A 47827-nucleotide genomic window follows, 5' to 3' on the forward strand; every position below is an offset into this window, starting at 1 on the left:
TTTCTTTCAACACTGAGTGATTGATATACAGTTAACAGCGTAGGGTACAGAGGTAAGATGTTCTATCTTTCAGACCTTTTGTTTCACGTTATTGGATTTGGCTGATTCAGCAGCCCCAGTCAGGATACTGACTGGGGCTTTTTTTATTGGCTAATCGTCAGCGCGAGGCGTCACCCTGCCACTGCCTTTTTATCGTTTGCTGACTCGCATTATTCCATTATTTTCAAAAAAATTAGAGCAATTACTTTAATTTTGCCTAAGGGCTTGGTTATAATGCGCACAGCTTCTTGTTCTTTATGTGTCTATAGGGTCTGATTGAGATCGCTTAAGCACAAAGATTCGCCGGCCCTCATATTGAGGGTCGGCTTTTTTTTATCTACGTCAGTGACAGGCAGGCTTTCCCCTTTAAAGCGGGTTAATCGGTTGGTTGTGCGTCGTCGGTAAGAGGAGAGGGATCTTGTTGATACCAGCCGTCTAGCTTGCGGCGTAATTTATCGACGCCCATGCCTTTGAGCGATGAGTACAACTCGACCTCAACATCGCCGCAAAAGGCCAGTGACGCTTCACGGATTTTCATCAGTTGCTGCTTACGTGCCCCTGATTTCAACTTATCGGCTTTGGTCAGTAGTACCAATACTGGCAAGTGAGACTCTACCGCCCAGTAAATCAGTTGCTGATCCAAGTCTTTCATCGGATGACGAATATCCATCAACACCACTAATCCGCCAAGTTGATCACGTTTTTGTAAATATTCTCCCAGTGAACGCTGCCACTTCTCTTTCATTTCCAAAGGGACTTGGGCATAACCATAACCGGGTAGGTCGACAATATGACAACCTTCGTCCACCTTAAAGAGGTTAATTAATTGTGTGCGCCCGGGTGTCTTACTGGTCTTTGCTAGGCTCTTTTGGTCACAAAGACGGTTAAGGGAGCTAGACTTACCGGCGTTGGAACGGCCAGCAAACGCAATCTCGATCCCCGTATTATCAGGAAGATGGCGAATGTCGGGTGCGCTGGTAACAAACTGGGTGTTACGGTAATTAAGTGATTGCTCCACTGTTAACTCCGTCTCGTCTTGGTGTAGTAGACTGATTACTTTTGTGTGAATTTGTGTAAAATAACCGTGCTCGGTTTTTGATCGGTAATTGTACCATGACGGTAACTAAGTAGTGGTACTGGAAGCTTGATAATTATAAACGGAATGTCATGAAGAAATTAGCGCTAATATTGACTCTCCTCGCCAGCACTTCAGTCTGGGCCCAAGGAGATGCTGAAGCGGGCAAAGCAAAATCCAATACCTGTGTCGCCTGTCACGGTGCTGACGGTAACAGTGTTTTGCCTGATTACCCAAACTTGGCGGGTCAGCACGCCAACTATCTAGAGAAACAACTGAAAGAATTTAAGCTCGGCGCGCAAAGCGGCGGTGAGCAAGGACGATATAACGCTGTAATGGCTGGCATGGTCGCGCCGCTTTCTGAGCAGGACATGGCAGACTTAGCGGCGTATTATGCAACCTTAACACCCAAGCCTGGTACCACGCCTGAAGGCGCAATCGAGGTAGGTCGCCAGCTCTACATGGCCGGTGATCCTGAGCGCGGTATTGCAGCCTGTACAGCCTGTCACGGTCCTCGCGGGAACGGCACCCCTTCTTCTGGTTTCCCGAAAATTTCTGGCCAGCCTGCGAAGTACCTAGCCAGTCAGTTGAAAATGTTCCGCGCCGGAGAGCGTCATAATGATATGAACAAAATGATGCGGTCGGTCGCGGCGAAACTGACGGACAAAGAAATTGACGCGCTGTCTAACTACTTAGGCGGGCTACACTAATAACCGAGCCGCTCTGCGAAAACGGTGGTGTGATAAACGCCGCCGTTTTTATCCCTCCCGTTTATTCGCCCTACCATCTCGCTAGGCTCGTGCTTTGACATCACACCACGCCGATAGCGATAACAGCCACCTCGTGTGTGAGAGATTGGCTATTTGCTAGCAAGAAAAACACGTTACTTTTTGAAAGATATATTTTTTATCTTCTTAAAATCAGTGCTTTACCTTCATTATCCATTTTCGCTTCTTATTTTATTTGGCGGTCATTCTAGGCAAGCGCGGTCACTGCGATATGCTATCACTATCAACAGGACGTTGGTCTTAAGGATAAGAGACTGAGCCAAGCAAGGCAGATGAGCACCAGGACGGTCTAACCACAGGATGTGGATGTTGCCAAGGTTGGCGCACAAGGATGACGTGACACAGGATGTGTAGTGGGTGTCGAGCGACAAGGGCGCAGGAAGCGACGGATAGGCAGGCATGCTACCCACAATGACAGGATGTTGATACTAAGACGCTAAGCGCCATTTATCAGGGATGAACCCAGTACCAGGACGGACACGATCCGCTTATTATCGCAAGCGCGATACGCGACAGGCTTTATGCCTGTCGCTTTTTTATTGACCCACTTTCTGCTACATTCGCGCCAGCCTTTGGCATAGATGAATGATATGCAGCACTGCCCTTTATGTGAGCACACAACAACCCATCTTTATCATACCGACAAACGCCGTGCGTACTTTCAATGCACGGATTGCGCGTTGGTATTTGTTGATCGCCAAACGCTGCTTGCGCCCGAGGACGAAAAGGCCATTTATGATTTGCACCAAAATCACCTGGAGGACCAAGGCTACCAGCGCTTTTTATCGCGTTTAGCCACACCCTTGCTGGCGCGATTGGCGGTGCCTGCGAGCGGGCTAGACTTTGGCTGTGGTCCAGGGCCCGTGTTGGCGAGTATGTTGCGAGACGCAGGGCATGATGTGGCCTGCTATGATCCCTTCTATGCGCCACAAACCGACGTACTGGATGAATGCTATGACTTTATTACCTGTACGGAGGCGATCGAGCATTTTTATTGGCCGAAGGCGCAGTGGCATCAATGGCTCTCAATGCTTAAACCGGGCGGCTATTTGGGGATTATGACCAAACTGGTTAAGGATCCAGATGCTTTTTCACGCTGGCACTATAAGAACGATCTGACTCACGTTAGCTTTTTTAGTCGCCATACGTTCCAGTTTTTAGCTCACCAAGCTGGCTTGGCGCTCACGTTTATTGGCAACGACGTAATTTTAATGAGGAAACCACAGACATGACGCGTAAAAAGAAAACGCGCCGCGTAGGATCGGAAGGCCCGGCGCAATACGTAGATAAAAACCAGAACGAGCAAGACCGCATTGCGCGAATGCTGAAAAAGCAGAAAAAGCGTAAGGGCAAGAAAGCCGGCTCGCGTCATTCAGAAGAAGACAACAAGCAAGTGCGTCGCAGCGGTGGTAAAAAAGACCCGCGCATTGGCAGTAAAAAGCCGATCCCATTGGGTACGGATGCAGAAAAACCGAAGCAACCCAAACTCACGCCAGAGCAAGAGCTTGCAAAGCTTGAGCAAGACCCACAACTGAACGTGTTGCTGGATCGCATCGAAAATGGTGAGAAGTTGGGCGCGGGCTTGCAAGCTTACGTGGATGAAAAGCTGGATCGGATTGAAGTGCTGATGGATAAACTGGGCCTGCTGACCGACGACAATGAGTTGAATGATGACGATGACCTGCTGGCTAAATTTGAGCAACAGGATGATTAACAAGGAGTAACTGGTGCAGGAGTGGATCTGGATATTGGCAGGACTTGGGGCGCTGATTATTTTGGCGTTGTCGGTGTATGCAGGCGTATTGCTGGCGAAGCTAAAGCGACAAACCAAATGGCAAGCCGAGATGAAAGAGGCAGCGATCAACCAACGCAATGATAAAATCATTGAGAGCGTTGATGTGATTGCGTTTGCCGCACTGCAGAATCAATGCGACTTGTCGGAGGCCGCGATCCGTCTTTACATGATCATGGATCACCTACAAGGCGATAAGCGGGTTGAGTTTGATAGCCGCTATCCGGCCTTGTTTGAATTGTATGAGGCGGTAAAAGATACCCCTCGTGGTGAGGCAAGAAAGGGGCTGAAAAAGAATGAGCGCATGCGACTCGACTTAGACCGAGCCAAACATGAAGCGCGTCTGGAAGAGGCAATAAAAGTGGAGCTCTCAGACATTCTTGCCTTTACTGGGGGTCGCCACATCCCTGATCATATCCTGACACACTGAGTGTGACTGCCTGGAAAGCAGCCGATAACAGCTGCTTTCCACTGTCATTTTGTCCCAATACCCTTATAATTATTAGGCGAAAATCGATCTCGCCGACACTTTCGCAACATCAGTGCGGGTAGTGCTAAACACCTGACTTAAGGCTGTGGCACACTAGACGCTGTTACTCCTTTCCTAAGCGCTTTTGCGGAATGTAAGCCATGTCATCACCACAAATCATTTGGGATCAAGCCCTTATCAATAAGTACAACTATTCAGGGCCCCGTTATACGTCGTACCCGACGGCACTCGAATTTCATGAGGCGTTTGCGCCCGCGGAATTTGATATGGCGTGTAGCCAGTATCCTGAGCGCCCGTTGTCGTTGTATGTGCATATCCCGTTTTGCCACAAACTTTGCTATTACTGTGGCTGCAATAAAGTGGTGACACGGCACCAGCATAAGGCGGATGAGTATCTGGATGCGCTTGAGCACGAGATCCGTCAGCGTGCATTTTTACTTGGCTCACGTCGTGTGACGCAACTGCATTGGGGCGGAGGCACCCCGACGTTTCTCACTAAAGCGCAAATTTCTCGCTTAATGCACTTGCTACGCCAAGAGTTCGACTTTGAAGACGAGGCTGAGATCAGCATCGAGGTCGATCCGCGCGAAATTCCACTCGATATGCTCGATCATCTCCGCGATGAAGGCTTCAATCGTATCAGTATTGGGGTGCAGGACTTTGATAAAAAAGTGCAACAGCTGGTGAACCGAGAGCAAGATGAAGACTTTATTCACGCCTTGGTTGAACGTGCCCGCGAACTGGGCTTCCGCTCCACCAATCTCGATTTGATTTATGGCTTGCCCAGCCAATCGCCAGAGGGGTTTGCCAATACGCTTGAGCAAGTCCTTACCATGCGTCCGGGTCGACTCTCAGTGTTTAATTACGCGCATTTGCCCAACTTGTTCGCGGCGCAGCGCAAAATCAAAGAAGAGGATTTACCCTCACCGGACGCCAAGCTCACCATGTTGCAAGACACCATCAATACGTTGACGGGGGCTGGCTATCAGTTTATCGGCATGGATCATTTTGCTCTGCCTGATGATGAGCTGGCGGTGGCGCAGCGTGAAGGGCGTTTACATCGCAACTTCCAAGGCTATACCACCCAAGGTGACTGTGATCTGCTCGGGCTCGGGGTGTCGGCGATTTCGATGATTGGTGATTGTTACGCGCAGAATCAAAAAGAGATGAAAGCGTATTATCAGCAAGTGGATGCCGAGCGCCATGCCCTATTCAAAGGCGTGATGCTTGAGCCGGATGATCGCATTCGTCGTGATGTGATTAAAGCGCTGATGTGTAATTTCACCCTAGAGAAAGCGGACATTGCGACACGTTACCAGATAGATTTTGATCAGTATTTTGCTGAGGATCTGGCGTTACTACAGTGCTTTATCGATGATGACTTGGTCCGGGTGACTGATAAAACGATTTCAGTGACCAAAACGGGCCGTATGCTGATCCGCAATATCTGTATGAGCTTTGATGTTTATTTGCGAGATAGAGCGCGTCAGCAACAGTTTTCGCGGGTGATTTAACCTAAAAAAACCGCCAAATGGCGGCTTTTTACGGCGTGAGGCTCGCGTGGAGTGGCGCGACGACGACCTAGCGTGTTGCCGCGTGGGCTTTCAGTGCGGCTTTCTCACTATCAGACAAGAAAGCAATCGAAAGGCCATTTTCTTGCAATGTGGTGATTTGCGCCGACGTTAAGCCCGCGGCAGGGGCAGCGACTTCATATTCATAGGGTAATTCAATCCCTTCCACGGCTGGATCGTCAGTATTTAACGAGGCCAGAATGTCATGGTCGAGGAATTGACGCACCGGGTGCTGCGCGAGATCAGCAATGGTGCTGGTTTGGATGTTTGACGTCAGGCAAGTTTCGATACCTATCTGGTGTTTCGCCAAGTAATCCATCAGCGCTGGATCCTCAATTGCTTTAACTCCATGTCCGATTCGGGTGGCGCCGAGTTCGTTGATTRCTTGCCACATACTGGCGGCGCCAGCGGCTTCGCCAGCGTGCACGGTCACTTGCAGGTCGCTGGCCCGCACTTTGGCAAAGTGCTCGGTGAATTGGTCACCCGGTTGGCCCAGCTCATCACCGGCCAGATCGATGGCCACTAAGTGTGATTTCTGTGTCAGTAGTGCATCCAGCTCGGCCATACAGGCTTTTGTGCCGAAGGTACGGCTCATGATGCCAATCAAGTTGGTTTTCACGCCAAAGTCGCGGCTACCCGCCTGTACACCATCGACCACGGCTTCGACCACGCCTTCTAGTGGTAATTGGTGCTTCAGCGCCATGTAGTAGGGCGAAAAGCGCAGCTCGGCATAATCAATTTGCGCGTTTAAGGCATCTTCTACGTTTTCGTAGGCGACGCGGCGAACGGCATCTAAATCCCCTAATACGGCTACGCCCCAATCGAGCTTAGACAGGAACGCCACTAAATCGGGTTCGTTCTTGACCACCTGCACATGTGGGCGCAGTGACTCGATATCGGTAGCGGGTAGTGGCATCGCAAATTTTTGCCCTAGCGCCAAAATGGTCTCGATACGAATATTGCCGTCCAAGTGACGGTGCAAATCTGTCACGGGTAAGTCTTTTGTTATCATCATCGGTTCCCAGCAGGTGAGTTGGGGCTCAGTATAGCGAGTGACTCTCTTATCGTCAGTAGTCAGTGTGTCGATGGCGTGACAGCTATCGCGTGGGGAGCTTATCCGTTACCCGTTCTGTTGGTTGTTCCGCCAAGGGGAGGGGTTTAGCAAACAAGAAGCCTTGTGCAAAGTGGCAACCAATGTCACGTAGCCGTTCGGCTTCTTCCTGGGTTTCTATGCCCTCGGCCACCAGGTGCACATCCATACCGCGTGTCATGGCAACCACGGCTTCAATGATGCGCTGGTTAGTGCTGTTTTCGGTCATCGAGTGAACGAAGCTGCGATCAATCTTAAGGCTGTCAAACGCCATTTGGTGAAGGTATGCCAACGATGAATAGCCGGTACCAAAGTCATCGATAGCAATTTTAATTCCCAGCGCGCGGATTTTGGTTAACCCTGAGGTCGCCAAGTGCTCATGACTCATCAGCTGTGACTCAGTGATCTCCAAGGTTAAATTCTCCGCTGGCAGTTGGGTACGATCCAGCACGCTTTGCAGTTTGTCGATAAAGTCGGCCGACAGTAGCTGACGTGCGGATAAATTCACGTGCAGCTGATAATTGGCTGGCCACAAGCCTTTTTGAATCTGCGCCACGGTGTCATAAGCGGCTTGCTCGAGTACCTGCATGCCGATTTGATTGATCAAGCCACTTTGCTCGGCGACGGGAATAAAATCGGCCGGGGAGACCATGCCACGCGTAGGGTGGCGCCAGCGCACCAAGGCTTCCGCGCCGCAGAAGCGGCCATCAAGCAAGCGGACAAAGGGTTGGTAAAACACCTCAAATTGATGATGCTGTACGGCGTGATGAAGCTCGAGGAGGAGCCTTGATTGCTCTTGAATCCGTGCCTGCATATTGGCTTCAAAGTACACATACATCGCTGTTTCACTGCGTTTGGCTTCGCTCAATGCGAGACCGGCGTGATCAAGGCCTTCGTAAATGGCATCGCCAAAGGTGTAGCCAAAGACGACCCCCGCACACGCGTCGACCAAAACATCATCGTTGCCAATGGTGACAGGGCGCTTAAACAAACTCAGCAACTGATCGACCAATGCCTCTGATTGCGTGCGGTTGGTGGTATTGGGCGCGAGAACGGCGAACTCATCGCCACGCACGCGTGCCAGTAGCATCCCAGAGCCATCGGAGAGGGCGCTGAGTCGATCGGCGATCGCGCATAAAAGCGTGTCCCCGCCTTCTTGTCCAAGGCTATCATTAATGTTGCGAAAGCCGTTGATCCCCAAAATCACCAAGGTATTGGGGGCGTGATAGCGCAAGCCAGCAGCCTGTTCAATCAAGCCTTCACGCGTATAGAGTTGCGTGAGGTTATCTTGACGGACTTGTTGGCGCAGTGCATTGAACGACTGCTGTAACTTGACCGACATGTTGTTAAATGCTTCTTTGAGTATCGAGATTTCCCGCAGGCTTGCGGGCGTATTGATGCGGTAAGTCAAGTTGCCCGATGCCAGTTTGGCTGCCGCTTCAGCGGTGTCTCTCAATGGGCGAGTCAGTTGGCGTATAATGAAATACACCACCGCAAGCCCGATCAGTGCCATGGTTACCACCAGATAAATGCTGATCTCTTGCTGGCTTAGCAGGTTTTTTAACAGTAGCTGGTCGGGCAGTGCGACCACTACATACCATTGATGCTGAAAGGGAGCGGGCATCGCCACTTGTTTAATGGTGCCATAAAAATGGCCCTTGTCGGCAATATTGAAACTAAAGGGCTTGCCTAAACGGCCGGGTTCGGGCGGCCACGCGTTTGCGACCTGACTAATGGTATTATCGAGGACTGGGTTATGGCTAATATCGGGAAAATGCAAGATATTGCTGGGGCTCTCTTGGCCACTGTGGGCGATCATCCGACCCTCATCGTCGACAATAAATAATGCCCCCCCAAGTTTTTGTTGCCGCTCACTTAAGAAGCGATTAAACGCATTGAGCTTGATGTCGCTGGCGACCACGCCCCACACATTATCGTCGACCATTACCGGGGCAATCGCCGATAAGGAGACTTCGCCGACTTCATCGGCATCACGGTAAATGTCGGTCCAGCGCGGCTGCTCGCGATTGAAAGCAGGAATGTACCATGGTCGGATGCGTGGATCGTAGTGGTTGTCTTGATAAATGACGTTAGCGTTTGGCGTGCGGCCATCAAAAATACGCAGCGTACCCTGGGTCGCGTCACTTTGCTCCATCAAGATATACTGACCAGCTTGGCTTTTACGATAGCCAAAATACTCGCCCTCGGCATCGACGCCAATGCTTAATACCTGCATGTAAGGCATGGCTTGGTAGAGGGAGGTGTAGCTATTGAGAAGATAATCACGCAGCCCTGCGTCAGTCATTGGCGCATCGCCAAGCCGGGCGGCTAGGCTGTCGGCGACAAAGATGTTGGCATTAAAGGGGTGAGCAAGATACTGGCGCAAGTCTCGCTCAATACCGACGGAGTAGTCTTCGAGTAATAACTTGCCGACAAATTGCGAGCTGGCGCGATAGTGGTTGTTGATGGTAATAATGATCACGACCAGCGTGAGTGTTAGGACGAGAAACACGGGAAGCATCACGGCAGCGCGTATTGACAATGGGCGTACGTTTCTCATCAGGACAACAACTTTACTCTTATAAAAAAAACAACACGATTGTTGGATTTTACCTCAATCTCTTTACTTAAATTTAGCAGAGGTTCAAAGAGTGTCAGTTTCAATAATGAGTTACGACTCAATATTTAGCTCTTTGAGTTTACGTGTCAGGGTATTACGCCCCCACCCTAAAATTTTAGCTGCCTCTTGTTTGTGACCATGCGTGTGCTTGAGCGCCGATTGTAACAAGATGCGTTCAACACTGGGGAGCGCTTGTTGCAAAATACCATGTTGTCCTTGTGTTATCGCATCTTGCGCCCAATGCGTGAGAGCCTGCTGCCAATCATGGGCTTCATTGTCGGTCATAGCGCTGGGCTGGTTGAGCAGCTCCCTTGGGAGATCGGAGGGCAGCACCTCCTTACTGCTGGCCATCACGGTCAGCCAGCGGCAGGTGTTTTCTAGCTGGCGGACGTTACCCGGCCAAGGTAACTGGCTCATCATGGTTTCTGTGTCTGGGTGGAGTTGCTTGGCTTCGACATCTAGCTCTTTGGCCGCGCGGGCAAGAAAATGCTGACACAGCTGGGGAATATCTTGGCGCCTGTCTTTGAGTGAGGGTAGATGAACGCGGATCACGTTCAAGCGGTGAAACAAGTCGTCTCGGAAACTGCCTTCTGTCACCAAGCGTTCAAGATCTTGGTGGGTCGCAGCGATAATGCGCACATCCACATCGACCGCCGCGTGACCGCCGACCCGATAGAATTGACCATCCGCCAGCACACGCAGTAAACGCGTTTGCACATCCAATGGCATATCGCCAATTTCATCCAAAAAGAGGGTGCCGCCATTGGCTTGCTCAAAGCGTCCTTGCCTGACCGCATTGGCCCCCGTAAACGCCCCTTTTTCATGACCAAACAGCTCAGATTCAATCAAATCTTTGGGAATGGCGGCCATATTCAGAGCGATAAAGGCTTGATTGGTCCGCGGACTATGACGATGTAGCGCTTGGGCGACCAGCTCCTTACCTGTACCCGACTCACCATTGATTAATACCGAAATCGAGGAGCGTGACAGCCGGCCAATGGCGCGAAACACTTCTTGCATCGCGGGAGCCTCGCCGATGATCTCGGGTGTCTGTGTTTGCGGCTGTCGTGACGTTTGTTGCTTTTGCTGCTCTTTATAGTGGGCCAGCGCGCGCTCAACCAGGGCCAGCGCTTCATCAATATCGAACGGCTTGGGCAGGTATTCAAACGCGCCTTTTTGGTAGGCGTTGACCGCGGCATCTAAATCCGAGTGCGCGGTCATGATGATCACGGGTAAGTCAGGATGTTGCTCATGTACCGCTTTTAGCAGCGCCAGCCCATCGCTACCTGGCATGCGAATATCGGAGACCAACACATCAGGGCGACGTTCATGCAGGGCACTGAGTACATTTTCAGCATTGCTAAACGTATCGCAGGTGAGGCCGGCAGCACTGAGGGTGCGCTCCATCACCCAACGAATAGAGCTGTCATCATCAACAATCCAAATGGTCCCTTTACTCATGTGGCGTGTCCTTTTCTATGATTGGCAATTGGATGGTGAAGCAGGTATGGCCTGGCCAGCTATTCACGTCAATTTTCCCTTGATGCTGATCGATTAAATGATGAGTGATGGCGAGTCCAAGCCCATTGCCGTCAGCCTTGCTGGTGACCATGGGGTAGAACAAGGTGTCTTGCAGATGCGGCGCGATCCCGGGCCCATTATCGATGATTTCAATTTGCGCGACCACCCGGTGACGCTCGCCATGGATCACGGTTTGAAAGCCCGTGCGCGTGCGCAAGGTGAGCCGCGCGTTTGGCTGACCACTTATCGCATCCGCCGCATTAGTGGCGACGTTGAGAATCGCTTGCTCCAGCTGCTCAGGATCCATCTCAAAATCAGGTAAGCTGGGATCATAATCGCGAATGATCTGGATGCCTTCGTGGTTATCGAGGCTGATCAATTGGCGGACTTTTTCCAATACCACGTGAATATTTTGTCGTTGGCGCAACCCAGGACGCTGTGGTCCCAGTAAACGGTCGACTAAGTTTCGCAATCGGTCGGCTTGCTCGATAATAATTTGCGTATATTCCGCTAAGCTCGCATCAGGCAGCATCTTTTCTAGCAGCTGTGCCGCGCCGCGTAAGCCGCCAAGAGGGTTTTTTATTTCATGCGCCAAGCCGCGTACCAACTCTTTTGCCGCTTGTTGTTGTGCTTTTTGGGTCAGCTCCTTACTGATCCTTTGCTGTTGGCTGACCACATTCACTTCCAGTAGCAGCCGCCCTTCGTCCTCTTGATCAAATAGCGGACTGGCACTGAGTTGTACCTTTTGTGGCTGACCGTCCACCACCCAGGTCACATCACTGTCCGTCAAGCTCTGCCCCGCCCGTGTGGTGTTGGCAATTTGTGCCCAGTCGACGCTGGCGTGCTGAATTTGCTCGGTGAGCGGCCGCGTCAGCAAGCGCCTGGCACTTTGATGCATCAGCTGCTCGGCGGCCGCGTTGACGTACTGAATACGCCATTGGCTATCCACCACAATAATGGCGGTGAGGAGGTGGTCGAACAGTTGAGCGGGTGCCATCCGTGTTGCGTCCTTGTTTGCACTGATTTGGTGCATTGAGTGTAATCGAGATCCTTGCTTGATGCAGCTTGCACTGCTGGGTTTGTGAATGCATCGGCGTTGTCGTGGGTTAATCATGCGCGCGATGTGGCTGATTCACGTGGGCGCGATGCAAATACACCTGATGTTCAGAGGACGATGCAATTATCTTGYCGTTTTTTAAAACGCGCACTTTAAAGCGATGGGTGCCTCTGTCTACCGGGCCGAGGTGCCATTGCAGTGTGAGCTGTGAGGCGCTGCGCGTTTGCTCAGGGTGAGCCTGAACGGGTTGACCGTCCATCACCAGCTGCACGTGGTCGCTTGGGGAAGCCGCCGGGGCCAGAATGGCTTTTACGGAAACCTTGCCGGGGTTGCTGCGCAACGTCGCGCCATCACTGGGGTGAACCAGTGTGATCGTCACGTTTGATTGATGTGTGGGCGTGGGGGGTGTCTGCGGCGGTTGCGTTAACGGTGGCGATACCGGCGAGGGCGCGTAATGGCGCACTTGGTGGGGCGCGTTGGGAGGCTGATCACTAATATGCCATTGTCCGTTTTGATCCTGCCATTGGTAAACCGTGCCAGCCTGGCAGGTGACAGTGAGGCCGAGCACGATAATGGTTAGCCAGCGCATCGCTTCCCCTTTTTTATCTGCAGATAGTGGCAATGATAAGCGAGATGGCGCGGGTAAAAAGCACAAAAAAGCCCACCTGCGAGGTGGGCTACAATTTGGGTTGTTTGCGCGCTTATACCGAGTAGTACAGCTCGAATTCCACGGGATGGGTGGTCATTTGGATACGCTCAACATCTTCGCCCTTCAGCGCGATGTAAGAGTCAATGAAGTCATCCGAGAACACACCACCAGCGGTTAGGAACTCGCGGTCATCGTCAAGGGCCTGTAGTGCCTCTTTAAGGGACTCCGCGACGGTTGGGATTTCCGCTGCTTCTTCTGCAGGCAAGTCGTACAAGTCTTTATCCATGGCATCGCCAGGGTGGATCTTGTTTTTAATCCCGTCGAGGCCAGCCATTAGCATGGCGGCGAAGCAGAGATACGGGTTGGCCGTTGGATCGGCAAAGCGCAGCTCAATACGGCGAGCTTTCGGGCTCGGCACCACTGGGATACGGATTGATGCTGAGCGGTTACGTGCCGAGTAAGCCAACATAACCGGCGCTTCAAAGCCTGGGACCAGACGCTTATACGAGTTGGTTGAGGCGTTGGCGAAGGCGTTGATCGCACGTGCGTGTTTGATGACACCGCCAATATAATACAGCGCGGTTTCAGACAAGCCGCCATATTTATCACCGGCAAACAGGTTTTGCCCATCTTTGGCAAGCGACTGGTGGACGTGCATCCCTGAGCCGTTGTCACCAACCAGTGGCTTAGGCATAAAGGTTGCCGTTTTACCAAAGGCGTGCGCAACGTTATGCACCACGTATTTGTAGATTTGGATTTCGTCGGCTTTGGTGGTCAAGGTGTTGAAACGGGTAGCAATTTCATTCTGACCTGCTGTCGCCACCTCGTGGTGGTGCGCTTCAACTACTAGGCCCATTTCTTCCATCACTAATGACATGGCAGAGCGGATGTCTTGTGATGAGTCAACGGGGGCAACCGGGAAGTAGCCGCCTTTTACGCCTGGACGGTGACCTTTGTTTCCCCCTTCGAGGGCGGTACCTGAGTTCCAGCTTGCCTCGACGTCGTCAATTTTATAGAACGAGCCGGCCATATCGGTGGCAAATTTAACGTCATCGAATAAGAAGAACTCTGGTTCAGGACCGATCAATACGGTGTCGGCGATGCCAGATGCGCGCATGTAATCTTCTGCACGTTTAGCAATCGAGCGAGGATCGCGGTCGTAGCCTTGCATGGTTGAGGGCTCGAGAATGTCACAACGGATATTCAGGGTGCTTTCCTCGGTAAAGGGGTCAAGCACGGCCGAACTGGCGTCTGGCATCATCACCATGTCTGATTCATTAATGCCTTTCCAGCCCGCAACCGATGAGCCATCAAACATTTTGCCTTCTTCAAAGAAGTCATCATCAATTTGATGCGAGGGAATAGAAACATGTTGCTCTTTACCTTTGGTATCGGTAAAGCGCAGGTCGATGAATTTCACCTCGTTTTCTTGGATCAGTGCGAGCACGTTTTCTACTGACATGTGAAATAACCTCCGGTGTCAAATTGAGTAAATAGCGCGTTGGCTCCTTGCTGCATGACAAAGCGAAAACCGTGCCAACAATTTTAAACCGCGCCAAACGGCGTTTAACGCGATAAAATCGTGTGCAGCCTTGTTCAAAAGCGTGCAGTTTGCACCATTATGGTGCGCCTTTGATCGCATCTGGTGCAAGGGGCAAAGACGGTGCGTCGCTTTGCACGAGATGCGTGCATGCGTCGCCCCTCTTTGTAGCAGACATTGCATGACAAGAGTGTGGGCGGTCTTTAAAAATTCATTTTTTCCCCAATCACGATGAATCCTTGTATTTGCACAATAAATAACCAGTTGTGCCCGGGTGAAACCCGGGGGACGGTGAGCCAATTCACATAATAAGGTGGGTTTTGCGACAAAATCTGGTACATTACGGCCGTTTTTTTAATCAGGTGGCGGTGCCGTCGTGTTAGCATAGCTTGCCAACTTCGGCGCGCGCCCCGTCTATCGAGTGAAAAAGAGAGTCCATGACCAACATACAGACAGATAAATTAAGAAATATCGCCATTATTGCCCACGTTGACCACGGTAAAACCACGCTAGTGGATAAGCTGCTGCAGCAATCCGGTACGCTGGCTWCCCGCGGTGAGGTGGAAGAGCGTGTCATGGACTCAAACGACATTGAGAAAGAGCGTGGCATTACCATCTTGGCCAAGAACACGGCCATTAACTGGAATGACTACCGCATTAACATCGTTGATACGCCGGGACACGCCGACTTTGGTGGTGAAGTTGAGCGCATCATGTCGATGGTTGATTCGGTATTGCTGGTGGTGGACGCAGTAGACGGTCCAATGCCGCAAACCCGTTTTGTGACCCAAAAAGCCTTCTCTCATGGCCTAAAGCCGATTGTGGTTATCAACAAGATTGACCGCCCAGGTGCGCGCCCGGATTGGGTGATGGATCAAGTGTTTGATTTGTTTGACACATTAGGTGCATCCGATGAGCAATTGGATTTCCAAGTGGTTTATGCGTCAGCCCTTAACGGCTGGGCGAGTCTAGAAGAAACCACAGAAGGCGAGGATATGGAGCCGTTGTTCAACGCGATCGTTGATAACGTTGACGCGCCTGACGTTGATATCACCACGCCGCTGCAAATGCAGGTGTCTCAGCTGGACTACAACTCCTATGTGGGGGTTATTGGCGTGGGTCGTATCACCCGAGGTTCGGTTAAGCCGAATCAGCAAGTGACGATTGTAAGCGCCGATGGCAGCAAGCGTAATGGTAAAGTGGGCAGTGTTTTAGGCTACATGGGCCTTGAGCGTCATGACGTTGATGAAGCCTCTGCCGGCGACATTATTGCGATTACCGGTTTGGGTGAGCTGAAAATCTCAGACACGATTTGCGATCCAAGCAATGTGGAAGCGCTGCCTGCACTGACTGTGGATGAGCCCACTGTGACCATGACTTTCCAGGTCAATACCTCACCGTTTGCAGGGCTGGAAGGTAAATACGTCACTTCACGTAACATTCTCGAGCGTCTGCAAAAAGAGTTGGTTCACAACGTGGCACTGCGCGTCGAAGAGACAGATAACCCGGATAAATTCCGTGTCTCTGGTCGTGGTGAATTGCACCTGTCGATTTTGATCGAGAACATGCGCCGTGAAGGCTTTGAGCTGGCGGTATCGCGCCCAGAAGTGATCATCAAAGAAGAAAACGGCGAGAAACTCGAACCGTTTGAGACGGTGACCATTGACGTACTGGAAGAGCATCAAGGTGGCGTGATGGAAAGCATCGGCCTGCGTAAAGGTGAGCTGACGAACATGCTGCCAGACGGCAAAGGCCGTGTGCGTATGGACTTTGTGATGCCATCTCGTGGCCTGATTGGTTTCCAAACAGAGTTCTTAACGCTGACCTCGGGCTCAGGCCTGATTTATCATACCTTTGACCATTACGGTAAGTACAAAGGCGGAGATATTGGCCAGCGCATTAATGGTGTGTTGATCTCAAACGCAGCGGGTAAAGCACTGACTTACGCTCTATTTAACTTGCAAGACCGCGGACGCTTGTTTGCCGAGCACGGTGACGAAGTATACGAAGGTCAGGTGATTGGTATTCATAATCGTGCCAACGATCTGACAGTTAACTGTTTGAAAGGTAAGCAGCTGACCAACGTTCGTGCCTCAGGGACCGATGACGCGCAGGTATTGAGCCCAGCGATCAAGTACACCTTGGAGCAGGCGCTTGAGTTTATCGATGATGATGAACTGGTTGAAGCGACGCCGGAGAGCATTCGTATCCGTAAGAAGCTATTGACCGAAACCGAGCGTAAGCGCGCAGGTCGTAAAGGTTAATCACCCGGGCATCACCGCGCGATATGGACAAAGGGCACCCTCGGGTGCCTTTTTTATTGGCTAGCGTTTAATTGAGGGTTTGGATAAAGCGATTTGACGCTTGGATGGCGCGTTGCATGTCAGCGACTGCGCGGTCTATCTCGCCCGAAAGGGCATCCAGCTCACCTTGTAACGCACCAATTGCGCGGGCATTGAGGTTGTGTTTGAGATAAAGCCGGTTATCTTGCAGCGTGTTCAGTACCGGTGTCATGGTTTGTTCGGCACGACGCATGGCATCACGCAGTCGCTCGTATTCCTCACGAGTCTGGCGTAAGCGCTGCTCACTATCACGCTGCAGGCGTTGATTGGTGTACAAGTCTAATTCGTCTTCCCACTCATCAAACAACGCTTCAGAGACAGACTCAAGGGCATCGATGCGTTCACGCACGCGGGTAACGGCTTCATGGCTTGTTTGATACTGGCTATCCACTGCGTCGTAGGCGGCTTGTAGCTCCCCACCGTCAAACTGGGTGAGCTGGCTCAAAGCTTGCCGTGCATTTTTAAACTGAGATTGCGCCGCTTGCTGCGCATCAGCCGCGTCTTCGACTCTGTCGACCATGATATCGCGTTTATGGATGCCCACTTGCTCCATGGCTGAGTAATAGGCAGACTGACAGCCGGTGAGTAGGGTTAAGCCGATAGCAAACAGAAAGATAACCCGCACAGGCAACTCCTTAATCATAAATCATGTACACTCATTACGCTTAAGGCTAACACAAGGTTAAGGTGGAAGGATGCGCAAAATTGGGATCCTGGATGAGAAGACGTGGTGTCATCACCGTGATTGGTTGATGGCGATGCTGGCCCATTTATGGCGGCGTATGGGCGAAGATCGGCTCACGGTGAGTGCGGGCCATATGGCGTATGTCACGCTGCTATCCCTTGTGCCGTTAGTGACGGTGGTGTTATCCGCCTTTTCGAGTTTCCCTGGCTTTTCCGAGGTGGGAGACACCTTACAGCAGTTTGTGATCAACAACTTTGTGCCGGCGGCTGGCGAGGTGGTTGCACGCTACCTTAATGAGTTTGTGGTCAATGCCGGTAAAATGACGGCAGTGGGGGTGAGCTTTTTGTTTGTGGTGGCCATTATGCTTATTTCGGCGATCGATAAGAGCTTGAACCACACCTTTAAGATTCAGACCAAGCGACCCACAATGATCGCCTTTTCCATCTATTGGATGGTGCTGACCTTAGGGCCGATTCTTATTGGCACCAGTATTGCGTTGAGTTCCTATCTTACCTCGCTGTCGTTGTTACAAAGCGGGATTGCCAACGATTTATTTACCACCTTACTACGCATTTTGCCCTTTATCCTGACCACATTGACCTTCACGGGGCTTTATACCTTGGTGCCCAATACGCGCGTGCGTCTGCGTCATGCCTTTGTGGGAGCGGCGGTGGCGAGTATCCTGTTTGAATTAAGCAAGAAAGTCTTCGCCTTGTATGTCACCCATTTTCCGTCGTATCAACTGATTTATGGCGCGTTGGCAGTGATCCCGATTCTCTTTGTCTGGGTGTATTTTAGTTGGTGTATCGTATTGTTTGGTGCCCAAGTGACGGCGACGCTGAGAGAATCTGAACGCTGGTGGTCGCGCGCTCAAGATGCGTCATCTGTTCCTTTAACCATGGAAAAAGAGGAAACCCATGATCGCCCTCATTCAACGCGTGAGTGAAGCCAGTGTGACCGTAGAAGGTACGACGCTGGGCTGTATAGGAAAAGGCTTGATGGTGCTGCTAGGGGTCGAAAAAGGCGACACCGAGACTCAGGCAGCCAAACTGGCGCATAAAGTGCGCGGTTATCGTGTCTTTGAAGACGACGAAGGAAAAATGAACCTCAATGTGTCACAGGCGGGAGGCGAGTTACTGGTGGTCTCTCAGTTCACCCTCGCGGCTGACACGAAAAAAGGAATGCGTCCAAGTTTTTCAGGCGCATCACCCGCCGACGCTGAACGCCTGTATGAGATGTTTTGTCACGATTGTCAGCAGGCCGGCGTGAAGACGCAAACCGGTCAGTTTGCCGCGGATATGAAAGTCAGCTTGGTCAATGATGGGCCGGTGACTTTCTGGCTTCAGGTATAATGTGCGCCTAACAGGGAGAGATAGGCATGTTTAAAATCGTCACGCCACGCACAGAGCAAGAGCTTGAGCGTTATTATGACTTTCGCTATCGCATGTTGCGAGAGCCTTGGCATGCGCCGCGCGGCTCAGAGCGCGATGCCTATGATGGCAATGCCTGTCATCGAATGATTGTCGACAGTGACGATGATCCCGTCGCCATCGGGCGTCTTTACTTAACCCCAGACAATGATGGACAGATCCGCTATATGGCGGTCTCTCCCGATTTTCGTAATCGTGGTCTCGGGGCGCTCATATTAATGGCGCTGGAGTCGTTGGCGCGGCAAGAGGGAGCCAAGCGTCTTGTGTGTCGTGCCCGAGAAGAGGCGGTGAGCTTTTATGCACAACACGACTTTGTGCGTCAGGGAGATCTCAGTGATGAACGCGGACCGATCCGTCATCAACAGATGGTGAAACCTTTAGACCCTTTGTCTGATGTAGTGCGTCATCCTGAGTGGTGTACCGAACTACAGCAGCGCTGGCAAGAGCAAATCCCCATCAGTGATAAAATGGGGGTACAGATCAGCCAATTCACCGGCTATCACTTTGAAGTGTGTGCCAATTTAAATGCCAACCTAAATCCGCGTCATACCATGTTTGCGGGCAGTATTTTTAGTCTTGCCACGCTCGCGGGGTGGGGGATGGTATGGCTGTTGATGAAAGAGCGCCAACTCAGCGCGGATATCGTCCTCGCAGACAGCCATATTCGCTATCGCCGCCCGGTGGCAGAACGGCCAAGGGCGAGTGTCTCGCTGGATAACTTGAGCGGTGAGCTGGATAGGCTGGAAAATGGTCGCCGCGCGCGTGTCACGCTCGACGTTGAGTTTTTTAGTGGCGACGATAAGGCCGGCGTGTTTACCGGCACCTACGTATTGCTGCCATCAGACGATGGCGCCACCGCACAGCCTGCGCCTCAGTTGGCACTACTGCGTTAACGCACCCTTGGGGTGGCGGTTTGATAAATCGGCCAATCAATCGATACGGATGTCTCCCCCTGAAGAATGCCCGTGATATCGCCACGATCGGCTTTTAGAGAAAGTTGAGCAAATGGGAACGACTGCGACTGACGCTGTTTGGCCGGCGTTTTTTGAAACCACTCAGAAATTCGCGCTGGCCAGCCTTTATCTGGCATGACATCCGCGTGGCCATCTAATAGGGTGGCAGCGAGTGTGCCACTTAAGCCTACGTTGAAACTTTCAGTATCAGACGCTAGCCCAGACCATTGCCCTTGAAGATCGTGAAATCCGCTTAAAGGCAGCGGCCAGTTGAACCATGATTGATAAAGGGATAAGGGGACGTTGAGGCCGTCAACCTGGAATGACCACGGTAGGCTCGGTGTGTTGTAGTTCCACTGGCCAGAGGCCGCCAATTGCCCGTCAGGAAAGCCCAATAGTAATTGACGTAAATTGACGTGACCGTCGTTCGCTTCTAACCGCAAATAAGGCTCTGCTAGCCATTGTTGGTTGATGCTGGCATAGCTGGCGCTTGCGGTGAGCGTGCCATCACGCAGTTGCCACTGTTGGTCGCGACTGACACGCAGATCGCGACCGTCAATATCAATGCCATCCACTTTGACGGGAAACTGCGGCGATAACGCCAACCACTCATTGTGTTTGAGCGACAGATCGGTCACGACGATATGGTGCGGCCAATCTGGCAATGCGCTTATCAGCGGGCTAAGCCGTTCGCGGCTGAGAGTGAGGCCATTCGCGCGTAGCCTATCTATCTGCCAAGCCTGGGGAGAAAATTGGCCGGAAATCGCGATAAACCCTTCGTGCCACTGGCTGGTGAGTTGGTTGACTATCCAATTGTCACCGCGACGTTCCAGCTCCCCTAGAGGCTGCTCCCACGTGTGTCCTTGCCAACGGATATAGTCGGCATTAAACGAAGCGCGTAGCTGAGGCTGATGCCACCAAGGCGATTGAGGCGAAAACACTAATTGTTCCGCTGATAAGGTCAGTGCATTAACCGATAGCCGATCTGTTTCGGCACTGAGTTGACGAACGTCGGCACGATCGATGGTGAGTTGGGTGTCGGACGGCCAATGTGACAAGGCCTCGCGAAGCTGCTGTTGTGTTTGCTCACTGTCTACGATGGCATTGCTAATGGTCAATTGGCTCAAGGCGAGTGCACCAGGTTGCCATTGCCCTTGGGCGCTAAAGGCCGCACGTTGCCATTGAAATGAGAGCCCATTCAGTTGCCACCCTCTAGGGGAGGGAGTGGCATCCAGAAGTGCATGAGAGAGCGTGAGGCCGTGCCAATCGATATGTTTGGCTTCCCATTGTGCGCGACCACGGACCGATCCCCATGGTGAGTCGCCCTTTTGCCATTCATCAAGCTGGGCACTCACGTGGCGCGCTTGCCAACCTTGCCCAATGAGATCTAAGTCGTTGAACAAGACACGGCCGATTTGCACAGACGCAGGCAACATCTCTAGGCTAGGCGGCGTGCTCTCAGTCAGATCGATAGCCAGACCATCAACCCGCAGCCAATGAATGCGTGGCAATCGCGTGGCATCGAGCTGCACGCGCAGGCGGTCGGCTTGCCAATGTTGGGGACCGACGCGATAGCTAGGCTTGGTGAGGGTCAAACTCAGTGGTTGACGCCAATGATAGACCACCTGTTTGGCGGAGAGATCGCCTGGCAGCCAAGGCGAGACAACATGATGAAACAGCGCGGTGCTATAACGCGTGTGAAAGAGAACTGCTAACACCAATAATGCGGTGACACAGAGAATGAAAAAGCTGGCGAACAGTTTGGCCAGGATGCGCATGAACCAACCCTATCAAGGCAATCAGTAGCAATAAGACTGGCGCAAAAGTGCCGTAACTTCAACTATTAGCCAGTATAACCGTGGGGGAGGTGGCCCCGTATCGCACGCACGATACGGGGCAGGGGGTTAGTCTAGCTTAGGACCCGCTGAGACCAGTGCGGCCCCTTCGGGGGTATCGGTATATTTTTCAAAGTTATCGATAAAGCGCTGTGCCAGATCGTTGGCTTTGCTCTCCCACTGAAGGGGATCGACATAGGTATCACGCGGGTCGAGAATGCCGTCGCTCACTTCGTCGAGTGAGGTGGGCACTTCCAAATTAAAGATTGGAATTGACTTGGTCTCCGCTTTTTCGATGGAGCCATCTAAAATCGCGTCAATGATCGCCCGCGTATCTTTGATGGAGATCCGCTTGCCTGAGCCGTTCCAGCCCGTGTTGACCAAATAGGCTTCCGCGCCGGCGGCTTCCATGCGTTTGACCAACACCTCGGCATACTTGGTGGGATGCAAGGTCAAGAAGGCGGCACCAAAGGCGGCAGAAAACGCAGGTGTCGGCTCGGTGATGCCACGCTCCGTGCCTGCAAGCTTCGCCGTAAACCCTGACAAGAAGTGGTACTTGGTTTGCTCTGGGGTCAGCTTAGACACGGGGGGCAGCACACCAAACGCATCCGCCGACAAGAAAATCACCTTGTTTGCATGGCCGCCTTTCGACACCGGCTTAACGATATTGTCGATGTGATAAATCGGATACGAGACACGGGTATTTTCTGTTTTGGTGTTATCGTCAAAGTCGATGGCACCATTGCCGCGAACGGTGACGTTTTCCAGCAACGCATCCCGGCGAATGGCGTTGTAAATATCAGGCTCTGCCTCTTTCGATAGCTTGATGGTTTTCGCGTAGCACCCGCCTTCGAAGTTAAACACACCATGGTCGTCCCAGCCGTGTTCATCATCACCAATCAGCTGGCGTTTGGGATCCGTAGAGAGGGTGGTTTTCCCGGTGCCGGATAAACCAAAGAAGATGGCGACGTCGCCGTCTTTACCCATGTTGGCCGAGCAGTGCATCGACGCGATATCTTGCAGTGGCAAGAAGTAATTCATCATCGCGAACATGCCTTTTTTCATCTCGCCGCCGTACCAGGTGCCGCCGATGAGCTGCATGCGTTCGGTGAGGTTGAAAACGGTAAAGTTTTCCGAGTTCAGACCCTGCTCGCGCCATTTGGTATTGACGCATTTGGCACCGTTCATCACCACGAAGTCGGGCTCAAAGTCTTTCAGCTCTTCCTCGGTTGGGCGGATAAACATGTTTTTGACGAAGTGCGCTTGCCAAGCTACCTCGGTGATCACGCGAATACGCAGACGAGTGTTCGGGTTGGCACCGCAATAGCCATCAATCACAAACAGGCGTTTGCCTGATAACTGATCAGTGACGAGAGCTTTAAGATCCTTCCATACTGCTTGGTCAATCGGCTTGTTGTCGTTTTTGCCTTGATCAGACCACCAGACGGTATCGCGCGTGGTATCGTCGCGGACGATATATTTATCTTTTGGTGAGCGGCCGGTAAAAATACCCGTATCTACCGCCACCGCGCCGAGCTCGGTCACCACGCCTTTTTCATAGCCTTCCAGCCCAGGTTTGGTTTCTTCCTCGAACAGTTGCTCATAAGAGGGGTTACGGATGACTTCTTTGACATTTTCCAGACCATGACAGGAAAGATCGATGTCAGCGACCTCGGGTTCGACGTTCAGGACAGTCATAGGTGCTCCTTGGGGTAAGATGTTGTTAACTGTCTTTGTGCTAGCAACCTGAAAATGTGACTTCAGGGACTGACTCCATACAAGACGGCACACTGGGGTTATTTTGATTGTAGGGTACGGACCACCAGGTGCCATGTCATAGACATGGTAACGCTTAGTTAATCGTTTGCGCTACCCAAAGACCTATTATTGTTTGTACAAAAATAATGCGAGAAAAAATGTGAGTTAAGTCGGGTAGGTATAAGAAAAAAGCCAGCATAATGCTGGCTTTTGAACTCCGTCAGCTGGATTTGCTTCGGAGCGCTAAATATGTAGCACGCTGTTATTGCATTTGTGAGGAAGAGTCCGCGTTTTGCTCGAAAATGGCTGCCACATCAACACTATCGAAAGCGTAGTCTGTGCCACAATAATCGCAATGCAAATGAATGGTTCCCATTTCTGCCACCATTTTATCCACTTCGCTGCGCTCAATGGCGGCGATGGCGCTGGCACTGCGCTCACGTGAGCAGCTGCATTTGAATACCACCTCTTGTGCGGGATACAGCGTGACTTTTTCCTGGTGGTACAAACGATGCAGCACATCTTTAGCAGGCAAGCTAAATAGCTCTTCGTTTTTGATGGTGTCGGTAAGCTGAGCAAGGTGTTCAAAATCGCCCTCGTCGCCTTTGCCGTCGGGGAGCACCTGTAGCATCATCCCCGCCGCATGCGGTTTACCTTCATGCTCACCCGTACGCAGCCAAAGGCGGGTCATCAGTTGCTCTGAACGGGCGAAGTAATCTTCAAGACAGGCTTGTAAGCTGTCAGATTCCAGACCGACAATACCTTGATAGCGTTCACCATCGACAGGCTCGATGGTGATGATGAGTTGGCCTTTCCCCATCATCTCCGGCAAGGTCGCATCGTCTTTGATGTCGCCTTTGACGCGCGCGGTACCACGCAGCTGTTGGTGATGATCCCCATTAATCACCGCGAGAGAGACAGGGCCATCGCCTTGCAGTTGCACTGTGATTGAGCCGTTAAACTTGAGTGTCGCGGTCAATAAGCTAGTCGCGGCAAGCATCTCTCCCAGCAAGGCATTGACCGGTGCCGGGAAATCTTGGTTTTCCAGTATGCGCTGATAGGTGTCATCGAGCTTAACCAGCTCACCACGCACAGACACATCTTCAAATAGGTAACGGTGTAGTTGATCGTTTGACATGCAATTTCTCTCCGGCAATGGCGCGATCGCGGCCTTAGTCTATGCCTTGTTTAAACTTACGAATATCTCGGCGTTGCTTTTTATCCGGTCGCCCATCGGGACGCGGATTGTGTGCGTTTAAGCGACGCATTTCTGACTCGTGCTCGCGCTTGGCGAGGCTGCTCTCGGTTTCTTGGTACAGGGTTTGCGCGATCGGCGCTCCCTGTCGCTGCTCTGAAAGTGCCATAACCGTGACGGTTTTTTCATCATGGCCTTGGCGAAGGCGGATTTCTGCCCCAACCTCTACCATTTTACTCGGCTTAGCACGCTGGCCATTGTACTGCACTTTGCCGCCATCTATCATGTTGCGCGCAACGGAGCGCGTTTTGTAAAAGCGGGCGGCCCACAGCCACTTGTCCAACCTGACCGCCGTCAAAGGCGTTGATGTGTGGTTTTTCATCATCCAACTCCTGCGCAATCTGGATCGGCGACATTAGCACAAAATTTACTTTAGAGCAGTATCACAGCATCGCGGTTTCGCTGCCCGTCCAGTCGATGACTTCGATAAAATACCGGTCTATGACTGAAAAAGTCTCACTATCACAATGCGCTTTTGCTAGCATGCCCAGCTTTTCGTAATCTAATGATGGAACTTGCTGGCAAAAAAAGCCATCAATGGATAAACGGTGACCCAAATTGGTTTAAAAGGCATGATCTCTCAGGCAGGACGCCAACATAATCGCTTCTCTTTGTCGCCACAAACACTGCGTCGCGCTGCCCCTTGGCTCAATATTGGCCTAGTCTGCGTGCTCGCATGGTTGGCAGGTCGTCTGGTGTGGGCTTTTTATCAGCCTGCGCCTCCTACGCAGTCGCCTGTGGTGCACGAAGCGTCCACCTCTCAATCACCCGGGAACAGGCTGTCTCTTGCACCTGTGATCAATGCCCAGCTTTTCGGGCGTTATCAAGCCTCAAAGGCGCAGCGTCGACAAGCAGTGAGCGAGGTGCCGGAAACACGCTTGCAATTAACCTTGGTAGGGGTGGTGGCCAGTGACCAACCATCCCGCGCGTTGGCGGTGATCGCCAATCGCGGCCAGCAGGCCACCTATGGGGTGGGTGAGCAGGTGAACGGCACCCAAGTCAGTATTGACCAGGTGTTGTCAGATCGGGTGATCTTACGCCAGGGAACACGGCGAGAGGCATTGTTGATGCCAGGCGTAGAGGCGGATAGCACGCCGCAAACCGTCTTTTCACCGTCAAAAGGGGAGGTAGCGCCCCCAAAGCCCACGCCCCATGAGGGAGCCAGCACTGACTGGCCGGTCAATCTTGCGCAGCAGCTCAATCAAAATCCTCAGCGTCTATTTGATTATGTGCAGCTCGCGCAAGTGGGTGATGCCAAGGCGCTGAAAGGCTTTCGTCTCACCCCTGGTAAAAACCCGGTGTTGTTTGAACAATCTGGGTTGCAACCAGGAGACATCGCGATTGCGATCAATGGCCTCAAGCTCAGTCGTTCGGTGGCACTGCCCGACATTCTCAGTCGCATTCAACAACAGGGCACGCTTGATCTGGTGGTTGAGCGGCAAGGACAGCAACATGACATCTCGATTCAATTATAAATTACAACCACCGCTGCGCGCGGCAGTAGGAGCGTGACGTGAATTTAAGGCAACGACTGATCCCCTATTTCATCGCTGTGACTTTTCTTTTCTCTGGGCTGTCGGCGAGCGCGGCGGAATTCAGTGCATCATTTAAAGGCACTGACATTCAGGAATTTATTGAAATTGTGGGCCGTAACCTAGAAAAGACCATCATTGTCGATCCCTCCGTAAGAGGCACGGTCAACGTCCGCAGCTATAACACCCTGACTGAGGAGCAGTACTATCAGTTTTTCCTCAATGTCCTAGAAGTGTATGGCTTTGCGGTGGTGGAAATGGATAACGGCGTCGTCAAGGTGGTACGTGACAAAGATGCCAAAACCTCGCCCGTGCCTGTGGTCGGTGAAGCTGAAAACGTGGTGGGCGATGAGGTAGTCACGCGAGTGGTGGCGGTGAAAAACGTCTCGGTACGTGAGTTGTCGCCGCTGTTACGTCAGCTTATCAATAATGCGGGGGCGGGAAATGTGGTGCACTACGATCCGGCCAATGTGATCATGATTACCGGACGTGCCGCGGTGGTGAATCGCTTAACCGATATTATTCAGCGCGTCGATCAGGCTGGTGATAAAAAAGTCGAAGTCGTGCGCCTTGATCACGCGTCAGCCGCGGAAATGGTGCGGATTGTCGACACCCTCAATAAGCGTGATAACGCTAACACCCGCCCTGAGCTATTAGAACCACGCATTGTCGCCGATGAACGGCTGAATGCGGTGTTGGTTTCTGGTGAGCCTAAAGTCCGTGAACGGGTGATTGAACTTATCAAACAACTCGACCAAGAAATGGCGACCACGGGCAATAGTCGCGTGATTTATCTTCGCTACGCCAAAGCGGAAGACGTGGTAGATGTATTACAGGGCGTTTCGGATAATCTTTTGAAAGAAAAAGAGAAAAACGCCAAGCCGAGCGTGAATGATCAAGCAGTACAAATCTCCTCGCATCAAGGGACCAACTCACTGGTAATTACCGCCCCGCCCGATATTTTAAAAACCCTTGAAAGCGTGATTTCCCAGCTCGATATTCGCCGCGCACAAGTGTTGATTGAAGCGCTGATTGTGGAAATGTCGGAAACCGATGGGGCGAACCTCGGCGTACAGTGGGGCTCGCTGGAAAACGGCGGCATTCAGTTTAATAACACAGGTGTCGGCATTTCGAGTTACCTCGGCGGGCAAGAAGCCACTAAAGATAGAACGCGCACGGAAACGCGTGTCATCGACGGTGTTGAAACGCCAGTCGAAGTAACCGAATCAGGCGACTACTCGGCGCTTAATGAAGTCTTAGGTGGCTTAAATGGCTTGGCGGCTGGCGTGGTCATGGGCGATTGGACCGCTTTGGTGACGGCAGTGGCCTCGAACAATGAATCCAATATTCTGTCTTCGCCCAATCTGATGGTACTGGATAACCAAGAAGCCTCGTTTGTGGTGGGGGAAGAAGTGCCCGTCATCACCGGCTCGCAAACGGGCTCGAACAATGACAACCCGTTCCAAACCGTTGAGCGTAAAGATGTGGGCATCAAACTGAAAGTGACCCCGCAAATCAATGAAGGCTCGGCGGTGCTATTGGATATTGAGCAGGAAGTGTCCAATGTATTGGGTGCCAGTGGCGCAGTGGATGTGCGTTTTGGTAAGCGCCAGTTGACCACCTCTGTGATGGTGGGTGACCAACAGATGATTGTGCTAAGTGGTTTGATTGACGAACGTACGGTCGAAAGTGAATCCAAGGTGCCACTGTTAGGGGATATTCCCGTGTTAGGGCATTTGTTTAAGTCGACCTCGACCGAAACCGAAAAGAAAAACCTGATGCTGTTTATTAAGCCGACCATTATCCGTACTGGTTTGACCGCGGATGGTGTGACGCAGCGTAAATACAATTATATCCGCGCCGAGCAATTACAGCGCGCCCAAGAGGGTGTGAAGCTGATGCCCGACGCTGAGAAACCGGTGCTGCCGGACTACAACAGCGAGGCGGTGATGCCTGCCGAGGTACGCGCGCTAAAAGCGGAGCTAGCAGGATGAGCGAGCGCGCGACAGAGCTCAGCCGAGATCCAAACGCTGCCTGGCAATTACCGTTTGGCTTTGCCCGTCGTCATGGGGTGATATTACTCAATGACACTGAGGGTAGCGAGCGCACGCGCTTGCTGTGCTTGTCCTCCGTAACGCCAGAGACCTTAGCAGAAGTACAACGGGTGTTAGGGGGTAACTTAGCCCCTGAAATCGTCTCGGACAGTGACTTTGACCAACACCTCACCCGTTTGTATCAACGTGATAGCGCCGATGCCCAACAGTTAATGGCGGATATTGGCGCTGATGCAGACAGTGATGATTTTTTCTCTCTTGCGGAGGAATTGCCACAAAGCGAAGACCTGCTGGAATCGGAAGATGATGCGCCGATCATCAAGCTCATCAACGCGATGATGGGGGAAGCGATCAAAGAAAGCGCGTCTGATATCCATATTGAAACCTTTGAGCATGCGTTATCGATTCGCTTCCGCGTCGATGGGGTGTTACGAGAAGTGCTCTCGCCGAGTCGCAAACTGGCACCCTTGTTAGTCTCTCGAGTGAAAGTGATGGCCAAGCTGGATATTGCCGAAAAACGCGTACCGCAAGATGGCCGTATTTCAGTCCGTATTGGTGGTCGTGCGGTGGATGTCAGGGTGTCGACCATGCCCTCCTCCCATGGCGAGCGCGTGGTCATGCGTTTACTCGATAAGCATGCGGTCCAGCTCGACTTAGCTCAGCTGGGTATGGCGCCTGACCTTCACCAAGGGTTCCGAGCGCTTATTCACAAGCCTCATGGTATTTTGTTGGTCACCGGGCCGACCGGGTCGGGGAAATCCACCACCCTATATGCTGGGTTACAAACCATTAACAGTGAGGATCGTAATATTCTCACCGTTGAAGATCCGATCGAGTTCGATCTAGCCGGGATCGGGCAAACTCAGGTAAACCCCAAAGTCGATATGACCTTCGCGAGAGGGCTGCGTGCGATGTTGCGCCAAGATCCTGACGTGGTGATGGTGGGGGAAATTCGCGACTTAGAAACCGCTCAAATTGCAGTTCAAGCCTCCCTGACCGGCCATTTGGTGATGTCCACATTACATACCAACACCGCGATAGGGGCGGTGACCCGCTTGCGCGATATGGGGATTGAGCCTTTCTTGCTTTCATCATCGTTACTCGGGGTATTAGCACAGCGCTTGGTTCGTACGCTGTGTGAACACTGCCGTGTGCCCTATCAAGCCGACGACACACAGCAACAATTGTTTGTGGATGTGGGGCTTGCCGATCAAGGCGATCCCATCACCTTGTATAAACCCAGTGGTTGTGAGCATTGCCACCAAAAAGGCTATCGCGGCCGCACCGGGATCCATGAACTGTTGACCGTGGATGAGAAGGTACAAGCGCTGATTCATCATGATGCCGGTGAGCATGCCATCGAGGAAGCCGTGCGAGCGCAAAGCCCCAGCATTCGCTATGACGGCTTGGCCAAGGTGCTGAACGGGGAAACCACCCTGGAAGAAGTGATGCGAGTGACCAAGGAGAGTTAATGGCTGCCTTTGACTACCAAGCACTGGACGCGCGAGGACGTAAACGCAAGGGCGTGATTGAAGCCGATACGGCACGTCAAGCGCGACAGCAATTGCGCGACAAGGGCTTTACTCCTCTCGAGGTCCAGGCCACGACCCGTCAGCGTGCAACACAAAAAAGCACGGCCTCTCAACCACTTTTTCGTCAGCGCGGACGCGGTATTAGCACCCAGGAGCTATCGCTAATCACCCGTCAGTTGGCGACCTTGATTGAGGCGGCGATGCCACTGGAGGAGTGCTTAAAAGCGGTGGCAGAGCAGGCTGAGAAACCGCGAATTGGCAGCATGATGACCAGTGTGCGCGCGCGAGTGATGGAAGGGTATACACTCGCCGATGCCTTGGCGGACTACCCGCAGGTGTTCGATGAACTCTACCGGGCGATGATTTCGGCGGGTGAAAAAGCGGGCCATTTGGGCACTGTGCTTGAGCGGCTGGCTGACTATGTGGAAAACCGTCAACGCATTCAAGCGACCTTGCTGCAAGCCATGCTGTACCCGGCGATTTTGACCTTTTTTTCGGTGTTGATTGTCGCCTTCCTGTTGGCCACCGTGGTGCCTGATATCGTCGGTCAATTTGTCCAAACCGGGCAATCACTGCCCGCATCAACCCAGTTTCTCTTAAGCGCCAGTGACTTTATTACCCAGTGGGGCGCGTGGGTAGTCAGTGGGCTAGCTCTTGTCAGTATGGGGATTCGTTGGTTACTGAAAGACACGCAAAGGCGCTTGGCTTGGGATAAGCAAAAGCTTTCTCTGCCCATTCTTGGCCGTGTTGCTCGCGGCCTCAATACATCGCGTTTTGCTCGTACCTTAGCGATTTGCACTGCCAGTGCGATCCCCTTGTTGGACGGAATGAAGGTTGCCGCGCAAGTGATCACTAACCAGTATGTGCGCAAACGGGTATTAGAGGCCGCCGATAAAGTGCGTGAGGGGGCCAGCTTACGTGTTTCGCTTGACCAATCCGGGCTGTTTCCGCCGATGATGCTGCATATGATTGCTAGCGGCGAGCGCAGTGGAGAATTGGAGCCGATGCTCTCACGCGCAGCCGACAACCAAGACAAAGATTTTGAGGCGCAAGTGAATGTTGCCTTAGGGATTTTTGGCCCGTTAATGATTGTACTGATGGCCGGATTAGTGCTTTTTATTGTGGTGGCCACCTTGATGCCAATCATTGCCATGAATGACATGGTGGGTTTGTGATTTGAATAATTTAAACAAGGAGAAAGCGATGCGTCGTCAACAAGGTTTCACCCTGCTCGAGGTCATGGTGGTGGTGGTGATTATTGGGTTACTCGCCAGTTTTGTTGCCCCTAACTTACTGGGCAACAAAGACAAAGCCGCGGTGAAAAAAGCGGTGGCGGATGTCAGCGCGCTCGAAAATGCGCTGGATATGTACAAGCTGGATAACAACCAGTATCCCACTACCGACCAAGGCTTAGACGCGCTAGTGACCCAGCCGCAAAGTGAGCCGGTGCCCCGCAATTATCCGGCACAAGGCTACATCAAGCGTTTACCGCAAGACCCATGGAATAACGATTATCGCTATGTCAGCCCAGGTGAGCACGGGGTGGTCGATATCTTTTCTCTAGGCGCTGATGGTCAAGAAGGCGGGGAAGGGGTTAACCAAGACATTGGTAACTGGAACCTCAACGAGCTGCAATAAACATGCGCCAAGCAGCCGGCTTTACGTTACTCGAGATCTTGCTGGTGGTGGTCATCGTTGCGGTGAGCGCCTCGGGCGTGATCATGGTGTGGCCTGAACCGGCCGACACCCGCACCCAAGAAGCCGGTCAAGCACTGTATCAGCGGATGAAGCTGTGGGCAGAGCAAAGCTGGTTGGAAGGACGTACCTATGGCGTGCGTATCGAGCAACAGCGCTATCAACTTTTAGTGTTGGGACAAGAACAATGGCAACCGGTCAGCAGTGACCGCTGGGCGACCCAAGGGCGCTTGCCCGAGCAAAGCCGCTTTGTCTTAACCATGGATGGCTTTGGTTGGCAGCAACAAGACAGGTTGTTCGAGGATAAGCCGCTGTTTGAGGATTTGTTTGACGAGGACGATGAGCAGGCAGTGGCGCCACCGCAAATCTGGCTACTGCCCAATGGTGAGCTGACACCGTTTACCCTGATGATTGAAACAGATGGCCGTGCGGTCTGGCAGCTCAAAGCCAATGAATTGGCGCAGTTTACCTGGCAGCGTGCAGGAGAGGGTGATGATGTTAGTGCGCGCTAACTCACAACAGGGAATGACTTTGCTTGAGGTCTTAGTCGCGGTAGCGATCTTTGCCGTGGCGGCGCTGAGTGTGATGAAAGCCACGGGGCAACACACCCGCTCACTGAGTCGCTTAGAACAAAAAACCTTAGCCGCTATGGTGGCGGATAACCAGCTGGCCGAGGTGGTGCTCAGCGCTAAAGTGCCAGATAAAGCCACGCAAGGCACGACTGAGATGGCGGGGCAACAATGGCAATGGCAGTTGGCGCCAGTCGCCACAGAAACCGGCCAGTTGCGTGCGGTTGATATGTCAGTGGCTGCCGCCGCAGAGACCGATCACCCGTTAGTGACCGTGAGGACCTATGTCGCCACGCGTTGAACGAGGATTTACCTTATTGGAAGTGCTGTTGGCGTTGGTGGTATTCGCCAGCATTAGTTTGACCGCCTACCAGGTGCTGCAAACTGTGCAGCGCAGTGATGAGCAGTCTCAGCAGGTGGGGCAGACCTTACAGCAACTGCAGCGCGCGTTGGTGATCATGGACAGTGACTTTCGGCAAATGGCGGCAAGACGTCAGCGGGTCGAAGGACAAGCGCCAACAGAGCAGCTGCTAATGGCTGGCTCTGACGTGCTGCAAAGTGACGCAATGGGCGTGCGCTTTACCCGCACCGGCTGGATTAACCCACAAATGCGCTTTCCGCGTGGTGAAGTGGTGGCGGTCGGGTACCGTCAGCGCGAGGGCAAGCTTGAGCGCTTGCGCTGGCGTTACCCTGACCAAGCGGCGAGCGATGAGCCCGCGGTGGCGACGCTGCTCAGTGATATTGATGATTTGAGCTTTCGCTTCTACGTCAAACAAAGTTGGCAAGACGGTTTCGATACTAAACACGCATTACCGAAAGCGGTTCAAGTGCGCTTTACCCACCCACGCTATGGCCAGTTAGTACGCACTTATCTCGTGGCTGGGCAAACCTTGCCGGCTCCCTTGCAGCGGGAGGCGCAATGAGTCGGCAGCGAGGCGCGGCCCTTTTAGTGTTGATGATGATCATGGCGCTGATGACCGCGATTGCCGGGAGCATGGCGTCGCGGTTATACACCAACTATCATCGCGCTGAAAACCAGCTGCATTTTCAGCAAGCCTACTGGTTTGGCAATGCGGTTGAGGGGTTGGCGGCATCGGTATTGCGTGAGAGCTTAGCAGGCAGTGAGACGGTGAATTTAAGTCAGGCCTGGGCAGAGCCAGCTCGAACCTTTCCGCTGGATGGCGGGAAAGTAAGTGGGCACTTACAAGATGCAAGCGCCTGTTTTAACCTTAATAGTTTACAGTTGCGCGGCGTCAAAGTGAGTGGGGCGACACCCTATGAGGTCACTGTGTTGCGGGCGCTGGTGGGACAGTATGTGGAAGATAGCTATCAAGCGGATGTTATCGCGCAAGCAAGCCGTGATTTTATTGATGAAAACAATCAGCTGGATCAGTCGCTCGGGGCAGAAGACGCGCACTATGAAAGCGTCCAGCCTGCGTATGTGACGGCGGATGCGTTGCTGGCCGATGTGAGTGAGTGGCGTGCGGTGCGCGGGGTGAATGGTGACGTGTTTCGGCGCGCCTCGCCTCAGCTTTGCGCGTTGCCTAGCGCTGAGCTTAAGGTCAATGTGAATACCTTAACCGAGAAGCAAGCGCCTTTGCTTTCTGCATTGTTTACCTCCGTGTTACCGGTGGAACAAGCGCAGCAGGTGATTGCGCAGCGGCCTGAGGCAGGGTGGAAAAGTGTCGCCGCGTTTATCGACACCTTGAGTCTCCCCGAGTTTGATGACGCCGAGCGAGAGCGAGTCGTGTCCCATCTCAGCGTGACCAGCGAGTTCTTTTTATTACAAGCCGATGTGCAGGTGGCCTCTGCCCAACGTCACATCCAGGCACTATTGCACTATCAAGACGAGGGCGAGGTTTCCATTGTGCGCCGTCGGTTCGGAGGAATGCGTGAGCGAACGACTGATAATAAGGATCAGTGATGCCAGCCAGCCCGTTTATTGGGCGCAGGTTCGTGCCAGTGATAACCAGGTGGTGGATAGCGGCTGTTGTCAGCAACTGTCAGCGTTAACCGAGCAAGCACAAACACGACCCGTGGTGGTGTTGGTGGACAGCACTTGGTTAACATTAACCTCGGTGACATTGCCCCCTGGATCTCGGCGCCAGCGCGACAAGGTGGTGCCTTACTTACTCGAGGAAGCCTTGGCGGAAGAGGTGGAAGCGGTACACGTGAGTATTGTTGACACCCAGGCAGACACGGCACAGGTGGCCGTGGTGGCGCATCAGCAAATGCAAGCTTGGCAACAAGCGTTGGACGAAGCCGGGATAAGTGCACGGCAGTGGATCCCCGATGTGCTGTGTATACCTTGGCAACCCGAGTCATTATCACTGTTGGCATTGGGTGAACAGTGGTTGTGCCGTTTGGGGGCCAATCAAGGCGTGGTAGGCTCGGCGGACTGGCTCACCTTTTGGGGACAGACTTGGTGGCGACAGCAGCAATCGCAGGCGGACAGTAACACGCCTGAGCAGACTCGTGCTCTTAGCATTGACGCTTACGGTGAAAGTGATCGGCAAGCGTCCAATCCCTTTCATGCCTTACCGTTTCAATCTGAGTGGCATACAGAGGCGGCGCTGCACGTGTTGGCCACGCACAGCCACTCGGTGACGGCCAATATACTGACCGGAGATTATCGACCGCAAAGTCAAACCAAGCAGACACTGAAACCCTTTTTACCTGCCGCGTGTCTATTGGTCGCTATCGCTGGTTTGCTTGGTGTCGAGCAATGGCTGGCGATTCGTGATACCCAGCAGCAAGCGCAGGCCCTACGGACGCAAAGCGAAGCCCTGTTTCGTCAAACCTTGCCGCAGTATGAGCGGATCCCGACGCGCTCATACATGGTGCGGCAAATGGATGCAGAGATCGCGCGGTTGGAAAACCAACAACATGATGCGGCGCTTTTACCTTGGTTGGCGCAGTTAGCCCCCCTACTCACAGAGGTGCCCGGTATCGAGCTTCAGGCACTGCGTTATCAAGCCAGTCGCGACGCCTTGATACTGCGGGCAACCGGCAATGATTTCGCCCAATTTGAACGCTTACGTGCTGCCTTGAGTGAGCATTATGCGACAGACTTGGGGCAGCTTAATCGCAGTGGTGAGACGGTCAGCGGTGAATTTACCCTAAGGAGCCAATCATGATCGCACGTATTCAGGCACAGTGGCAGTCGATCAGCGTGCGCGAGCAGCGGCTTTTGTTGGTTGCCGGCGGTGTGTTGCTGTTAAGTGTGCTTTATTGGGGCATTGTGGTGCCGATACAGACACAAGCTGATCAGGCACGGACTGCCGTGATCAGTGAGCGAAAGATTTACCGTGAGCTGCAACAAAAACGCAATCATATTATGCAACTGCGATCACAGTCTGGACACAGTCGCCAAGTGGTGGCCAGTCGAAACCAACCGCTTAACCAAGTGATCGCGGCCAGTGCGGGTGAGTTCAATCTGACCATTACACGGTTACAGCCTGGGGAAGACAGTGTGCAATTGGGTCTCGAACCTCTACCGTTTAATCAATTACTACGGTGGCTAGAGCAACTGGCGCAGCGACACGGGATTCAAGTCGTTCGCTTAAGCACTGAAGCGAACGATACGGCCGGTGTGGTGAAAGTCAACCGACTGCAGCTGGAGCGTTAAACCATGGCGAAAAAAGTACTGATAGGAGTAGGATGTCTGTTGGTTTTTGTTGTGAGTGCGATAGTGCACGCCCCAGCAACCCTGCTACGCTTAGCGCCTTTGCCGGCCGAGCTACAGCTTAGCGGTATCCATGGCACTGTCTGGCAGGGCCAAGTCAGGCAAGTTCGTTGGCAAGACCAGGCTGTCGGCCCAGTACAATGGGATCTCCATTGGCATCGGTTATTGACCCGCGCCACACTGGAAACGGCCATCAAGGTTAAAGGCCCGCAAGGTCTCAGCGGAAAAGGCGTGGTGGGCTTTAATGGCACCGAGCTAACGCTTTCTCAAACCTTGCTCTCTGCCCCGGCGCACCTGCTGACTCGTTCGGTGGCCTTGCCGCCGAGTGTGTCTATTGATGGCCGACTGGATGTGATTGTGCGCGAGGCGGTGTTGGCAGAGTCAGGGTGTCAGCAGTTAGCGGGACGGATTCAGTGGCAGCAGGCCGGGCTAACCCTGCCCTCGGGGCGGCTCAATGATATCCCATTGCGTGCTTCTCTCGCCTGTGACGGCCAAGGTGTCGCGGCGCGGGGGCAAGGTGATTCCCCGTCGTTGAGTAATAAGTTTTCATTGTCAATTACACCGTCTGGGCGATACTCTGTGTCAGGATGGCTGAAGCCGGGGCCAGCCTATCCTGAGCCAATGAAAGCACCTCTCTCTTGGTTAGGCGCACCGGATAATCAAGGACGCTATCGCTTTTCTTTTCGCGGCTAACAAGGCCTGATAAGCTTATCAAAAAGGGTGGCAAATCACGATATGACGCAGCGTAAATTTCCTCACATTCAGTCTAAGCAGGTGGTCGCCGCTTCTCGCTTGTTTAAAGTGGAGTCGCTAGAGCTGATTTTTAGCAATGGCGTCGAGCGTACCTATGAGCGGATGAAACCGTCGGGGCGTAATGCCGTGATGATGGTGCCGGTGACCGAATCGGGCGATCTCTTACTGGTACGCGAATATGCCGCAGGGACAGAGCAGTATGAGCTGGGCTTTCCCAAAGGACTGATTGACCCGGGTGAAGCGCCCGAGCAAGCCGCGGTGCGGGAGCTGAAAGAGGAAATCGGCCAAGGTGCCCGTGAGCTAGTGCCACTGAAAGAGGTTGTTCTGGCACCGTCGTACTTTTCCAGCCGCATGACACTGATGTTGGCACGTGATTTGTATCCAGAAAGCCTGGAAGGGGATGAGCCTGAACCGCTTGAAATCATTCGTTGGCCACTTGCCCAAGCGGAAGAGTTACTCACCCACGGTGATTTCTGTGAAGCGCGCAGTATCACCGCATTAATGATGGCGCTGAAGTACTTACAATCTGAGAGGTGAGGCATGGCACTGCCTGAGTTGTTGCCCGAGGTAATTGAGATTGCTCGCTCTGCGGGTCAGGTTATTTTAGATATTTACCAAGACGGTGATTTTGAAGCGATCACCAAAAGTGACCAAACCCCAGTGACCAGTGCTGATTTAGCGGCACATAAGCTGATCACGGAAAAGCTCACCGCGTTGACGCCAGACATCCCCGTGTTATCGGAAGAAGACTGTGGTGTGCCATTAAGCGACCGTCAGCAATGGCAGCGCTATTGGTTGATTGACCCGCTAGACGGTACCCAAGAGTTCATTGCGGGCAGCGGTGACTTTGCCACTATTATCGCGCTGGTGGAGGACAACCATCCCGTGATGGGCGTGGTGTATGCGCCCGTCTCCGGGGTGACCTATTATGCTTGCCAAGACAAAGGGGCCTGGAAAATAACCCCAGATGGCGAAATGCATCGCATCTCGACAATGAAGCGAGAAGAGACGCTCACATCAATCTCAATCGCTATTAGCCGTCGCCAAGATATTCATGCGGTCACCGAAAAGCTGGCACCTGAAATTAATTATGATTTGGTGCCATTAGGATCCGCGGCGCTGAAAGCCTGCTTGGTCGCAGAAGGCGCAGTCGATTGTTATCTGCGCTTAGGCCCCACGGGGGAGTGGGACACGGCGGCGACGCAGTGCATTGTCGAGCAAGCGGGTGGACGTATTCTGAGCACCGAGCTAGGGGCCTTGTCATACAACGAACGGGACTCATTACAGAACCCTAACTTTATTGTGTTAGGGGATGAGTCGCTCGCGTGGTCGTCGATACTGCGGGCATCGTAATGATTGACGGCACCGTCAGGTGCCGTTTTCTTGATTACCGTTCAGAACAAGCGATTTAAGCCATTAAGCGCCGCCACCCGGTAAGCTTCGGCCATGGTCGGGTAGTTGAAGGTGGTATTCACAAAATAGTCGATGGTATTCCCTTCGCCTTTTTGCTCAAAAATCGCTTGGCCGATATGAATGATTTCCGAGGCGCGTTCACCAAAGCAGTGAATGCCTAATATCTCGCGGGTATCGCGGTGGAAAAGGATTTTTAAACTACCGACATCCATCCCCGCAATTTGCGCGCGTGCGAGATGTTGGAACAAAGACCGTCCGACCTCATAGGGTACTTTTTCCGCGGTGAGTTCTTGCTCGGTTTTACCCACCGAACTGATCTCTGGAATGGTATAGATCCCCGTGGGGATGTGTTCAATCAAGCGCACATTGGCGTTGCCTTGGCAAATGGCTTCGGCCACCACGCGCCCTTGATCATAAGCGGCACTGGCAAGGCTAGGGTAACCAATCACATCACCGACGGCATAGATAWGCCCCACGTCTGTTGCATAGCTTTCGCTATCAACGTCGAGCTGCCCACGCGAGTTAGGCGTCAGGCCGACTGAGGACAAATTGAGTTTATCGGTATTGCCTGCACGGCCATTGGCATACAGCAGACAATCTGCTTTCATTTTTTTGCCTGACTCCAGATGCACAATCACGCCATCGTCGGTGCCCTCAATGCGCTCATAGGTCTCATCATTGCGGATCATGACACCGCTACTGCCAAAGTGATAAGACAAAGCATCAGAGATTTCATTGTCCAAAAATGACAGCAAGCGGTCACGGGTATTGATTAAATCCACTTTGACCCCGAGCCCGCGGAAGATAGACGCATATTCACTGCCAATCACGCCTGCCCCATAAATCATCACATGGCGCGGATCATGGGCTAACGACAAAATGGAGTCACTGTCGTAGATGCGTGGGTGAGAAAAATCCACATCGGCAGGCTGATAAGGGCGAGAGCCGGTGGCAATCACAAAGTGATCGGCGGTGTAAGTATCAGCGCTGCCATCACTATGATGCACGGTTAAGGTATGCGCATTGACAAACTCAGCGTTGCCATGGAGCAGGGTACACTGGTTGCGGTCATAGAACCCTTGGCGCATGCGGGTTTGTTTACCTATCACAGACTCGGCATGGCTGAGTATTTGAGAAAAGGTACTGTGGATACTCTTACTGTTTTGGGTGTAGATAGGGCTTTGATTGAATTCAATGATCCGGCTGACAGTGTGGCGTAGTGCTTTAGACGGGATGGTGCCCCAATGGGTACAACCACCGCCAACGGTGCTTTCTCGCTCAATCACTGCGACTCGCTTACCGGCTTTGGATAAGCCCATAGCGGCCCCTTCTCCGCCGGGGCCGCTGCCTATTACGATAGCGTCAAAATGATCTTGCGGGCGAGGGCTTGACTTGCTCATAGGGATCAGACCTTATTTTCATTATTGCAACATCTGTTTATGACCAGTTTAACGCTTATTACCCGTAAGGTTAACTTTCGCAGCCAAATCTGTGTTCCAATCCGCGTGATAGCGATGGGGAGCACTGCCTGGATTGGCTGATTTAAACGCTAAAATTGCGTATAGTGACACCATGGTGACCATGAGTAGAGTGCGATGGGTATTCGAGCACAACAAAAAGAAAAAACGCGCCGTTCTGTCATTGATGCGGCGTTCAGCCAGCTCAGTGCTGAACGCAGTTTTTCTAGCCTCAGTCTACGCGAAGTGGCGCGCGAGGCGGGAATCGCCCCTACTTCTTTCTATCGTCACTTCAAAGATATGGATGAGCTGGGGTTGACCATGGTCGACGAGGGCGGACTATTGCTCCGACAACTGATGCGTCAGGCGCGTCAGCGGATCGCCGCGGAAGGCAGTGTGGTACGTACCTCGGTAGAAACCTTTATGGAATTTATCGAAAGCAGCCCCAATGTGTTTCGGCTACTTTTGCGCGAGCGATCAGGCACCTCTTCGGCATTCCGTGCTGCCGTGGCTCGAGAAATCCAACATTTTGTTGCTGAGTTGACCGAGTATTTACAATCTCGTACGCAGCTCACCTATGAAGAAGCGTACAATCAGTCAGAAGCGTGTGTGATTTTGGTCTTCAATATGGGTGCGGAAGCGCTTGATCTTGACCCTCACGCCCGCGCAGAATTGGCAGAGCGAATGGTGTTACAATTGCGCATGATAGCCAAGGGAGCTTACTGGTATCGAAAAGACCGTGAGCGGCGAGCCTTACAGGAAAAACTGTCATAAAACAGGTGAAGACATGGAACACGAGCAAGTGAAATCAGAACGTAAATTTTTGCTGCTGGCACTGGTTACCGGCATTTGTGGAAGTGCAACACTCGCGACACTGTTCGTCAGTGGTGTGGCGTTTTCTATTTTTCCCATTCTTGCGTTTGTACTGGCCGTGCACGCTTGCTACCAACTTCACGAACGCCAGCCGCTGACTGAAGGCACGCCGCTGATTGCGTTTGCCTGCTTCTTGGTGGGGGCATTTGGCTATTCAGCGTTTATTCGTATGCAAATGCCAGAGCTGGGCGGTAACTTCTTCTCGATTTTGGTTGCCATGGCATTATCGTTCTGGGTCGGCCACAAACTGGGCTTTTTCAGCCGCAAAGCGAAAAACGATACTGCGTCTGACGTCTAATTGCCTCTAAAACAGCTGTGATTGAAACCCAAAAAAGGCGTCGAGAAGACGCCTTTTTACGTTTAGCTGAAAAGGATGATAAATGCCCGTGCCAGTACAGCCTAAAATTTTTCATATTGTCCATGTGGATCGATTGGAATCTATCCTGGTTTCTAACGGACTGCTGTGCGATGCCCAGATCATTGCTCAAAATACAGCGGGAACCACTATTGGTATGAATACGATTAAACAGCGTCGTTTGACGGAGCTGACGTTGGATAGTCATCCGAATTTGTACGTCGGACAATGTGTACCGTTTTATTTTTGTCCTCGTTCAATCATGTTGTATGTAATTCATCGAGCAGATAGTGATGAACTGGTTTATAAAGGTGGGCAGGGGCCGATTATTCACCTTCAAGCCGATCTAAACACAACCGTTCAATGGGCTCAGCAGCAAGGTCATCGCTGGGCATTCACACTTTCAAATGCAGGTTCGTACTACTTCGAAGATAGAAACGATTTGGCTCAGTTACATAACTTGGATTGGCCTGCAATTTATGCGAGACAGTGGCAAGGTTGTAAAGAAGGGAAGCAAGCCGAGTTTTTGATTGAGCGAAGTTTTCCTTGGCATTTGGTTGAGGCGATTGTTGTACAATCACCAAGCATTCATCAGCAGGTAGTCAACATGTTGCAAATGGCAGCTCACAGACCACCTGTTACAATTAACCCTAACTGGTATTACTGAGGAGGCCGTAGAGATGCTCGAAATTACTCGAGGTGACATACTGCGCGCTGATGCAGAAGCTATTGTCAATACAGTCAACTGCGTCGGTGTTATGGGGCGTGGTATTGCTTTGCAGTTTAAGAAAGCGTGGCCTGATAACTTCAAAGCTTATTCTGCGGCATGTAAAAACAAATACGTTCAGCCTGGGAAAATGTTTATCTTTGAAACTGGGCAATTGGCAAACCCTCGCTTTATCGTGAACTTCCCAACTARGCGCCATTGGCGCGGCGCAAGCCGAATTGAAGATATCGAATCTGGCTTAGCAGCATTAGTTGAAGATATTCAGCGTTTAGGCATTAAATCTATTGCCATCCCTCCATTAGGGGCTGGCTTAGGTGGACTGGATTGGTTGGTAGTGCGTAAAAAAATCGAAACAGCGATGAAGCCGCTAACTGACGTTCAAGTTTATCTTTATGAACCATCAGGTGCCCCTCAAAATGACAGAATGGTAAAGCATAAAGAAGTGCCAAAGATGACTGCAGGTAGAGCGGTATTGATAGAACTCATGCAGCGTTACCTGAAAGGCTTGCTTGATCCATCGGTTTCATTGCTTGAGGTGCACAAGCTTTTGTATTTCATGCAAGAAGCCGGTGAGCCTCTGCGCTTACAATATCAAAAGGCGCACTATGGACCTTATGCGCAGAATTTGCGTCATGTGTTGAATGCAATTGAAGGTCATTTTGTCTCTGGTTATTCAGACGGTGGCGATGCGCCAGAGAAAGTCCTTCAGCTAGTACCCGGAGCGGTAGAAGAAGCACAAAAGTTCTTGGACCAACACCCTGATACGCGGGAGAGGTTTGAAAAGGTATCTCGACTAGTAGCAGGCTTTGAATCATCACAGGGCTTAGAGCTTCTTGCTACAGTGCACTGGCTTAACCGGTATGAACAAGCAACAGATACCGAAAAGATTATTCAAGGTGTCCATTCTTGGAACGCAAGAAAGCAGCAATTTACACCAAGGCAAATCACAATTGCGGAAAAAGTACTTGATAGTCAGTGCTGGTTTAGTGGGTAATGTCCCCTTAATTAATGCAAATAAAAACGGGCATGTCCAGTATGCCCATTTTTTATCGCTTTCGGATCCCTCGCCGTACCCAGAGCGATTTTTAGTTTATAAAAATGAGCGTAAAACCCTTATTCGATGCGCTCTAACCACACCCCGGCTTCGGTATGGTGGGTGAACGGGAATTGATCAAACAGCGCACAGCGACTAATGCGGTGTGTTTGGCTGAGGCGTTCTAGGTTTTCGGCCAAAGTCTCAGGGTTACAGGAGATATATAAAATCCTATCGTAACCTTGCACCATTTTGCAGGTTTCATCATCCATGCCCGCACGAGGGGGATCGACAAAAATAGTATTGCACTGATAGTCGCTCAGCGTCACCCCTTGATCTTTTAAGCGGCGGAACTCGCGCTCGCCATTGATTGCTTGGGTGAATTCTTCGGCAGACATGCGAATAATCTGCACATTGTCGATGTTGTTGGCGGCAATATTGTACTGCGCCGATTGCACTGAGGGTTTTGCCAGCTCGGTGGCGAGGACGCGGCGAAAGTTTTTCGCCAAGGCGAGGGAAAAGTTGCCGTTCCCGCAATACAGCTCCAGCAAATCACCTTGGCTATCGCGAGTGCAATCAATGGCCCATTCCAGCATTTTCTCCGCTACGGGTCCGTTGGGTTGGGTAAAGCTGTTTTCAATTTGCTGGTAGATCAATGTCTGACCATCGGCATTGAGCTTTTCCAAAACGTAGTCGCGGTCTAGCACTTTCTTTTGCTTGCGCGCACGGCCAATCAGGTTGAGATTAAAGCCCTCATCGTTCAAACGTTGTTTAAGCGCTTGCGCGGCCTTTTCCCACTCTTCATCTAACTGGCGATGATAAAGCAAAGACACCAAGATCTCACCGCTTAAGGTGGAGAGGAAATCAACCTGAAACAGTTTACGTCGCAAGGCGTCGTTGGGCTTGATCGCCTCCATTAATAGCGGCATGAGGTCATTGATCAAGCGGCTCGCGGCAGGAAAGGTATCGACGCGATATTTTTGCTTGGTCGCAGGATCAAACATGATGTAATACAAGTCGTCGCCTTCATGCCATACCCGAAACTCTGCGCGCATCCGATAGTGGGTTTCCGGTGAGCGAAAAACTTCTAGCTCAGGTGCGTGAAACGGCGCGAGTTGTACATTGAGTCGTTGGACTTTCTCAGCAAGCTGTGTGTCGTAGTCAACGGCGGTGTGAGCCTTGGTCATGATGGCTGCCTCAGCGATTGGAAAATGAGCGCAGATTTTAGACAAATCCCCAGCTATGTCCACCCTTGCTCACGATTCTCCCTTATTCAATAAGGTTATCAATGGACAATATCCATCTAGACGGCTACTATCCCTGCGTGGGTCAGTGCTCTGTCTATACCCAATAGGACGGATCACAGGAATGCGGTGAGAGTCCGCAACTGACGCGCAGCGGTGTAAGAGAACGACCCTAACCCGACCCAAGGTCAGACACTGTCGCTAATGCTGATAAATAGTATGCGATGGGAAGTCGTTAGCAGTAGGCGGCGAAAGCCACGCTCTTAAGTCCGAACACAGCCCACAGACGCAGCATGTCGCTGCACATTCTCGCGATAGGAAGGAACAACCAATGAACAAACAGATAGTGGCGAGCCTGGTGGCGGCGTCATTACTCCCCGCGAGCGCGTGGGCCGAGCAAAACACCGAAACGGTGGTGGTGATAGGGCGTAGTCATCATGCTGATACGCTGACGCAAATACCCGCAAACGTCGCTGTAATTACTCAAGAAGATATCCGCAAGAGCGGTGCGCAAGATATAACGGCTCTACTTAGAGGAAAGTCAGGTATTCAGGTTTCGGATACTAACTCTGGCGCTTCTTTTGCAATGCGCGGATTTTCTGGTGGCCAAAGCGCGCATAACACACTTATCTTAGTTGATGGTCGGCGATTAAATAAGGCTGATCTATCTGGGCCACAACTAGGTGCTATTGCCATGAGCCAAGTAGAGCGTATTGAAATCCTCTCTGGTAGTGCCGGTGTTTTATATGGTGACCAAGCGGTAGGTGGTGTCATCAATATCATTCTAAAAAGTACAGCCAGAGAGGGAGGCCATGTTGGTGTTCGTGTTGGAGACTTCGATACCCGTGGCACTTATGCTAGCAAATCAGGAAAGCTGAGTGATTATTGGCATTATCAAGTCTCGGCAGATTATGAGAAAACAGATAACTATCGCGACCATAACGCGCAAGATTCTGGGATGTTGAGTAGCCGAGTCGAATATCAGCGAGGTAGCGAGCGCTTCCACGCTGTACTCAGTTACTTTGACGATGATCGCCAGCGGCCAGGCGATCTAACTGAAAATGAGTATCGCGCCGACCCTCGCCAGTTTAAAAGTACTCACGCTGAAGACTATGGTCATGAAATATCTCGCTCGCTTGATGTGGGCTATCAGAAAGGTGTAGGAGAAGCATGGCAGTTATCTACCTCTTTACAGTATTCGGATACCAGCACAAACGCAAGAGCCCCGAGTACACCGAGTCAAGGCGAGTTAGATCAGCTAACAGTCTCTATATCAGGAGAGAAATCATTTGCGGCCAAAGGGGGAGAAGAGGGGACTTGGATTGTTGGCGTTGATTATGCCAACAATACTTTTGACTATTTTTCCCTGTTTACAGACAGGGATAATCGTCAGCAACGAGTGAGTGTGTTTAGCCAACTTCATTACCCATTGTCTTCACAGACTACCCTTGTTCTGGGAGGGAGAAAATCACGTGTTACCGATGACTTAACGGATGCTGCGACATATCCAAATGGTGAGCAATTAAAAGCACATGCTAATGCGTTAGAGTTAGGGGTAAACCATTTTATTGATGATATAAACCGTATTTATATTCGTGGTGAGCAGAACTTTCGTTTTGCAAAAGTGGATGAGCAAGCATACACCTCTCCAGGTGTGTTTGGTTTAGATCCGCAGCGAGGCAACTCTCTAGAACTAGGTTGGCGACAAGAGGCTGAGAACTATCAAATTGGTGCGGATCTTTATCGTTTAGAAATTGATGATGAAATCTTATTTGACTCTAATGCTATCTCGCCATCAGGCGGTTCAGGCGGTGCGAATGTTAACGCAGATCGCTCGGTACGATATGGCGGCAGCCTTTCAGGTCAAGTGCAAGTTACCCCTAAGTGGCTCGTTGCTACTGAGTACCATTATATTGATGCTGAATTCACCGAAGGGGATAACCAAGGTAGTGCGTTGCCGTGGGTAGCGATGCACACCGCTACATTACAAAGTACAGTGCATTTTACTCAAGATATCCTTATGTCCTTGGAAGGTATCTACACTGGATCGCGCTATAAAGATGGTGACACTGCTAACAGTAAAGGAAAGCTCTCCCCCTATTGGCTATCTAACTTTGCGTTGCAGTACGAACTAGACCAGTGGTTAACGACATTTAGGGTCGATAATCTTTTTGATAAGCAATATCCTTCCAGTGCGAATTCATGGGGCGCTTACTATCCAGGTGATGGGCGCCAATTGACACTGGAAGCGAGATACTCTTTCTAAACTAGCTTTCCCCACGCCCTTGTCGTTATGATAAGGGCGTTTTTTATTGAATGGGTGTCCCATGGCGCAGCCCAATATATTGATCTTCGACTCCGGTGTGGGTGGCTTATCGATTTATCAGTCAGTGCGAGAGCAGCTACCTGACGCTAACTACACCTATTTGTTCGATAACGAAGCTTTTCCATACGGCGAGTTAGAGGACACGCGCTTGATCACACGGGTGGCGGCTCAAGTGCAAGCGGTGTGTGCGCACCATGATATTGATATCGTGGTCATTGCATGCAATACAGCATCGACGTTGGTATTACCGACGCTCCGTCAGCAGCTAGCGCTTCCGGTCGTGGGGGTTGTGCCTGCGATCAAGCCTGCAGCAGCGATCAGTCAGAAAAAAATCATTGGCTTACTCGCTACGCCAGCCACCGTCGCCCGCCCTTATACCGAACAACTGGTGGCGGACTTTGCCAAAGATTGCCAGGTAGTCTCAGTCGGTACCACGGCGCTCGTGCATATGGCAGAACGCAAACTCCGGGGTGAGGCGGTGAATCAGCAAGATCTCGCGGCTATATTGCACCCGCTTAAAGGAACCGTCGATACCCTCGTACTGGGTTGCACTCACTTTCCTTTACTGCGTGATGAAATCCAATCAGTAGTGGGTGACTCAGTCCGTTTAATTGATTCGGGAGATGCGATTGCGCGTCGCGTGGTTTCGCTGGTCAGTCTACATAGCGACGCAAGGGCCACCGCTGCGACGTCAAAGCATTATGCTTATGCGACGGCAACCCCTATTAAAGCCGATGCTTTAGCGGACTTTATCCGATCGATAGGTTTTACGGATGTCAGCTATTCGCCTGCTTTTTTGGCTCATTCGCTTCACGGACTTTAAGTGTCCGCTCGCCATAAACATTGTTATTGAGTGCGTTGATGGCGTCGTCGGCATGCCCGGCGGCCATCACCACAAAACCAAATCCTCGTCGCTTGCCGGTTCGCTTGTCTTTCATAAGACGAACGGCAAACACTTCTCCATGTTCGCTAAACAGTGTGCGCACATCATTTTCATTCGCACGATAAGGTAAGTTTCCGACGTATAGCGTTTTGCTTTGCGGAGACTCTTCTTCTTTTTCGCTTGATGGCGTTGATGTCGATGGCCTTTGCTCTGGCTGAATAAAATTGGGTAAAGGAAGATATAGGCAAGCTAGACCACTAAGTATTGCACCCACAGCAAACGAAAGAGCGGGTGAGTTGACGTCCATGAGGCTGACGATAATCGCGCCAAGGACAGCGATGCAGATGACTAAAGCAAAATTAACTGGTGATTTCATAAGCGTAATTAAATAGAACAATTAAAGTGATGACATGACAACAGTCCGGCAATGCATGTCGTGAAAAAGACCAAGAAAACAAGCCAGCGTTACCTTGTGGTAAAGGTCTCGTATCAATAATGTTTCAAAACGCTGGTTATTCATCATTTTAGGTGGATTATTGCTCAGTCGAAATAAAAAACGTAAAAATCCCTTGTCAGTGTGATCCGCGTCGCTATACTACGCCCCACATCGACACGGCACGCAGGGCAAGCGTTCAGCGAACATGTCGAGGCAAAAAATCGAATAAAAATAAACGCTTGACGTGAGTTTTTAAAAGATTAAGATAGCCGTCCACTTAACGCTAAGCGTTAGGGGAGTCAAAAAGAGGTTTTGCTTCACCCAGTTGGGTTGAAAATAAAAGATAAAATTTCTTCTTGACTTTAACGGTAAGGCGCGTAAGATACGCAGCCCTGACCAAGCGAAGCGCCGCTTCGCACCGTCAACGCTCTTTAACAATTTGACCTATGCAATCTGTGTGGGCACTCGTTAAGAATAGACAAAAAGATTTATTCGATGAACTGAGTGACCAATTCATGTTGGTACAGCCTTGAGCTGTTTTGATTTCACTTTTTCAAAAGTGGATGCCAGCAGGATCACAGTCAATTCGTTTGTCTCTTCGGAGATAAACAGTAATCAGTATTCATTGAGCAGTTTCTACGGAAACACCAAACTTAAATTGAAGAGTTTGATCATGGCTCAGATTGAACGCTGGCGGCAGGCCTAACACATGCAAGTCGAGCGGAAACGGCAGCATTGAAGCTTCGGTGGATTTGCTGGACGTCGAGCGG

45 protein-coding genes, 1 rRNA gene and 1 riboswitch are annotated in these 47827 nt (G+C 51.8%); of the genes, 31 read left to right on the forward strand and 15 right to left on the reverse strand.

The genetic code is table 11. From position 1 onward, the window contains the following. Window positions 1-57: 57 nt before the first annotated feature. Entirely contained in the window at window positions 58-105 is a 48-nt protein-coding gene (locus tag BZG13_RS15670) for a hypothetical protein (protein WP_438616993.1), read from the forward strand. Between the two features lie 310 nt (window positions 106-415). Here the strand turns inward: BZG13_RS15670 and yihA are convergent, their stop codons facing one another. Beyond that, on the reverse strand, window positions 416-1057 hold the full coding sequence (yihA, locus tag BZG13_RS10955; RefSeq protein ID WP_077486651.1) for a ribosome biogenesis GTP-binding protein YihA/YsxC: 642 nt from the start codon (window positions 1055-1057) through the stop codon (window positions 416-418). Between the two features lie 149 nt (window positions 1058-1206). Between yihA and BZG13_RS10960 the strand changes: the two genes are divergently transcribed. From BZG13_RS10960 to hemN, 5 genes are all read left to right on the forward strand, one after another. Beyond that, window positions 1207-1824 (forward strand): c-type cytochrome, encoded by a 618-nt coding sequence (locus BZG13_RS10960; protein ID WP_077457399.1) that lies wholly within the window; start codon window positions 1207-1209, stop codon window positions 1822-1824. Window positions 1825-2492: 668 nt separating this feature from the next. Beyond that, entirely contained in the window at window positions 2493-3134 is a 642-nt protein-coding gene (locus BZG13_RS10965; RefSeq protein WP_077486652.1) for a class I SAM-dependent methyltransferase, read from the forward strand. After that, window positions 3131-3616, forward strand: a complete 486-nt coding sequence (gene yihI, locus BZG13_RS10970; RefSeq protein WP_069360786.1) for a Der GTPase-activating protein YihI — start codon at window positions 3131-3133, stop codon at window positions 3614-3616. The genes BZG13_RS10965 and yihI overlap by 4 nt, the downstream gene beginning before the upstream one ends. A gap of 13 nt (window positions 3617-3629) precedes the next feature. After that, entirely contained in the window at window positions 3630-4124 is a 495-nt protein-coding gene (locus BZG13_RS10975) for a DUF2489 domain-containing protein (RefSeq protein WP_198935521.1), read from the forward strand. 200 nt (window positions 4125-4324) lie between these two features. After that, a complete protein-coding gene (gene hemN / locus BZG13_RS10980; RefSeq protein ID WP_069360788.1) occupies window positions 4325-5698 on the forward strand; it encodes an oxygen-independent coproporphyrinogen III oxidase in 1374 nt (457 codons plus the stop codon). A 67-nt stretch (window positions 5699-5765) separates the two neighbouring features. On the opposite strand, the gene add is transcribed toward hemN, so the two are convergent. The 6 genes from add to glnA form a co-directional block, all read right to left on the reverse strand. Further along, window positions 5766-6767 (reverse strand): adenosine deaminase, encoded by a 1002-nt coding sequence (gene add / locus BZG13_RS10985; RefSeq protein WP_077486654.1) that lies wholly within the window; start codon window positions 6765-6767, stop codon window positions 5766-5768. A gap of 85 nt (window positions 6768-6852) precedes the next feature. Next, window positions 6853-9405, reverse strand: coding sequence for a bifunctional diguanylate cyclase/phosphodiesterase (locus BZG13_RS10990; RefSeq protein WP_077486655.1), 2553 nt, complete (start codon window positions 9403-9405; stop codon window positions 6853-6855). A 111-nt stretch (window positions 9406-9516) separates the two neighbouring features. Continuing rightward, window positions 9517-10926, reverse strand: a complete 1410-nt coding sequence (gene glnG / locus BZG13_RS10995) for a nitrogen regulation protein NR(I) (protein WP_077457389.1) — start codon at window positions 10924-10926, stop codon at window positions 9517-9519. Then, complete coding sequence (gene glnL / locus BZG13_RS11000) at window positions 10919-11983, reverse strand: nitrogen regulation protein NR(II) (RefSeq protein ID WP_077457387.1); 1065 nt, start codon at window positions 11981-11983, stop codon at window positions 10919-10921. Before glnL ends, glnG begins: the two co-directional genes overlap by 8 nt. A gap of 109 nt (window positions 11984-12092) precedes the next feature. After that, on the reverse strand, window positions 12093-12632 hold the full coding sequence (locus BZG13_RS11005; protein WP_077486656.1) for a DUF4124 domain-containing protein: 540 nt from the start codon (window positions 12630-12632) through the stop codon (window positions 12093-12095). Between the two features lie 112 nt (window positions 12633-12744). Further along, on the reverse strand, window positions 12745-14154 hold the full coding sequence (glnA, locus tag BZG13_RS11010) for a glutamate--ammonia ligase (RefSeq protein WP_069360794.1): 1410 nt from the start codon (window positions 14152-14154) through the stop codon (window positions 12745-12747). Between the two features lie 515 nt (window positions 14155-14669). Here glnA and typA point away from each other — a divergent pair. Next, window positions 14670-16496 carry a translational GTPase TypA gene (gene typA, locus BZG13_RS11015; RefSeq protein ID WP_077486657.1) on the forward strand — a complete coding sequence of 609 codons (1827 nt, stop codon included), beginning with the start codon at window positions 14670-14672 and terminating at the stop codon, window positions 16494-16496. A 67-nt stretch (window positions 16497-16563) separates the two neighbouring features. Here typA and BZG13_RS11020 read toward each other — a convergent pair whose 3' ends face one another. Beyond that, window positions 16564-17217, reverse strand: coding sequence for a DUF2959 family protein (locus BZG13_RS11020; protein ID WP_106407232.1), 654 nt, complete (start codon window positions 17215-17217; stop codon window positions 16564-16566). A 52-nt stretch (window positions 17218-17269) separates the two neighbouring features. Between BZG13_RS11020 and BZG13_RS11025 the strand changes: the two genes are divergently transcribed. From BZG13_RS11025 to BZG13_RS11035, 3 genes are read left to right on the forward strand one after another with little or no spacing between them, the layout of a single operon-like run. Further along, entirely contained in the window at window positions 17270-18205 is a 936-nt protein-coding gene (locus BZG13_RS11025; RefSeq protein WP_077486658.1) for a virulence factor BrkB family protein, read from the forward strand. Continuing rightward, window positions 18177-18611: a D-aminoacyl-tRNA deacylase gene (gene dtd / locus BZG13_RS11030; protein ID WP_077486659.1), complete on the forward strand. Its 435-nt coding sequence runs from the start codon at window positions 18177-18179 to the stop codon at window positions 18609-18611. Before BZG13_RS11025 ends, dtd begins: the two co-directional genes overlap by 29 nt. 26 nt (window positions 18612-18637) lie before the next feature. Beyond that, window positions 18638-19582, forward strand: a complete 945-nt coding sequence (locus BZG13_RS11035; RefSeq protein WP_077486660.1) for a bifunctional GNAT family N-acetyltransferase/hotdog fold thioesterase — start codon at window positions 18638-18640, stop codon at window positions 19580-19582. On the opposite strand, the gene BZG13_RS11040 is transcribed toward BZG13_RS11035, so the two are convergent. The 4 genes from BZG13_RS11040 to hslR all read right to left on the reverse strand — a co-directional run bounded on the left by BZG13_RS11040 (window position 19579) and on the right by hslR (window position 24812). Continuing rightward, window positions 19579-21420 (reverse strand): AsmA family protein, encoded by a 1842-nt coding sequence (locus BZG13_RS11040; RefSeq protein ID WP_077486661.1) that lies wholly within the window; start codon window positions 21418-21420, stop codon window positions 19579-19581. The genes BZG13_RS11035 and BZG13_RS11040 overlap by 4 nt on opposite strands. Window positions 21421-21546: 126 nt before the next feature. After that, a complete protein-coding gene (gene pckA / locus BZG13_RS11045) occupies window positions 21547-23175 on the reverse strand; it encodes a phosphoenolpyruvate carboxykinase (ATP) (RefSeq protein ID WP_077457377.1) in 1629 nt (542 codons plus the stop codon). A 322-nt stretch (window positions 23176-23497) separates the two neighbouring features. Further along, complete coding sequence (gene hslO, locus BZG13_RS11050) at window positions 23498-24373, reverse strand: Hsp33 family molecular chaperone HslO (protein ID WP_069360801.1); 876 nt, start codon at window positions 24371-24373, stop codon at window positions 23498-23500. A 34-nt stretch (window positions 24374-24407) separates the two neighbouring features. After that, on the reverse strand, window positions 24408-24812 hold the full coding sequence (gene hslR / locus BZG13_RS11055) for a ribosome-associated heat shock protein Hsp15 (RefSeq protein WP_100297981.1): 405 nt from the start codon (window positions 24810-24812) through the stop codon (window positions 24408-24410). Window positions 24813-25038: 226 nt separating this feature from the next. On the opposite strand from hslR, the gene gspC reads away from it, so the two are divergent. From gspC to cysQ, 14 genes are read left to right on the forward strand one after another with little or no spacing between them, the layout of a single operon-like run. Continuing rightward, window positions 25039-25965, forward strand: a complete 927-nt coding sequence (gene gspC / locus BZG13_RS11060) for a type II secretion system protein GspC (protein ID WP_069360803.1) — start codon at window positions 25039-25041, stop codon at window positions 25963-25965. Window positions 25966-26021: 56 nt separating this feature from the next. Beyond that, complete coding sequence (gspD, locus tag BZG13_RS11065) at window positions 26022-28016, forward strand: type II secretion system secretin GspD (protein ID WP_198935522.1); 1995 nt, start codon at window positions 26022-26024, stop codon at window positions 28014-28016. Beyond that, entirely contained in the window at window positions 28013-29548 is a 1536-nt protein-coding gene (gspE, locus tag BZG13_RS11070; protein WP_077486663.1) for a type II secretion system ATPase GspE, read from the forward strand. Before gspD ends, gspE begins: the two co-directional genes overlap by 4 nt. Beyond that, window positions 29548-30783, forward strand: a complete 1236-nt coding sequence (gspF, locus tag BZG13_RS11075) for a type II secretion system inner membrane protein GspF (protein ID WP_077486664.1) — start codon at window positions 29548-29550, stop codon at window positions 30781-30783. Before gspE ends, gspF begins: the two co-directional genes overlap by 1 nt. Before the next feature lie 28 nt (window positions 30784-30811). Next, window positions 30812-31246 carry a type II secretion system major pseudopilin GspG gene (gene gspG, locus BZG13_RS11080; protein ID WP_077457367.1) on the forward strand — a complete coding sequence of 145 codons (435 nt, stop codon included), beginning with the start codon at window positions 30812-30814 and terminating at the stop codon, window positions 31244-31246. Window positions 31247-31248: 2 nt separating this feature from the next. Continuing rightward, window positions 31249-31815 carry a type II secretion system minor pseudopilin GspH gene (gene gspH, locus BZG13_RS11085; protein ID WP_077486665.1) on the forward strand — a complete coding sequence of 189 codons (567 nt, stop codon included), beginning with the start codon at window positions 31249-31251 and terminating at the stop codon, window positions 31813-31815. Next, complete coding sequence (gene gspI, locus BZG13_RS11090; RefSeq protein ID WP_235614237.1) at window positions 31796-32173, forward strand: type II secretion system minor pseudopilin GspI; 378 nt, start codon at window positions 31796-31798, stop codon at window positions 32171-32173. The genes gspH and gspI overlap by 20 nt, the downstream gene beginning before the upstream one ends. Then, window positions 32157-32795, forward strand: a complete 639-nt coding sequence (gspJ, locus tag BZG13_RS11095; RefSeq protein WP_077486666.1) for a type II secretion system minor pseudopilin GspJ — start codon at window positions 32157-32159, stop codon at window positions 32793-32795. The genes gspI and gspJ overlap by 17 nt, the downstream gene beginning before the upstream one ends. After that, window positions 32792-33796 (forward strand): type II secretion system minor pseudopilin GspK, encoded by a 1005-nt coding sequence (gene gspK / locus BZG13_RS11100; RefSeq protein WP_077486667.1) that lies wholly within the window; start codon window positions 32792-32794, stop codon window positions 33794-33796. The genes gspJ and gspK overlap by 4 nt, the downstream gene beginning before the upstream one ends. After that, window positions 33765-35009, forward strand: a complete 1245-nt coding sequence (gene gspL / locus BZG13_RS11105; protein ID WP_158074890.1) for a type II secretion system protein GspL — start codon at window positions 33765-33767, stop codon at window positions 35007-35009. The genes gspK and gspL overlap by 32 nt, the downstream gene beginning before the upstream one ends. Beyond that, window positions 35006-35500: a type II secretion system protein M gene (locus tag BZG13_RS11110; RefSeq protein ID WP_077486669.1), complete on the forward strand. Its 495-nt coding sequence runs from the start codon at window positions 35006-35008 to the stop codon at window positions 35498-35500. Before gspL ends, BZG13_RS11110 begins: the two co-directional genes overlap by 4 nt. 51 nt (window positions 35501-35551) lie before the next feature. Beyond that, window positions 35552-36250, forward strand: coding sequence for a type II secretion system protein N (locus BZG13_RS11115; protein ID WP_158074891.1), 699 nt, complete (start codon window positions 35552-35554; stop codon window positions 36248-36250). A 42-nt stretch (window positions 36251-36292) separates the two neighbouring features. Next, window positions 36293-36847, forward strand: a complete 555-nt coding sequence (gene nudE / locus BZG13_RS11120) for an ADP compounds hydrolase NudE (protein WP_069360813.1) — start codon at window positions 36293-36295, stop codon at window positions 36845-36847. A gap of 3 nt (window positions 36848-36850) precedes the next feature. Further along, window positions 36851-37663 (forward strand): 3'(2'),5'-bisphosphate nucleotidase CysQ, encoded by an 813-nt coding sequence (cysQ, locus tag BZG13_RS11125; RefSeq protein WP_069360814.1) that lies wholly within the window; start codon window positions 36851-36853, stop codon window positions 37661-37663. A 41-nt stretch (window positions 37664-37704) separates the two neighbouring features. On the opposite strand, the gene sthA is transcribed toward cysQ, so the two are convergent. Beyond that, the gene (gene sthA / locus BZG13_RS11130; RefSeq protein ID WP_077486671.1) at window positions 37705-39123 is read right to left on the reverse strand and encodes a Si-specific NAD(P)(+) transhydrogenase; all 1419 of its coding nucleotides are present in this window, start codon (window positions 39121-39123) and stop codon (window positions 37705-37707) included. A gap of 195 nt (window positions 39124-39318) precedes the next feature. On the opposite strand from sthA, the gene fabR reads away from it, so the two are divergent. The 4 genes from fabR to darG all read left to right on the forward strand — a co-directional run bounded on the left by fabR (window position 39319) and on the right by darG (window position 42129). Next, window positions 39319-39954: an HTH-type transcriptional repressor FabR gene (fabR, locus tag BZG13_RS11135; protein ID WP_046074425.1), complete on the forward strand. Its 636-nt coding sequence runs from the start codon at window positions 39319-39321 to the stop codon at window positions 39952-39954. A gap of 13 nt (window positions 39955-39967) precedes the next feature. Next, window positions 39968-40351 (forward strand): YijD family membrane protein, encoded by a 384-nt coding sequence (locus BZG13_RS11140; protein ID WP_077486672.1) that lies wholly within the window; start codon window positions 39968-39970, stop codon window positions 40349-40351. Window positions 40352-40433: 82 nt separating this feature from the next. After that, the gene (gene darT / locus BZG13_RS11145) at window positions 40434-41075 is read left to right on the forward strand and encodes a type II toxin-antitoxin system toxin DNA ADP-ribosyl transferase DarT (RefSeq protein WP_077486673.1); all 642 of its coding nucleotides are present in this window, start codon (window positions 40434-40436) and stop codon (window positions 41073-41075) included. A 13-nt stretch (window positions 41076-41088) separates the two neighbouring features. Continuing rightward, complete coding sequence (darG, locus tag BZG13_RS11150; RefSeq protein WP_077486674.1) at window positions 41089-42129, forward strand: type II toxin-antitoxin system antitoxin DNA ADP-ribosyl glycohydrolase DarG; 1041 nt, start codon at window positions 41089-41091, stop codon at window positions 42127-42129. A 119-nt stretch (window positions 42130-42248) separates the two neighbouring features. Here the strand turns inward: darG and trmA are convergent, their stop codons facing one another. Then, window positions 42249-43355: a tRNA (uridine(54)-C5)-methyltransferase TrmA gene (gene trmA / locus BZG13_RS11155; RefSeq protein ID WP_077486675.1), complete on the reverse strand. Its 1107-nt coding sequence runs from the start codon at window positions 43353-43355 to the stop codon at window positions 42249-42251. Between the two features lie 126 nt (window positions 43356-43481). Next, a riboswitch (cobalamin riboswitch) is annotated at window positions 43482-43710 on the forward strand. 33 nt (window positions 43711-43743) lie between these two features. Between trmA and BZG13_RS11160 the strand changes: the two genes are divergently transcribed. Next, window positions 43744-45678: a TonB-dependent receptor gene (locus BZG13_RS11160; protein WP_077486676.1), complete on the forward strand. Its 1935-nt coding sequence runs from the start codon at window positions 43744-43746 to the stop codon at window positions 45676-45678. Window positions 45679-45739: 61 nt separating this feature from the next. Beyond that, window positions 45740-46561 (forward strand): glutamate racemase, encoded by an 822-nt coding sequence (gene murI, locus BZG13_RS11165; RefSeq protein ID WP_077486677.1) that lies wholly within the window; start codon window positions 45740-45742, stop codon window positions 46559-46561. Here the strand turns inward: murI and BZG13_RS11170 are convergent. Beyond that, a complete protein-coding gene (locus BZG13_RS11170) occupies window positions 46515-46997 on the reverse strand; it encodes an RNA recognition motif domain-containing protein (protein ID WP_077486678.1) in 483 nt (160 codons plus the stop codon). The two genes, murI and BZG13_RS11170, sit on opposite strands and share 47 nt — an antisense overlap. Window positions 46998-47712: 715 nt before the next feature. On the opposite strand from BZG13_RS11170, the gene BZG13_RS11175 reads away from it, so the two are divergent. Next, window positions 47713-47827 (forward strand): 16S ribosomal RNA (locus BZG13_RS11175); the annotation flags it as partial.

This window comes from Salinivibrio sp. ML323 (genome assembly GCF_001995745.1).
Classification (GTDB): domain Bacteria; phylum Pseudomonadota; class Gammaproteobacteria; order Enterobacterales; family Vibrionaceae; genus Salinivibrio; species Salinivibrio kushneri.

Bases quoted from the DNA above. Each gene is read 5' to 3' on its own strand.
- BZG13_RS11170 (WP_077486678.1), bottom strand. From the start codon at position 46,997: ATGAAATCACCAGTTAATTTTGCTTTAGTCATCTGCATCGCTGTCCTT.
- BZG13_RS10960 (WP_077457399.1), top strand. From the start codon at position 1,207: ATGAAGAAATTAGCGCTAATATTGACTCTCCTCGCCAGCACTTCAGTC.
- glnG (WP_077457389.1), bottom strand. From the start codon at position 10,926: ATGAGTAAAGGGACCATTTGGATTGTTGATGATGACAGCTCTATTCGT.
- dtd (WP_077486659.1), top strand. From the start codon at position 18,177: ATGATCGCCCTCATTCAACGCGTGAGTGAAGCCAGTGTGACCGTAGAA.
- glnA (WP_069360794.1), bottom strand. From the start codon at position 14,154: ATGTCAGTAGAAAACGTGCTCGCACTGATCCAAGAAAACGAGGTGAAA.
- gspK (WP_077486667.1), top strand. From the start codon at position 32,792: ATGAGTCGGCAGCGAGGCGCGGCCCTTTTAGTGTTGATGATGATCATG.
- trmA (WP_077486675.1), bottom strand. From the start codon at position 43,355: ATGACCAAGGCTCACACCGCCGTTGACTACGACACACAGCTTGCTGAG.
- gspH (WP_077486665.1), top strand. From the start codon at position 31,249: ATGCGCCAAGCAGCCGGCTTTACGTTACTCGAGATCTTGCTGGTGGTG.
- nudE (WP_069360813.1), top strand. From the start codon at position 36,293: ATGACGCAGCGTAAATTTCCTCACATTCAGTCTAAGCAGGTGGTCGCC.
- gspG (WP_077457367.1), top strand. From the start codon at position 30,812: ATGCGTCGTCAACAAGGTTTCACCCTGCTCGAGGTCATGGTGGTGGTG.
- hslR (WP_100297981.1), bottom strand. From the start codon at position 24,812: ATGAAAAACCACACATCAACGCCTTTGACGGCGGTCAGGTTGGACAAG.
- BZG13_RS10965 (WP_077486652.1), top strand. From the start codon at position 2,493: ATGCAGCACTGCCCTTTATGTGAGCACACAACAACCCATCTTTATCAT.
- darT (WP_077486673.1), top strand. From the start codon at position 40,434: ATGCCCGTGCCAGTACAGCCTAAAATTTTTCATATTGTCCATGTGGAT.
- hslO (WP_069360801.1), bottom strand. From the start codon at position 24,373: ATGTCAAACGATCAACTACACCGTTACCTATTTGAAGATGTGTCTGTG.
- gspJ (WP_077486666.1), top strand. From the start codon at position 32,157: ATGTCGCCACGCGTTGAACGAGGATTTACCTTATTGGAAGTGCTGTTG.
- glnL (WP_077457387.1), bottom strand. From the start codon at position 11,983: ATGGCACCCGCTCAACTGTTCGACCACCTCCTCACCGCCATTATTGTG.
- gspI (WP_235614237.1), top strand. From the start codon at position 31,796: ATGATGTTAGTGCGCGCTAACTCACAACAGGGAATGACTTTGCTTGAG.
- BZG13_RS11035 (WP_077486660.1), top strand. From the start codon at position 18,638: ATGTTTAAAATCGTCACGCCACGCACAGAGCAAGAGCTTGAGCGTTAT.
- hemN (WP_069360788.1), top strand. From the start codon at position 4,325: ATGTCATCACCACAAATCATTTGGGATCAAGCCCTTATCAATAAGTAC.
- murI (WP_077486677.1), top strand. From the start codon at position 45,740: ATGGCGCAGCCCAATATATTGATCTTCGACTCCGGTGTGGGTGGCTTA.
- BZG13_RS11025 (WP_077486658.1), top strand. From the start codon at position 17,270: ATGCGCAAAATTGGGATCCTGGATGAGAAGACGTGGTGTCATCACCGT.
- BZG13_RS11160 (WP_077486676.1), top strand. From the start codon at position 43,744: ATGAACAAACAGATAGTGGCGAGCCTGGTGGCGGCGTCATTACTCCCC.
- cysQ (WP_069360814.1), top strand. From the start codon at position 36,851: ATGGCACTGCCTGAGTTGTTGCCCGAGGTAATTGAGATTGCTCGCTCT.
- BZG13_RS11110 (WP_077486669.1), top strand. From the start codon at position 35,006: ATGATCGCACGTATTCAGGCACAGTGGCAGTCGATCAGCGTGCGCGAG.
- yihI (WP_069360786.1), top strand. From the start codon at position 3,131: ATGACGCGTAAAAAGAAAACGCGCCGCGTAGGATCGGAAGGCCCGGCG.
- fabR (WP_046074425.1), top strand. From the start codon at position 39,319: ATGGGTATTCGAGCACAACAAAAAGAAAAAACGCGCCGTTCTGTCATT.
- gspF (WP_077486664.1), top strand. From the start codon at position 29,548: ATGGCTGCCTTTGACTACCAAGCACTGGACGCGCGAGGACGTAAACGC.
- BZG13_RS11020 (WP_106407232.1), bottom strand. From the start codon at position 17,217: ATGATTAAGGAGTTGCCTGTGCGGGTTATCTTTCTGTTTGCTATCGGC.
- gspE (WP_077486663.1), top strand. From the start codon at position 28,013: ATGAGCGAGCGCGCGACAGAGCTCAGCCGAGATCCAAACGCTGCCTGG.
- pckA (WP_077457377.1), bottom strand. From the start codon at position 23,175: ATGACTGTCCTGAACGTCGAACCCGAGGTCGCTGACATCGATCTTTCC.
- BZG13_RS11140 (WP_077486672.1), top strand. From the start codon at position 39,968: ATGGAACACGAGCAAGTGAAATCAGAACGTAAATTTTTGCTGCTGGCA.
- BZG13_RS11040 (WP_077486661.1), bottom strand. From the start codon at position 21,420: ATGCGCATCCTGGCCAAACTGTTCGCCAGCTTTTTCATTCTCTGTGTC.
- BZG13_RS10990 (WP_077486655.1), bottom strand. From the start codon at position 9,405: ATGAGAAACGTACGCCCATTGTCAATACGCGCTGCCGTGATGCTTCCC.